General features: G+C 50.0%; 55 protein-coding genes. 18 read left to right on the top strand and 37 right to left on the bottom strand.

All coding sequences use genetic code 11. The features are described from left to right. On the top strand, positions 1-193 hold a 193-nt coding region (locus ACI955_RS14535; RefSeq protein ID WP_415244465.1), incomplete at its 5' end, for a gamma-glutamyltransferase. A 163-nt stretch (positions 194-356) separates the two neighbouring features. Here ACI955_RS14535 and mutM read toward each other — a convergent pair. Next, positions 357-1,175, bottom strand: a complete 819-nt coding sequence (mutM, locus tag ACI955_RS14530) for a bifunctional DNA-formamidopyrimidine glycosylase/DNA-(apurinic or apyrimidinic site) lyase (RefSeq protein WP_415244464.1) — start codon at positions 1,173-1,175, stop codon at positions 357-359. Between the two features lie 369 nt (positions 1,176-1,544). Here mutM and ACI955_RS14525 point away from each other — a divergent pair, with 369 nt between their 5' ends. Then, positions 1,545-3,563 carry a hydantoinase/oxoprolinase family protein gene (locus ACI955_RS14525; protein ID WP_415244463.1) on the top strand — a complete coding sequence of 673 codons (2,019 nt, stop codon included), beginning with the start codon at positions 1,545-1,547 and terminating at the stop codon, positions 3,561-3,563. 123 nt (positions 3,564-3,686) lie between these two features. Next, on the top strand, positions 3,687-6,482 hold the full coding sequence (locus ACI955_RS14520; RefSeq protein ID WP_415244462.1) for a class I adenylate cyclase: 2,796 nt from the start codon (positions 3,687-3,689) through the stop codon (positions 6,480-6,482). 460 nt (positions 6,483-6,942) lie between these two features. Here the strand turns inward: ACI955_RS14520 and cyaY are convergent, their stop codons facing one another. After that, complete coding sequence (gene cyaY / locus ACI955_RS14515; protein WP_415244461.1) at positions 6,943-7,257, bottom strand: iron donor protein CyaY; 315 nt, start codon at positions 7,255-7,257, stop codon at positions 6,943-6,945. Between the two features lie 145 nt (positions 7,258-7,402). Between cyaY and lptM the strand changes: the two genes are divergently transcribed. The 4 genes from lptM to ACI955_RS14495 all read left to right on the top strand — a co-directional run bounded on the left by lptM (position 7,403) and on the right by ACI955_RS14495 (position 10,504). Further along, positions 7,403-7,600, top strand: coding sequence for an LPS translocon maturation chaperone LptM (gene lptM / locus ACI955_RS14510; protein ID WP_415244460.1), 198 nt, complete (start codon positions 7,403-7,405; stop codon positions 7,598-7,600). Between the two features lie 6 nt (positions 7,601-7,606). Then, positions 7,607-8,854: a diaminopimelate decarboxylase gene (gene lysA / locus ACI955_RS14505; protein WP_415244459.1), complete on the top strand. Its 1,248-nt coding sequence runs from the start codon at positions 7,607-7,609 to the stop codon at positions 8,852-8,854. Between the two features lie 106 nt (positions 8,855-8,960). After that, positions 8,961-9,791, top strand: coding sequence for a diaminopimelate epimerase (gene dapF, locus ACI955_RS14500; RefSeq protein ID WP_415244458.1), 831 nt, complete (start codon positions 8,961-8,963; stop codon positions 9,789-9,791). Positions 9,792-9,799: 8 nt separating this feature from the next. Continuing rightward, on the top strand, positions 9,800-10,504 hold the full coding sequence (locus ACI955_RS14495) for a DUF484 family protein (protein ID WP_415244457.1): 705 nt from the start codon (positions 9,800-9,802) through the stop codon (positions 10,502-10,504). Between the two features lie 20 nt (positions 10,505-10,524). On the opposite strand, the gene ACI955_RS14490 is transcribed toward ACI955_RS14495, so the two are convergent. Further along, positions 10,525-11,715 (bottom strand): alpha/beta hydrolase family protein, encoded by a 1,191-nt coding sequence (locus ACI955_RS14490; protein WP_415244456.1) that lies wholly within the window; start codon positions 11,713-11,715, stop codon positions 10,525-10,527. A gap of 270 nt (positions 11,716-11,985) precedes the next feature. On the opposite strand from ACI955_RS14490, the gene ACI955_RS14485 reads away from it, so the two are divergent. Further along, positions 11,986-12,690 (top strand): HAD family hydrolase, encoded by a 705-nt coding sequence (locus ACI955_RS14485; protein ID WP_415244455.1) that lies wholly within the window; start codon positions 11,986-11,988, stop codon positions 12,688-12,690. Between the two features lie 29 nt (positions 12,691-12,719). Here ACI955_RS14485 and ACI955_RS14480 read toward each other — a convergent pair whose 3' ends face one another. From ACI955_RS14480 to ACI955_RS14390, 19 genes are all read right to left on the bottom strand, one after another. Continuing rightward, positions 12,720-12,923 (bottom strand): hypothetical protein, encoded by a 204-nt coding sequence (locus ACI955_RS14480; protein WP_415244454.1) that lies wholly within the window; start codon positions 12,921-12,923, stop codon positions 12,720-12,722. Between the two features lie 195 nt (positions 12,924-13,118). Next, positions 13,119-13,457 carry a P-II family nitrogen regulator gene (glnK, locus tag ACI955_RS14475; RefSeq protein ID WP_415244453.1) on the bottom strand — a complete coding sequence of 113 codons (339 nt, stop codon included), beginning with the start codon at positions 13,455-13,457 and terminating at the stop codon, positions 13,119-13,121. A gap of 349 nt (positions 13,458-13,806) precedes the next feature. Further along, complete coding sequence (locus ACI955_RS14470) at positions 13,807-15,051, bottom strand: ammonium transporter (protein ID WP_415244452.1); 1,245 nt, start codon at positions 15,049-15,051, stop codon at positions 13,807-13,809. 70 nt (positions 15,052-15,121) lie between these two features. Continuing rightward, on the bottom strand, positions 15,122-15,460 hold the full coding sequence (gene glnK / locus ACI955_RS14465) for a P-II family nitrogen regulator (protein ID WP_103685170.1): 339 nt from the start codon (positions 15,458-15,460) through the stop codon (positions 15,122-15,124). An 87-nt stretch (positions 15,461-15,547) separates the two neighbouring features. After that, positions 15,548-16,198, bottom strand: coding sequence for a TorF family putative porin (locus tag ACI955_RS14460; RefSeq protein WP_415244451.1), 651 nt, complete (start codon positions 16,196-16,198; stop codon positions 15,548-15,550). A gap of 487 nt (positions 16,199-16,685) precedes the next feature. Further along, positions 16,686-17,576, bottom strand: a complete 891-nt coding sequence (locus tag ACI955_RS14455; RefSeq protein WP_415244450.1) for a hypothetical protein — start codon at positions 17,574-17,576, stop codon at positions 16,686-16,688. A 55-nt stretch (positions 17,577-17,631) separates the two neighbouring features. Beyond that, on the bottom strand, positions 17,632-18,327 hold the full coding sequence (gene urtE / locus ACI955_RS14450) for an urea ABC transporter ATP-binding subunit UrtE (RefSeq protein ID WP_415244449.1): 696 nt from the start codon (positions 18,325-18,327) through the stop codon (positions 17,632-17,634). Position 18,328: 1 nt separating this feature from the next. Next, positions 18,329-19,108 (bottom strand): urea ABC transporter ATP-binding protein UrtD, encoded by a 780-nt coding sequence (gene urtD, locus ACI955_RS14445; RefSeq protein ID WP_415244448.1) that lies wholly within the window; start codon positions 19,106-19,108, stop codon positions 18,329-18,331. Next, on the bottom strand, positions 19,105-20,265 hold the full coding sequence (urtC, locus tag ACI955_RS14440) for an urea ABC transporter permease subunit UrtC (RefSeq protein ID WP_415244447.1): 1,161 nt from the start codon (positions 20,263-20,265) through the stop codon (positions 19,105-19,107). Before urtC ends, urtD begins: the two co-directional genes overlap by 4 nt. Positions 20,266-20,271: 6 nt before the next feature. Next, positions 20,272-21,924 (bottom strand): urea ABC transporter permease subunit UrtB, encoded by a 1,653-nt coding sequence (gene urtB / locus ACI955_RS14435; RefSeq protein WP_415244446.1) that lies wholly within the window; start codon positions 21,922-21,924, stop codon positions 20,272-20,274. Positions 21,925-22,016: 92 nt separating this feature from the next. Continuing rightward, on the bottom strand, positions 22,017-23,333 hold the full coding sequence (gene urtA / locus ACI955_RS14430) for an urea ABC transporter substrate-binding protein (protein ID WP_415244467.1): 1,317 nt from the start codon (positions 23,331-23,333) through the stop codon (positions 22,017-22,019). A 289-nt stretch (positions 23,334-23,622) separates the two neighbouring features. Further along, a complete protein-coding gene (locus tag ACI955_RS14425) occupies positions 23,623-24,240 on the bottom strand; it encodes an urease accessory protein UreH (RefSeq protein WP_415244445.1) in 618 nt (205 codons plus the stop codon). A 26-nt stretch (positions 24,241-24,266) separates the two neighbouring features. Continuing rightward, the gene (ureG, locus tag ACI955_RS14420) at positions 24,267-24,878 is read right to left on the bottom strand and encodes an urease accessory protein UreG (RefSeq protein ID WP_368374487.1); all 612 of its coding nucleotides are present in this window, start codon (positions 24,876-24,878) and stop codon (positions 24,267-24,269) included. Positions 24,879-24,931: 53 nt separating this feature from the next. Continuing rightward, a complete protein-coding gene (locus ACI955_RS14415) occupies positions 24,932-25,600 on the bottom strand; it encodes an urease accessory protein UreF (protein ID WP_415244444.1) in 669 nt (222 codons plus the stop codon). Further along, positions 25,593-26,093 carry an urease accessory protein UreE gene (gene ureE, locus ACI955_RS14410; protein WP_415244443.1) on the bottom strand — a complete coding sequence of 167 codons (501 nt, stop codon included), beginning with the start codon at positions 26,091-26,093 and terminating at the stop codon, positions 25,593-25,595. Before ureE ends, ACI955_RS14415 begins: the two co-directional genes overlap by 8 nt. A 35-nt stretch (positions 26,094-26,128) precedes the next feature. Then, on the bottom strand, positions 26,129-27,832 hold the full coding sequence (gene ureC / locus ACI955_RS14405) for an urease subunit alpha (RefSeq protein WP_415244442.1): 1,704 nt from the start codon (positions 27,830-27,832) through the stop codon (positions 26,129-26,131). Beyond that, the gene (locus ACI955_RS14400; protein WP_415244441.1) at positions 27,829-28,164 is read right to left on the bottom strand and encodes an urease subunit beta; all 336 of its coding nucleotides are present in this window, start codon (positions 28,162-28,164) and stop codon (positions 27,829-27,831) included. The genes ureC and ACI955_RS14400 overlap by 4 nt, the downstream gene beginning before the upstream one ends. 38 nt (positions 28,165-28,202) lie before the next feature. Next, a complete protein-coding gene (ureA, locus tag ACI955_RS14395; protein ID WP_368374482.1) occupies positions 28,203-28,505 on the bottom strand; it encodes an urease subunit gamma in 303 nt (100 codons plus the stop codon). 47 nt (positions 28,506-28,552) lie between these two features. Then, the gene (locus ACI955_RS14390; protein ID WP_415244440.1) at positions 28,553-29,455 is read right to left on the bottom strand and encodes an urease accessory protein UreD; all 903 of its coding nucleotides are present in this window, start codon (positions 29,453-29,455) and stop codon (positions 28,553-28,555) included. Positions 29,456-29,745: 290 nt separating this feature from the next. Here ACI955_RS14390 and ACI955_RS14385 point away from each other — a divergent pair, with 290 nt between their 5' ends. From ACI955_RS14385 to rep, 3 genes are all read left to right on the top strand, one after another. Then, entirely contained in the window at positions 29,746-30,009 is a 264-nt protein-coding gene (locus tag ACI955_RS14385; RefSeq protein WP_415244439.1) for an accessory factor UbiK family protein, read from the top strand. A 93-nt stretch (positions 30,010-30,102) separates the two neighbouring features. Beyond that, positions 30,103-31,584, top strand: coding sequence for a YifB family Mg chelatase-like AAA ATPase (locus ACI955_RS14380; RefSeq protein WP_415244438.1), 1,482 nt, complete (start codon positions 30,103-30,105; stop codon positions 31,582-31,584). A gap of 498 nt (positions 31,585-32,082) precedes the next feature. Beyond that, a complete protein-coding gene (gene rep, locus ACI955_RS14375) occupies positions 32,083-34,089 on the top strand; it encodes a DNA helicase Rep (RefSeq protein WP_415244466.1) in 2,007 nt (668 codons plus the stop codon). A 15-nt stretch (positions 34,090-34,104) separates the two neighbouring features. Here the strand turns inward: rep and ACI955_RS14370 are convergent, their stop codons facing one another. From ACI955_RS14370 to ACI955_RS14335, 8 genes are all read right to left on the bottom strand, one after another. Then, positions 34,105-35,028 carry a trypsin-like peptidase domain-containing protein gene (locus ACI955_RS14370; RefSeq protein WP_415244437.1) on the bottom strand — a complete coding sequence of 308 codons (924 nt, stop codon included), beginning with the start codon at positions 35,026-35,028 and terminating at the stop codon, positions 34,105-34,107. Between the two features lie 172 nt (positions 35,029-35,200). Further along, complete coding sequence (locus ACI955_RS14365) at positions 35,201-35,635, bottom strand: c-type cytochrome (protein WP_415244436.1); 435 nt, start codon at positions 35,633-35,635, stop codon at positions 35,201-35,203. Between the two features lie 229 nt (positions 35,636-35,864). Further along, the gene (locus ACI955_RS14360; protein WP_415244435.1) at positions 35,865-36,503 is read right to left on the bottom strand and encodes an NAD(P)-dependent oxidoreductase; all 639 of its coding nucleotides are present in this window, start codon (positions 36,501-36,503) and stop codon (positions 35,865-35,867) included. 123 nt (positions 36,504-36,626) lie between these two features. Beyond that, the gene (locus tag ACI955_RS14355) at positions 36,627-37,007 is read right to left on the bottom strand and encodes a VOC family protein (RefSeq protein WP_415244434.1); all 381 of its coding nucleotides are present in this window, start codon (positions 37,005-37,007) and stop codon (positions 36,627-36,629) included. A gap of 147 nt (positions 37,008-37,154) precedes the next feature. Continuing rightward, positions 37,155-39,044, bottom strand: coding sequence for a DNA topoisomerase IV subunit B (parE, locus tag ACI955_RS14350; protein WP_415244433.1), 1,890 nt, complete (start codon positions 39,042-39,044; stop codon positions 37,155-37,157). A gap of 97 nt (positions 39,045-39,141) precedes the next feature. Next, positions 39,142-39,735, bottom strand: a complete 594-nt coding sequence (locus tag ACI955_RS14345) for a YqiA/YcfP family alpha/beta fold hydrolase (protein ID WP_415244432.1) — start codon at positions 39,733-39,735, stop codon at positions 39,142-39,144. Continuing rightward, positions 39,732-40,538 carry a metallophosphoesterase gene (locus ACI955_RS14340; RefSeq protein ID WP_415244431.1) on the bottom strand — a complete coding sequence of 269 codons (807 nt, stop codon included), beginning with the start codon at positions 40,536-40,538 and terminating at the stop codon, positions 39,732-39,734. Before ACI955_RS14340 ends, ACI955_RS14345 begins: the two co-directional genes overlap by 4 nt. A 75-nt stretch (positions 40,539-40,613) precedes the next feature. After that, a complete protein-coding gene (locus ACI955_RS14335) occupies positions 40,614-41,057 on the bottom strand; it encodes a DUF1249 domain-containing protein (protein WP_415244430.1) in 444 nt (147 codons plus the stop codon). A 120-nt stretch (positions 41,058-41,177) separates the two neighbouring features. Between ACI955_RS14335 and ACI955_RS14330 the strand changes: the two genes are divergently transcribed. Next, positions 41,178-42,623, top strand: a complete 1,446-nt coding sequence (locus ACI955_RS14330) for a TolC family outer membrane protein (protein ID WP_415244429.1) — start codon at positions 41,178-41,180, stop codon at positions 42,621-42,623. Between the two features lie 25 nt (positions 42,624-42,648). On the opposite strand, the gene waaA is transcribed toward ACI955_RS14330, so the two are convergent. The 3 genes from waaA to ACI955_RS14315 form a co-directional block, all read right to left on the bottom strand. Continuing rightward, complete coding sequence (gene waaA / locus ACI955_RS14325; protein WP_415244428.1) at positions 42,649-43,935, bottom strand: lipid IV(A) 3-deoxy-D-manno-octulosonic acid transferase; 1,287 nt, start codon at positions 43,933-43,935, stop codon at positions 42,649-42,651. A 205-nt stretch (positions 43,936-44,140) separates the two neighbouring features. Further along, on the bottom strand, positions 44,141-44,794 hold the full coding sequence (elbB, locus tag ACI955_RS14320) for an isoprenoid biosynthesis glyoxalase ElbB (RefSeq protein WP_415244427.1): 654 nt from the start codon (positions 44,792-44,794) through the stop codon (positions 44,141-44,143). Further along, positions 44,794-45,774, bottom strand: a complete 981-nt coding sequence (locus ACI955_RS14315) for a Ppx/GppA phosphatase family protein (RefSeq protein WP_415244426.1) — start codon at positions 45,772-45,774, stop codon at positions 44,794-44,796. Before ACI955_RS14315 ends, elbB begins: the two co-directional genes overlap by 1 nt. A gap of 69 nt (positions 45,775-45,843) precedes the next feature. On the opposite strand from ACI955_RS14315, the gene trxA reads away from it, so the two are divergent. The 4 genes from trxA to hemW all read left to right on the top strand — a co-directional run bounded on the left by trxA (position 45,844) and on the right by hemW (position 51,197). Further along, positions 45,844-46,170 (top strand): thioredoxin TrxA, encoded by a 327-nt coding sequence (trxA, locus tag ACI955_RS14310; protein ID WP_368374461.1) that lies wholly within the window; start codon positions 45,844-45,846, stop codon positions 46,168-46,170. A gap of 223 nt (positions 46,171-46,393) precedes the next feature. Beyond that, complete coding sequence (gene rho, locus ACI955_RS14305) at positions 46,394-47,662, top strand: transcription termination factor Rho (RefSeq protein ID WP_415244425.1); 1,269 nt, start codon at positions 46,394-46,396, stop codon at positions 47,660-47,662. Positions 47,663-47,747: 85 nt separating this feature from the next. Then, positions 47,748-49,211 (top strand): 4-hydroxy-3-polyprenylbenzoate decarboxylase, encoded by a 1,464-nt coding sequence (ubiD, locus tag ACI955_RS14300; protein WP_415244424.1) that lies wholly within the window; start codon positions 47,748-47,750, stop codon positions 49,209-49,211. Between the two features lie 801 nt (positions 49,212-50,012). Next, a complete protein-coding gene (hemW, locus tag ACI955_RS14295) occupies positions 50,013-51,197 on the top strand; it encodes a radical SAM family heme chaperone HemW (RefSeq protein ID WP_415244423.1) in 1,185 nt (394 codons plus the stop codon). A 25-nt stretch (positions 51,198-51,222) separates the two neighbouring features. On the opposite strand, the gene ACI955_RS14290 is transcribed toward hemW, so the two are convergent. Beyond that, positions 51,223-52,011 (bottom strand): SDR family NAD(P)-dependent oxidoreductase, encoded by a 789-nt coding sequence (locus ACI955_RS14290; RefSeq protein ID WP_415244422.1) that lies wholly within the window; start codon positions 52,009-52,011, stop codon positions 51,223-51,225. A 124-nt stretch (positions 52,012-52,135) separates the two neighbouring features. On the opposite strand from ACI955_RS14290, the gene ACI955_RS14285 reads away from it, so the two are divergent. After that, a complete protein-coding gene (locus tag ACI955_RS14285) occupies positions 52,136-52,615 on the top strand; it encodes an NUDIX domain-containing protein (RefSeq protein WP_415244421.1) in 480 nt (159 codons plus the stop codon). Positions 52,616-53,060: 445 nt separating this feature from the next. On the opposite strand, the gene ACI955_RS14280 is transcribed toward ACI955_RS14285, so the two are convergent. Beyond that, a complete protein-coding gene (locus tag ACI955_RS14280) occupies positions 53,061-54,191 on the bottom strand; it encodes a mechanosensitive ion channel family protein (RefSeq protein WP_415244420.1) in 1,131 nt (376 codons plus the stop codon). A gap of 229 nt (positions 54,192-54,420) precedes the next feature. Here ACI955_RS14280 and ilvD point away from each other — a divergent pair, with 229 nt between their 5' ends. Next, a complete protein-coding gene (gene ilvD / locus ACI955_RS14275; protein WP_415244419.1) occupies positions 54,421-56,262 on the top strand; it encodes a dihydroxy-acid dehydratase in 1,842 nt (613 codons plus the stop codon). A 217-nt stretch (positions 56,263-56,479) separates the two neighbouring features. Here the strand turns inward: ilvD and ACI955_RS14270 are convergent, their stop codons facing one another. Both ACI955_RS14270 and ACI955_RS14265 read right to left on the bottom strand, forming a co-directional pair. After that, complete coding sequence (locus tag ACI955_RS14270; RefSeq protein ID WP_415244418.1) at positions 56,480-56,794, bottom strand: putative signal transducing protein; 315 nt, start codon at positions 56,792-56,794, stop codon at positions 56,480-56,482. Beyond that, on the bottom strand, positions 56,795-57,510 hold a 716-nt coding region (locus ACI955_RS14265; RefSeq protein WP_415244417.1), incomplete at its 5' end, for an acyl-CoA dehydrogenase domain-containing protein. It abuts the gene before it with no gap.

Below are 57,510 nucleotides of genomic sequence, written 5' to 3'. Positions count from 1 at the left end.
CATTGCCATGGGCGATACTACCGAGTTAGAGACCGGACGCTTTTCTGAGGAAGTAAAAAAGGCACTACAACAGCGCGGCCATCAATTTACAGAGCGCGATCAAACCAGCGGCTTACATGGAATTATGCTTAAAGATTCCGGTTTAGAGGGTGCCGCTGATCCTCGCAGAGAGGGGCAAGCCCTAGGGTTTTGATTTTATGCCTTGTAGAGCGGATCTAAAGCATCTGCTGCGCTTGCGGATACCCGATCGGGGTCGGGTATAACGATAGTTTTTAATCAGTCCTTAGCTAGCCGGCAATAACTCGAACTTCAGATCGCAGTCGCCGAGAATCCTCATTATGTCGACATCCAATTATCTACCGCTGGCAGCTTTTGCAAAACACAGTTGTACGCTGCGACATTCGAATTTCGTGGAGTACTCTTTCACAGCTATTGCAGGCCTTGCCGCCGCGACCGTAGACTTGCAGTTCTTGTTTAAAGTATCCCGGCTTGCCATCCCCGCCCACAAAGTCTTTTAGCGTTGTACCGCCTTGCGCTATGGCTTTTTCGAGCACCTGTTTTATCTCGCTCACTAAACGGGTATAACGGGCGAGGCTAATACTGCCAGCCTCCCGCGTCGGTGATATGCCCGCCATAAACAGTGCTTCATTAGCGTAGATATTCCCCACCCCTACCACGACATGGGCATTCATCAGAAAGCTCTTTATCGGCACTTTACGTTTTCTTGAACGTTTAAAAAGGTAGGCGGCATCAAATTCTTCCTGCAGAGGCTCAGGTCCAAGTGAGACAAATAATTTATGTGCTGATACGTCATCACCCGCGATCCAAATCACCGCGCCAAACCGTCGTGGGTCGGTGTAGCGCAATATCTGGCCATCACTCAGTTGCCAGTCGAGATGATCGTGCTTGGCGACCGGCATGTCGGCGGTTACAAAGTACAGGCGACCCGACATACCTAGATGTATTACCAAATATCCGGTGACTAAACGCACCAGAACGTATTTTGCGCGGCGCTCTACGCTGAGAATCTCATGGCCCAGCAAATGATCCGCTAAATTAGGATCGACCGGCCAGCGCAGGCGATGGTCTCTGACGGTGACTTTCTGAAAACATCGTTTAAGGAGATGCGGTGCAATGCCGCGCTTTACGGTTTCGACTTCAGGTAATTCAGGCACAGCTCTCCACCACGTTTAATACTGGACGGAGATTGTATCTCAGCCGAGCATGTTTCGTAATTAGCAGTTTTATACACGCCGCTTTATGCCCTTCCCGCTCTGACATCCAGATAAGTAAAGCCAATATCTTCAGTATTTATTGCGTGCAGCGTTGCTCTAAGCCCGAAGCCTATGGATCCTTAATCAAGTTCAGGATGAATGCGGCTTAGGCAGCAGCGAGTGACCGCAAAGCGCTCATGACTCCAATCATCGTCATTGCCGATGCTGACCGTGGCTCCATGTGAGCAAATCGAATGCCTTTGTCTTCAGGCAATGACAAACAGCGACTGACTAGCGACAATAGCGCAATGTCTTTTTTTTGAGTTTGTTATGCCCAATCTTGCCCCACTTGCTTATCTAGGTGTCGATACCGGCGGCACGTTTACTGATTTTGTGTTGTTTCAAGATCAGCAAATCCGCTGTTTTAAATGCCCCTCCACGCCAGTCAATCCGGAACTGGCTATTTTAAACGGTATTCGCGAGTTGGGTTTACAGAACTTGGTTACTAATGGCCGACTGGTGGTGGTACACGGTTCCACCGTGGCGACAAACGCGGCGTTAGAGGGAAAGGGCGCAAAAACGGTTTTTATTACCAATCGCGGTTTTGCTGATATGTTAACGATCGGCCGCCAAACCCGAGAAGCATTGTATGAACTTAGACCCACTGCCAAGGTGATTCCTGTTCCTCCATCTCTTTGCTTGGAAACCGGCGGCCGCTTAGGAGCTGATGGCAAGGTTGTTGAATCGCTAACGCAAGATGATTTAAACGCCCTGCACGCACAGCTAAAAGATCTTAAACCTGAATCTGTAGCGATCAATTTATTATTTTCATTTATGGACGCACAATTTGAGAAGACCATTGCTGAGTGTATTCCAGATGGTATTTTTGTTTCGCGATCTTCAGAAGTTTTACCCGAATACAAGGAATATGAACGCGGGATGGCAACATGGCTTAACGCGTGGCTAGGCCCCAAGGTAGCGAATTATTTAGGGGATTTACAGGATGCCTTAAAAACCACGCCGATCTCTGTGATGCAATCTTCTGGCGGCACCACCGACGCCGCCAGTGCCGCCGACCGCGCAGTGAACTTATTGCTCTCTGGTCCCGCAGGCGGTTTAGCCGCCGCCAAGCACCTTGGCCAAATATTGCATCGACCCAAACTGATGACGTTTGATATGGGCGGCACCTCAAGCGATGTGGCCTTGATCAATGGCGATATAAAACTGACTAACGAAGGTCATATTGGGCCGTATCCGGTGGCCGTACCTATGGTTGACATGCATACCATCGGCGCGGGTGGCGGCTCTATCGCCTACCTCGATGAGGGCGGCATGCTGCGGGTAGGGCCAGAATCTGCAGGCGCTGATCCCGGGCCTGCCTGCTACAACAAAGGAGGTACAAAACCTACCGTCACTGATGCCAATGTGGTGCTGGGTCGGCTGCCCGCCAGCGCGCGTCTGGGCGGTGCCATGCCAATAAACTGCGATGCGGCAAGAGCAGCTGTAGGCGAGCTCGCTAAAACACTCGGCGTCAGCATTGAAAGCACCGCCGAAGGGATTATCGATATCGCCAATGAACATATGGTGCGCGCGCTGCGAGTAATCTCAGTGCAACGCGGCCATGATCCTGCAGATTTTAGCTTATGTTGTTTTGGTGGTGCGGGCGGCCTTCATATTTGTGCGCTGGCCAATGCATTGAACTGCCCAGAGATTATTGTACCCAACTACGCGGGGGTATTTTCAGCGCTGGGCATGCTATTGGCACCAAGGGAGCGGCAACTTTCCCGCACGGTCAACACCGGTCTAGCAGAATCCGATGCTGCTAATTTGCGCCGCGCCTTAGACGAATTGGCTCACACTGGCCACCAGCAATTAGTGGCGGAGGGTATTCACCCCACTCAAATTACTGCCCACCCCAGTGTCGACCTTTGCTACCTAGGGCAGTCCTATACCCTTAATCTTGCATGGCAAGAAGATTTAGATAACCTTACGCGCGCGTTTCATCGCGCTCACCGCGAACTCTATGGACACGAGCTGGCAATCCCCGTCCAGCTCATTAATATTCGCCAGGCTTTACGAGCAGAGACGCTGTCCATCACACTACCGAACATTGCTGAAGGTCCGCCGGCCTCGGCAGTAGAAACCCAAACTGTCATGATCGCTGCCATGAAAAACAAGTCGCCGGCGCTGGCCAATGTACCGCGCTATGAGCGACAGCAGCTTAACTGCGATCAAGTGATCCATGGCCCCGCCCTGGTTAGCGATGCGGTTGCCACCTTATGGTTAGAAATACAGTGGCAGGCTCGGGTAGATCGGCAGGGGCATCTAATACTCACTCGCTGCGAATAACACCGGCATAAACGCAAACTCTAGCACAGTGGTAGCAACACCATAGACTGGGGCAATACCGCACATGACAACAGGTCGTGATTGCCGGTAAAGTAGCTCTAGCGTTATATCGGGTCACACAGCATGGCGGATACGTCCACCCACAATTATTCTAACAACCCCTTGTTCGATCGTGGCATTACCCACGCTGGACTGGCGTTGGTTCGCGAGCGTTTTTTAAGCCTAAATCGCGAGCGCCTGATTCGCACCCGCACAGCACTGCTCCCCCGGCAGCAAATATTCTTAGATCTACTGCCACTGCTCATTCATATCAACCATCCCATCTTACCCGGCTATAACAGCCTAAGTGCGCCCTGCGGGATTGACGGCTATCAACCCGATACTCTGACCTTGGATCGAGTGCGCAACAATATCGCCCGCAGTGTTGAGTACCGCCCCGAAGAGCAATCCGCGCCGCTGATTCACAGCGTGTTTCTGATGGGCTCTTGCGGCACGATAGCGCAAGCAGAAAATTCTGACTTAGACGTATGGCTTTGCCACCACGCTAGTATCGATGAAGCCGGTTTAGAAAAGCTCTACCACAAGGCCGGCGCAATTTCTAAGTGGGCGAAAAGTTTGGGATTAGAAATCCATTTCTTCCTAATGAATAATGACCAGTTTCGGCGTGGGCAGCGCGACCGTATTAGTGCAGAGTCAGCGGGCACCAGTCAGCATTTTTTACTCTTAGATGAGTTTTATCGCAGCGCCTTACTAGTGGCGGGACGGTATCCAATCTGGTGGCTAGTGCCACCGGAGGAAGAGGTTAACTATCAGGAATATATCGCCCTGCTCCATTCCCAGGGCTTCGTTGATCCCCATGAATCCATCGATTTTGGTGGCGTCTCAAAAATCCCTGCAGGTGAGTTTATTGGCGCCGGGGTTTGGCAGCTCTATAAGGCGATTAGCTCACCCTATAAAGCCGTTCTGAAATTACTACTTACAGAGGCCTACGCGCGCGACTTCCCAAAAGTATTACCGCTGTGTGTGAGTCTTAAGAGCGAGATTTATCAAGGCATTACCGACGCCGACATCCTCGACCCATATATTATGGTGTATCAACGACTGGCTAATTATTTAAGCGCGCGCAATGAACTTGATCGCCTAGAATTAATCCGTCGCGCCTTTTATTTCAAGATTGGTATACGGCTGTCACAAGTCAGTACTAGCAATACAACCTGGCGCCAGCAACTGCTAGAAAATTTGATAGTGGAATGGCAGTGGCGGCCAGAGCAACTTCTCAACCTCGATACTCGCAGCCGCTGGAAATTGCGCAGGGTAAGGGAAGAACATCGTTTTTTAGTTGCTGAGCTAACGAATAGCTACCAGTTTCTTCAGGACTTCGCTAGACGCAGTAAACGGCCAGTACTCATCAAGTCGCAAGAAATGACGCTGCTGGGCCGCAAGCTATACGCCGCCTTTGAGCGCAAGCGCTACAAAGTTGAATGGCTAAACCCCGGTATCGCACCCGATTTGTCGGAAGAGCAATTGTTTTTCCACTCGTCCGGCTTCGGTAGCCAGCGCCGCTGGGCGGTGAGTACTAGCGCCCGCCATGACATTGAAGCTGACGCCATATTGCAAGAGCACGATCACCTCAGCGAGTTGCTATGTTGGTGTTACTGCAACGGTCTCATCAACGACTACAGCCGCCTGCGCCTCAATGGCCGACAAGACGGAATAACTGAAACTGATTTGCGTCGATTGGCGGAGCATTTAGGTCAGTATCTGCCGCGCCACGCTTACGCCGCCGATCCTGACAAACACGAAGCGTTTAATCGACCCAAAGTGCCAGAAACAATGCTGTTTTACCTTAATTTGGGACAACACTCCCTAAATGCACTGGGTGCTACCGGCCTCAGCAACCACAGTAATAACTACACTATTGACCAGATAGAAGTCGTCATTATCAATAGCTGGGGGGAAGTTGCGTCTATCGCCTTTAAGGGCGCAGAAGCCTTGCTGGATGCGTTTAGAACCTATCAACAAATGATGCTCGCAGCCTCGCGCGGCATCAATCCACCTATGATACATGCCCTATGTTTTAACGACCCCGATGATAAATTACTGAACGGTATCCGGCATCTACCCAAATTGTTCTACCGCGCTTTTTACACCAAGCCAGGCAACACGCGATTGCTCATAAAGTTGAGCAATGGCTTTTATATTCTACAATCGCAAAACGACGAGCTGCAAAGTATTCACGCGGCCGGCTACGACACGCTGATTCGATGCCTTGGCCGCGGGCAGCCAGAATATAGCCCTATTATTATGGACCGCTACTGCGCTCCTAACTCCGCTCTCGCCAATATCATCGACACCGCAAATACCGCTGACTGCTATGTGTTTTTCCACCGTAGAGGCCCTAAGGCCGACCTTTTTTTACGCGATGAAAACGGCTCTCTGCACTTCAATACCGTCGCGTATACAAGTACCGATGCGCTAATCCAACCACTCTTAGCTTTTTTGTACCAATGCAAAAAGCAGCAACAGAGCAAACATCTATATCATGTGTTTGAACTACATCAAGAAAGCGACAAGTGGCTTAGCGAGGCCAAAACGGAATATAAACCAGACTTGGACGATGCTATTTACGACCACCACAGCGACCCACAAATCCACCTAGAAGCCTTAGCGCAAACTCAAGAATCTGGGCGTTTGGTGTTTGATATGCGCTGCGGCGATCAGCTATTTCGCTACGCCCAAGCGGGGCAAGAATTATTTGATGAGCTCGCCAAGCAACTTGAACTCCTCAGCGACGCACCGCAACATTACCACTTGAATCGAATCGATCTTAGCATCATGCCGCCGCAGCAAACCTGCTTATATATGCGTTATAAACAGCATATTGAGGAAATATTAAATACCTCCGTGTTGGCGCGCTGAAGGGTATTGCTGTGTGACGCACTTTATTTAAAGCATTCGCTGCGCTCACGTGGATCCCCGATCGTGGTCGGGTATGACTGGGCTTTAGCATAGGCTGATGCGAGCATAGTATGACGGGAGTTTTTAGAAGGCTAGGCGCAAATCCTGTATGGAGTCCGCGTTGAAAGGGCTATTACAGGCCACACAGCCTCAGAAATAGCTCACAGTCGCATGCCATTCAAATTATACAACGCCGACATCCCCGGCTTGATCGGGGATCCATAGCCTTCGGGCTCTGAGTTACGGCATATTGCAGAAAGATCCAAGGCGTTGGCTTCGCTCACACAGAAAGGTACCCGACCTGAGCCGGGAATGACGGGAAGTATCAGCTGGCTGGGGGCGTCAAGTTTGAGGGGACGGTGAAATGGATGATTCATCGATAGAATGATTAAAGAACTTAATCATTCAACATCAAGCCCGATCAATTGATTATTAGTGCCTCACCAATTTGTTCACGGCCAATTTCATCCAGCATTTCCGCCAACGTTTGCTCCGTTCGCGCGCAGTACCACTCTTCATTTTGCCAGCTGTAGTGAAACCCACCCGAGCGCGCGGCTAACCAAAGTTCTTTACTGACGCTCTGACGACTAAATATTAAGGCGCTGCCGTCTGGACATTGCAGAGTGAGCACGCCGCCACTAATTACGCAGTCTACGTCGGCCTCTAGCTCATCAATGGCATCTTCGATGGTGGTATATAATTCATCAATATTATCGTTGAATTCGACTTCATTCATTTGTGGCATCCACTATTAGGCTTACAGTTTGGATTCGTGGCGGCAGTATACTAAGCCTCGAATCAATCTGCAGCAGAACATGGGCATTGGGCTTGGTGCCCCAGCTAGGTATAATGTGCGACTACGTTAATTTCGGGGCATTGTTATGGTTAACATTCGCACTTTCGCATTGTGCAGCGCAGTTCTGTTAGGCGCATGCGGCCAAACTGGCCCGCTTATGCTCACGGGTGAAGGCGGCGGTATAAACGCTAATGAAGAAAGTAGCGGTGCCGACATAGCGACAAACCCCAAGCCAAGCCCGCAAACCAACACCAATACGGCGACCACGTCGCCTGCAGAGTAAGCTTTTATGTCTCCTTTTCATTACGTGCATGGCGAACTTCATGCCGAGTCGGTGCCCCTGAGTAAGATTGCTGCGGAGTTTGGCAGCCCCTGCTACGTCTATTCGCGCGCCTACATTGAACAACGCTTTACAGAATATACCGAGGCACTGGAAGGCCAAGATCATTTGGTGTGTTACGCAGTAAAAGCCAACTCTAATATTGCCGTACTGAATGTATTGGCTCGCCTTGGGGCGGGCTTTGATATTGTTTCTACTGGCGAATTAGAGCGGGTGCTTGCGGCAGGGGGCAAACCTGATCGCATTGTATTCTCTGGGGTCGGTAAAACTGCGGCAGAAATGCAGCGCGCATTAGAGGTCGGTATCCATTGCTTTAACGTCGAGTCCGAAGCCGAGCTAGAGCGCCTGAACAGTGTTGCCGAGGCTATGAGCGTAACAGCGTCAATTTCAATACGCGTCAACCCCGATGTAGACGCCAAAACCCACCCTTATATTTCGACCGGCCTGCGTGACAACAAATTTGGTGTCGACATTGAACACGCGCCCGAGGTCTACCGGCGCGCTGCGTCCCTGCCCAACATCGAAATTAAAGGAGTCGATTGTCACATCGGCTCACAGCTCATAGACACCAGTCCACTCCTAGACGCCCTTGAGCGGGTGTTAAAGTTAGTTGATGTTTTGGCGAGCATGGACATCACCATCTCTCACCTCGACCTAGGTGGCGGCTTAGGCGTGCGCTATCGCGACGAAACTGCGCCGCTTACCGGTGATTATATTCGTGCTATTAGAGCAAAGTTGGGCGATCGCAAAGTGACCCTGATGTTTGAACCCGGTCGCTCTATTGTCGCCAATGCCGGTGTCCTACTAACCCGCGTGGAATATTTAAAGCTCAACGAACACAAGAATTTCGCCATTATTGATGCCGCCATGAACGACATGATTCGGCCAGCACTGTACTCCGCATGGATGGACTTAATGGCCGTGCAACCTCGTCAAGAAGGCGTCTCACGCAGCTATGATTTTGTAGGCCCAGTGTGCGAAACCGGCGACTTCTTAGCTAAGGATCGTGAACTTTGCATTGAAGAAGGCGATTTACTGGCCTTAGCATCTAGCGGTGCCTATGGCTTTACGATGAGTTCCAATTACAATAGCCGAGGACGTGCGGCGGAAGTCATGGTGGACGGCGATAAATGCCACCTCATCCGCGCACGCGAAACTGTCACCGACTTGATGCGTGGTGAAACTTTGCTGCCCTAAGAGAAATGCTGACGCAATCGCGTCTACCTTCCCCTCTCTCAGACAATAGCAGCGCGCCCGCATCGTTACTTAGCGCCACCGGTGAGGCGCAACACAGGGTTCTACGATGCTATTACGCTTTACCAAAATGCATGGCCTGGGCAATGATTTTGTCGTTATCGACCTCATTACCCAGCGCTTCAAGCTCAAACCGCACCATATTCGCAAAATAGCTGATCGCCATTTTGGGATTGGCTGTGACCAAGTTCTTACTGTGGAAATTCCTACGCAACCTGATGTCGACTTTTGCTATCGCATTTACAATGCCGAAGGCAGTGAAGTTGAACAGTGCGGCAACGGCGCGCGCTGCTTTGCGCGCTTTATTCGCGACAAGCGAATGACCGGTAAGCAGAAGATCAAAGTTGAAACACTGGCCGGCATCATTGAACTAGAACTTACTGAAAACCGACAAGTTCGGGTAGATATGGGTGAGCCGATACTCGATCCCAGGCGGATTCCCTTCACAGCAGACCAGCAAGCAAGCAACTACGCCTTGGATGTTAACGGCGATACTTGGCAGGTTGGCGCGGTATCGATGGGTAACCCCCATGTCATCTTTCCGGTTACCGATGCCGATTCCGCGCCAGTAGAAACCATTGGCCCAGTCACTGAGTCCCACCCGCGCTTTCCCCAACGTGTCAACGTTGGGTTTATGCAGATAGTCGACCGCGACACGATACGGCTGCGGGTATTCGAGCGCGGTGTTGGCGAAACGCTGGCCTGCGGCACTGGCGCCTGCGCAGCGGTGGTAAGCGGCATCGTTCAGGGCAAGCTAAACACAACTGTGACCGTACACCTGCCGGGCGGCAACTTAAGTATTCACTGGCAAGGCCCAGGACAGCCCGTTATTATGACCGGGCCAGCAGCGACGGTTTTTGAAGGCCAGATACAAATATAGGATACCCTGTGGACACTGTAAGCTCGAAAAAAGACGGACTTCCCAGCGAAAGCGAAGTGGCGCGTTATCTTCGCAATCATCCCGGTTTCTTTCTAAATAACGAAGATCTACTGACAGAACTTAAGATCACCCACAAAACCGGAAAAGCAGTCAGCTTGTTAGAGCGGCAGGTAGAAGTATTGCGCGAGCGCAATATGGACATGCGCTCACGCATCAGCAGCATGCTAGACAATGCCCAGCGCAATGATCTGCTCTTCGAAAAGAGTAAAACCCTAATTTTAGCGCTTCTAGAGGCGCGCCGTGCGGAAGAGTTCAGCAATAGCCTTTGTCGTCATTTGGTAAGCGACTTTAAAGATATCGATTACGCCAGCCTGATTATATTTTCCGACCCCAACCGGGTTGGTGGCAATGCCTTAAGAGTGGTGAGCCCCGAGCAAGCACAAGATCAAATTGGCAGCTTGTTACGCGGCAAAAAAGCAGTGTGCGGTGTGCTGCGAGGCGAGGAACTGAGCTTTCTGTTTGGCAAACATGCCGACCATATTGGCTCTGCTGCCTTGATGCCCATTCAAGCGGGCAATATTGACGGGGTTGTCGCTATCGCCAGCAAGGACCCGCAACACTTTAAATCCAGCATGGGCACAATATTCCTAGAATATATTGCCGACGTCGTAAATCGTACCCTGCCAAAGCTAATGAAAGGGCCGTTTATTTAAGCCAGCGGCCGCCCTCTCATCTATGGATAACTTACGTTCTGGCAGTGACTATCCATAAAGTGGCGCATTAACTTTAAGTATTCTTGCTGCCCCAAATGCACCAGATGATTGCCGGGAAACCAATGCAAATGCGACTCTGGCCAATGCGAGTGTAATAGCCGCACGAAGCGTGGCGGTGTAAATCGATCTCCCGCGCCACCAATTATCATCACCCTGTCTGGATCGAGCTTGGGCTGATAACTTAGCGGGCTGTGTATTGCCATTCCCCGCCTCAAGTCCAAGGGACTTAAGCCGGTACGCTTACCGACTATCTCCATTGCACGACCGATGGGCACCCAATCGCGCACGGTGTCCACCGGCGCAACCAGCGGTGAATTTGGGATACAAAACGCCAGCCGTGGTTCCACCACCGCCATCACCGAACTTAAGTATCCGCCCAAACTTAAACCGCTAATTCCCACATGGGGAGCGCCGCGCTCAAATAAGTAATCTACAAATACTCTTAAATCTGACACGGCCTGCAGCAGGCCCTCATTTAACTGCGAGAAACCGCCAGCGAATAAGCCATAGCCGCTAAAGGGATGAAAGCGCTCAGCACGATCACCATGAAAAGGCTGAATCATTAGCAACACATCATAGCCATTGTCATAAAACGTTTTGAGCGAAAAAAACAGACTATTAAAGGCATACGAACTTTCGACCACCCCATGTACGAAAATCAAGGTTGGGCGGGCCCTGTCAGGATGGCGCCAATACTGCGCTCTGGCAGTGCGGTTGCGGGTGTAACTTAAATAACTCTCGGTAAGAGCAGGATTTAAGGGCGTAAACGGGCTTTCAAAGCGTAGCTCTACCGCCGGGATGTCTTTGGGCTTATAGGCGAACTTGCCCATTTTATGCTCAGTAATATTTACTTTTGGCGGGGCTATAAAAACCTGATCGACATCGCGCTGCTCGGCTAAATGAGCATAAAAATCCATCCATTCGCGCTCGCGGCTCAAACCTTCGCGCTTTATTACTTGGGGCAGTAAGGCACCAGAAATCATCAGGGACAAGCCCGTGCGCATCACCCGGTCCATCATCGCCGTGCCGTAAACTCTTAGCGGGTATTCGCTGTCAAGTTCGGTGCCATCAGACTGGCAATAGAAGTCGTCAGGCAAAGACCGCCACCATGGCGGCGATTTTTTCACTGGCTGCAACGAAGTTTTTGCCATAAATCTAGTCTCTACCGTAAATTATTGTTTATTAAAATTTCACCTCGAACAGGCTTCTGTTAAATCGCTGTTGCACCATTGGGTCAAAATTATAAGATGAATATTATCCACTCATCTTATAATGTCTCGAATCTAAGTAGAATACTTATACTGTGCAAATACTGGCGACGACGCGAATGAATCACATCTATGCTACTGCTGTCCACGTAAGCACTGCTATTGGCAATCGCTTTCACACGACTCATCTCAGTTAGGGTAAAAATCTCAGATATGAAAAAAATCAAACTACTGTGCTTCGACCTAGACGATACGCTATGGCTAAGTAGCCCCGTCATCCAACAAGCGGAGCAGGTTTTTTATAATTATCTGTCAGATATGACACCTGAACTGACTAAGCGCTTCAGCCCAGAGTCACTCCGTGCCCACCGCGCAGAATATTTAAGCCGTCACCCCGAGCTTGAACACCAAATTTCTCAGTGGCGCACTGCAAGCCTTACCGAAGCATTAACACTCAGCGGGTACCAAGGCCAAAGCGCAAATTTAGCGCGCCAAGCTTTTGCCGTATTTTTTGAAGCAAGACAACAAATTACGCTTTTCCCGCACTGTGAAGACATCATTGGTGGGCTCAGTGAAGACTATATGCTCATTAGCTTAACTAACGGTAATGCCGACCTCGGCAGACAAGCGGTAGGTAAATACTTCAGCGCCAACTACCAAGCCGAGCACGTAAAGGCAGCCAAGCCTAGTCCTGAGCTTTTTCTAAAAGCATTGGAAATCGCTGACTGCCGAGCAGATGAGGCGATACACATTGGTGACCATGTGATTGATGATATCAGCGGGGCCAAAGCACTCGGCTTACTCGCTATTCAAGCTTGTCTAAAGCCAGACTCACCGCTGCCTCACGCCCTCGCCGACGATCATTTTCATGATTGGCGAGACTTACCGGGCAAGATCCAGCGGCTAACATCGCGCTAGCCGCCAGTGTTTGCCGACGCGGTGGCAGACTAGTAGCTGTCGGTATCGGTGTCGATATCGTTTGGGGTGCTACGTATATACGGATCTAGATGTTTAATCTGGCCACCTTGGGCAAGATAAGCCTCGATATCTTTGGCTAATTGGTCGCGCATGCGATCATGCACTGTAGGTGATGACACATGCTGCTGCGCGCTTGAGGTTTGACTATTGCTACTACGATTATGCGAACCCATAAGACCACCTCCCAAAAATAAAAATACCCCGTTTACGAAGCGATTTATACTTGTATAGAAGGCGTTTTGACAAGCGAATGATTAGGCTTTTTTGTTATTACAAACAAATCGGGCCATCACTTTTCGAGCTATAGGTAAAATACCGAGCACAAAAAAGGCGGCCTGTGGCCGCCTAATTCATATATAAACGCGATACTAAATTGCGTCTTCGCCGGTTTCGCCGGTGCGGATACGAATAACCTGCTCGAGGTTGGTAACAAAAATCTTACCATCACCAATTTTGCCGGTATTCGCCGCTTTGGTCACGGTATCGATCACTTTTTCAAGCAAATCGTCTGCGACCGCAATCTCTAATTTTACTTTGGGTAAAAAATCGACCACGTACTCCGCGCCACGATATAGCTCGGTATGCCCCTTCTGCCGACCAAAGCCTTTTACCTCAGTCACGGTTACACCTTGCACGCCAATTTCTGACAAGGCCGCACGGACATCATCTAACTTAAACGGTTTGATCACCGCGCTGACTAATTTCATCGCCAATTCTTCCTCTTTTGATAAGGCAAACTCTAATTACTATAGCCAGCGAGGGTAGTTTAAACATCTCCAGAGCGGAGGAAACAGCTTACACGCGAGAAACGTGTAGCGCCTGACCACAAGTAATCCGAGTGCCTTGGGCATGCTGAGCATCGCTGACATCTAAAATACCGAGCGCAGTAATTAATCAGAGCTTACTACGAATAACTACGTGTCGTTAAGTTAGCTCAGGCAACACGGATTTGGCAAGGTTATCCACACATTAGAGTGAAATAAGCGCCAAAACCGCTACTTTAAACGGAAAAAGGGCGCTCAAAGAGCGCCCTGAAAATCACCCAACGGGAAAGACTTACTTGTTGGTGAATTCCGGATAAGCTTCCATGCCGCATTCAGAGAGGTCGACACCTTCGTACTCTTCCTCTTCTGTTACACGAATACCCATGACTGCTTTCAAGATACCCCATATCACTAGGCTGGCCCCGAAGGTCCAGGCAAAGATCACTAACGCACCGTAGATCTGCATGCCGAAAGTAGCATCGCTGTTGTTGAATGGCACCGCCATTACACCCCAGAGGCCGACAACACCGTGGACAGAGATCGCGCCCACTGGATCATCAATCTTGATTTTGTCTAGGGCTAGGATTGAGAACACAACCAGCACACCGCCAACAGCACCAATCAATGTAGCAACAATTGGATCAGGAGACAGCGGATCAGCAGTAATTGCAACCAAACCAGCCAGCGCACCATTCAGCACCATAGTTAAGTCTGTCTTGCCGAACAACAACCGAGCAACGATCATCGCAGCAATCAAACCACCACTTGCCGCAGCATTGGTATTAACAAATACCTGAGCAGTTGCGTTCGCCTCGTCGATATTAGACACCATCAGCTCTGAACCGCCGTTGAAGCCGAACCAACCCATCCACAAGATGAAGGTACCCAATGTTGCCATTGCCATGTTCGCACCGGGGATCGCATTAACTTGGCCGTTCTCGCCGTACTTGCCTTTACGAGCGCCAAGCAGCAACACACCAGCTAGTGCTGCAGAAGCACCTGTCATATGGACAATACCGGAACCTGCGAAGTCAGAGAAACCTGCTTCAGACAAGAAACCGCCGCCCCAGCTCCAAGAACCTTGAAGTGGGTAGATAACGCCAGTCATGACAACTGCAAAAGCCAAGAAAGCCCACAGCTTCATACGCTCTGCAACCGCACCCGAAACGATAGACATAGCTGTTGCCACGAATACCACTTGGAAGAAGAAGTCAGATGAACCTGAGTAGTAAGTGTCGCCGTTTGAAGCCAGCACTTCTTCAACAGTCTCATCAGCAATTGAATTACCGAACCATGAATCTGGCAGCATGCCGCCTTCTGAACCGCCGTACATAATTGTGTAGCCACACAATAAGTACATGGTACAAGCCACCGCAAAGAGAGCGATGTTTTTGGTTAGGATCTCTGTGGTATTTTTTGCGCGAACCAAACCGGCTTCGAGCATGGCAAAACCTGCTGCCATCCACATTACGAACGCACCCATAACCAGGAAGTAAAATGTGTCCAGGGCGTACTTGACCTGTATGATGTCTTCCATCACATGTCCTCCAAAGGGAAAGAGATAAGTCTTTTAATTAAATTAGTTAACAAAAAACGCAGCGACATTACTAAATGGCTTCTTCGCCAGTTTCACCGGTACGAATTCGAATAACCTGCTCAAGCGCAGTGACAAAAATCTTGCCGTCGCCTATTTTGCCAGTGTTAGCTGACTTGCTTATTGCTTCGATGGTCGGTTCAACCGAGTCATCTGCGACAGCGACTTCAATCTTCACCTTAGGCAGAAAATCGACAACATACTCAGCGCCACGATAAAGCTCAGTGTGACCTTTCTGACGACCAAAACCTTTTACTTCGGTGACGGTTATGCCCTGTACGCCGATATCAGACAGCGCTTCGCGCACATCATCGAGTTTGAATGGCTTAATAACAGCCGTAATCAATTTCATCGGATATCTCCTGTCAATGTGCGTTAGCCACACATTAGGATTGAGTTAAGAAAATGGCCGACAACAACCCTGCCGCCGGCCGGGGTATTACATTTCGATTGGCAAGCTGTAAGAAACAACGAATCTCAAATCATCATCATTATCTTCGTCAATCATCTGGCTAAAAGTAAAACTCACACTGTCGTTATAAGCGTAAGACACATCGAAGTGAGCGTAATTTGAATCTTCGTCATTATTGTCGGTACCACCAGCTAAGAAAGAGAAGCTCCCTACATCAAGACCGGCAGTGTAGTAGAAGTAACCGTTGGCACCAGCGATATTGTCATAGATTGTTAAGCTAACAGGCCCCATTCCTAAACCAAGAATGATTTCGCTCAAGTCACCAAAAGTGTCACCGTTGTCAGCAAAGCCAGCTGATACACCTGGATAGACATAGTTCCACACGCTTAAGTCAACGCTTATTGGTCCTACTTCAGTCGCGAAGCCAGCATAATAGTCAACTTCTTGACCGTATGTATCATCACCGCTAGATCCCCAAACACCCGCGTAAAAACCACCGGTGCTGTAAGTAATGTCACCCATAACAGCAGGCGATCCATCACTTAGGTCGAAACCACGCCATAAGTACAGGCTCGCTACGCTCACACTGGCACTTACTTCTGCAGAAGCGGGAGCAGCAACCATGGTCATTGATGCAGCTGCAACACTTGCAGCCAAAAGGGTTTTGAATTTTTTCATGTCTATAGTCTCCACTAAGGTATTAAGGAAGTGTTCAAGCACAATCCTGCTCAAGCTTTAGCACTTTCAATGCCAACTATATTTTTTATTATTTAAAACAACAACTTAGAATCAACTTCAACCCAAACCGCATTACTGGTGCTTGTGGATGCGTTGCGGGGCTTCACTTCACACGATCGTTACGCTCAAATATAGAGCAATTTTTAATAATGCCGCCATTTAGTGCATCAAAAATAAGCATTATATATACACTAAAGACCGGCAACCAATACCATCGGAACTTGAAAAATTATCAATAATTTTAATAAAAACAACAATTTAAGCTGACTTTTGCGTTATTTTTAACCTTCCGTAAGTGGTTCCAAAAAAACAAGGCACTAATTTAGTGCGCGCGCACTACATTTTAGTGAGCATGCAATTTAATGACCCCTAAAATGTAAAAAAGGATGCCATTTGGCACCCATTTCAAAACCTTCGCACTGACAGCTTATTGCCCAGTCGTTTTAGCTTCTAACTTATCAACACGAGCCCGCAGGCGCTCGATTTGGCGCTGCAATTCAATAATAGTTGTGGCCGAAGACTTCACTTCAACAGGCTGCGCTGACGATAAAATTAGCTGATCGACCAATATACGGCCAGGATTGCCAGCAGATCCTGCCGACCCAGGGCTACCCGCCAAACCACCTTCTCCGCCCTCAACCCACTTGCGCCCCCCTGTTAGAGTTTTCCTATTAATATAATATCCATCTGCACCGGCACCGCCAGAACCCGCATCACCGCCATTACCGCCGTCGGCACCCTCAGTTCTAATATGAATTCGCTTGACCAAGTCATCGCCAGAAACACCCTTGGCAAGCACTTGGTAAAGAATAGTAATATCTCCGCCGCGACCGCCTTCGCCGCCGTCCCCGCCATTACCGCCCTCGCCAGCATTCGCCCCATCACAATCAGCGCCATCGCTGCCGGCGCTGCCATAGCCACCATTGCCACCGTTCGCCAGTACTTTTAGATCGCCGAGTGCCTCTATACCGAGCTGCAAGCGGATTTCTACGCCGTCACTACCGTCGCCGCCATTACCGCCTATCTCACCGCTGGCACAGTCTGACGCTAGCTGCGCCGCGCCGCCGGCCATACCCGAACTACCATTGCCTTCAATCACAACATCTTTACCGATATAGGCATGCCGAGCCTGAACACGCCAACCCACAACCGCCGAGGAAAAGGTGATTTTGGCGCCGTCGCCAATCCGCAGGGTGTCTAGCACCATTTCCTGCTGATCAATGCCAACGACATAGGTTTTACCGGCGGGAATGCTAAGGTCCGCAGCCAAGCTGGCAAGTGGTGTGAACGCCAACGCTAGAATGGCAAGGTGTTTCATGAGCGATTTATCCTTTAACGGGAAAGACATAAGCTCAGTAGTATAAACCTTGCCTTTACACCGTCATATGCCGGCGTACGTCTTCTTCGACCATGTCGTCACCGCGGCCCGAAAGAATGACTTCGCCGCGATCCATTACCGCGTAATTGTCCGCTAATGCGCGGGCGAAATCGAAATATTGCTCAACCAAGACAATTGCCATCTCGCCCTGATGGCGCAAAATGGTAATCACGTTCTGAATATCTTTAATAATAGACGGCTGGATACCCTCTGTGGGTTCATCGAGTACTAATAAGCGCGGCCGCGTGATTAAGGCCCTAGCAATCGCCAGCTGCTGCTGTTGCCCACCAGATAAATCGCCGCCCCGTCTGCGCAACATACTTTTAAGCACCGGAAACAAATCAAAAATCTCCGGATTAATAGTGCGCTGACTGCGTTTTAGCGGGGCGTAACCCGTATACAAATTCTCCTGAACGGTGAGCTGTGAAAAGATCTCGCGGCCCTGCGGCACATAGGCAATTCCTGCACGCGCCCGATCGGCTGGGCCCATGCGGCTAATATCTTTGCCTTCCCACATAATGCTGCCACCACGAATCGGATGACGGCCTGTTATCGCCCGCGCCAAGCTAGATTTGCCTACCCCGTTACGCCCCAATATGCAGGTTACCTGACCTTTCTCTGCCACCACATCTACTTTCTTAAGCGCCTGACTCGCGCCGTAATAAAGATCAATTTCATTCACGACCAACATATCAGCGCCCCAAATAGACTTCGATAACACGGGGGTTGGCTGAGACTACTTCAAGCCGCCCCTCGGCTAATACACTCCCCTCATGCAAGACGGTCACTTTACTGTCCAGCGCTTTAATAAAATCCATATCATGCTCAACTACCACCACGGTATGGTCTTTATTGATTTCTTTTAGCAGTGCCGCCGTTTCCATCGTTTCATGATCGGTCATCCCCGCCGCCGGCTCATCTACCAGCAAGAGCTCCGGACCCTGGACAATCAACATACCAATTTCTAACCACTGCTTTTGGCCATGGGACAAACTGCCGGCGAGATGACTGGTTTTTGCCTTTAGGCCCACCAATTTAATCACCTCATTAATTTTATCGCCCTGCTCACTACTCAGCTTGTGAAATAAAGCGCGAAGCACACTGCGCGTGCCTGCCAACGCCAGCTCCACGTTTTCCCACACTGTCAGGGTTTCAACTACGGTAGGCTTCTGGAACTTGCGGCCAATACCAAGATTGGCGATATCTGCCTCATCGTATTGAATAAGATCAATGGTATCCCGAAACCGAACTTCACCCGTGTCTGGCCGGGTCTTGCCGGTAATAATATCCATCATGGTACTTTTACCCGCACCATTGGGACCAATAATCGCCCGCAACTCCCCCGGCGCAATATCCAACGATAGATTATTGATCGCTTTAAAACCGTCAAAACTTTTGGTGACACCGTTTAGGTACAACATGCTCTGTATTTTACTACTATGAAATCCAGGACTTTTAATCACTGCACTCATGAGCCTGCTCCCGGTTCCGGCGTCGACGTTGCATCACGGACCGCTCGCCGCTCACGCATTTGAGTCGCCACCCCAACAATACCCTTGGGTAAATATAAGGTGCTGATCACAAATAAGGCGCCGAGCATAAACAACCACACCTCTGGAAACGCACCTGTAAAATAGGTCTTGGCGTAGTTAACCGCAATGGCGCCAATCACCGCGCCATAAAGGGTGCCCCGCCCGCCAATCGCGACCCAGATAACAATTTCAATAGAGTTGATGGGGCCAAATTCACTAGGATTGATAATACCTACCTGGGGTACATATAAGGCACCGGCGATACCAGCAAGTATTGCCGACACCACAAACACAAATAATTTAAAATGCTCAACGCGGTAGCCCATAAAACGCGTACGACTCTCGGCGTCACGTATCGCCACCAAGACCCGACCGTATTTACTGGTCACAATTGCCCGGCACAAGACATAGGCCCCCGCAACACTTAATGCAGATAGTGCAAACAATACGCAGCGCGTGACATCAGACTGCAGACTAAAGCCCAAAATATCTTTGAAATCAGTCAAACCATTATTACCACCGAAACCCATATCATTGCGAAAAAACGCCAGCAACAAGGCATAGGTCATCGCTTGGGTAATAATGGACAAATACACTCCGCTTACTCGCGAACGGAATGCCAGCCAACCAAACACAAAGGCGAGCACCGCGGGCACCAGCGCAACCATAAACATCGCAAAGAAAAAGTTATCAAATCCGTACCAGTACCAGGGCAATTCAGTCCAATTTAAAAACACCATAAAATCAGGGAGATCAGCATTGCCATATACGCCGCGCTCGCCAATCTGGCGCATCAGGTACATACCCATGGCATAGCCGCCCAAGGCAAAAAAAGCACCGTGTCCCAGACTGAGAATCCCGCAATAACCCCAAATTAAATCTAATGCCAAGGCCAATAGGGCGTAACAGAGGTACTTACCCAGCAAGACCACTACATAAGTAGGGATATGGAAAAAACTGCCTTCTGTCATGAGTAAATTGCACAGCGGCACTAATACAGTGACAGCCAACAGACCGGCGATCAAATAGCGGCCGGCCTTATCGGCTAGCAATAATCTACCAATCGCACTGCGCTCAAATATCTTGTTATTTATCATTGCCGATTAATCCTCTACTGAGCGACCCTTCAGGGCAAACAAGCCCCGTGGTCGCCACTGAATAAACAGAATGATGAAAACCAATACAAATATCTTCGCCAGTACCGCGCCCGCAAAAGGCTCTAAAAATTTATTCGCAACACCTAGGCTCATTGCGGCGAAGAAGGTACCAAATAAATTCCCCACGCCGCCGAACACCACCACCATAAACGAATCAATAATGTAGGATTGGCCAAGATTGGGCCCGACATTTGTTAACTGACTCAGAGCCACACCGGCAATGCCGGCAATGCCCGAACCCAGGCCGAAGGTCAATGCGTCTACCCAACCCGCACGGATTCCCATGGAGTTTGCCATAGCCCGGTTTTGGGTGACGGCGCGCATTTGCAAACCGACGAAGGTTTTCTTAAGTAGAAACACCAGTAACAACAGCACAATCAAGCTGAAAATAATAATGTAAACACGATTATAGGTGAGCGATAAGGCGCCATTGATTTCCCATGAACCGCTTAACCAGCTTGGCGCAATTACCGATTTGTTCAGCGGTGAGAAGATACTGCGCACGGCTTGCTGCAAAATAAGACTAACGCCAAATGTTGCCAGCAAGGTTTCTAAAGGACGGCCATAGAGGTGGCGAATAATGCCGCGCTCAATCACAATCCCGACTAAGCCCGACACCATAAACGCGGCGGGAATCGCGACAATAATCGAGTAGTCGATATAGTTTGGCATCAACAATTGAATAACGTAGGTGGTATACGCGCCCAGCATCATCATTTCGCCATGGGCCATATTAATCACCCCCATTACCCCAAAGGTAATGGCTAAACCTACCGCCGTAAGCAGCAATACCGAACCTAAACTTAGACCAAAAAATACATTTTCCACTAGTTTATAAATCTTTGCCTCTGCGCGCATTTCGCTTAATACCGCAGCTGCAGACTCTCGGACTAGCTCATCTTTTTCACGATAATTGTCATCGCCATCTTTTAATTGCATCCCAGCCAAGATCGACATCGCATCGCTATCTAGACTGCCGCGAAACGCTTCAATAGCATCCAGTCGCAATAACTGCTGATCTGAATTTAAGTTGATCATCGCCGACGCGACATTTAAAGACGTTAAAACTTTCTTGCTAGTTTCAAGCGATTTTGCGCGCTCTATCGCAGGCAAGAATTCTGGCGCAGGGCTGCGAATCAGATCCTTGGCCGCCGCTAAGCGCACGGCGACATCTTCACTGCGCAGAGACAATTCCGCTAACACACCACGCAACAAAGTACGCAGTTCATTATTGATACTTATTTTCCTAACTTTTCGACTACCTATTACGCCTAGATTCTCGCCTTCTATAACAGACTTTATTTCATAGCCATCTGGATGGGGATAAGCGTAGACCAATCGATCATCTGCCTTGGTGTAATAGAGATCACCTTCCTGCAAAGCATTTAAAACCTCTGCACGTTGAGCTAAATTTGAATGCGCAATCATGTTAATAAGATTTGTCTTATCTTCAGTTGATTTCGCCGTTATTAATTGATTGAGTAAAAGCGCGCTGTCAGCTTTATTTTCTATTGATGGAACTTGCTCGGCCTGCACTCCCTGAAAACCAAGGAGAAAAAGCGACAATATAAATACACGGAATACATGGCAAAGTTTCATCGAAACATCCATTTGCGATCAAGGCCCCGTCACCTTGCAGTGACGGGGTAGCACTGATAGAAGCGACTCGGTCGAGACGCTTCCTTAGTGGACTAGTAGTTTTGACCTGAACACTTTTTAGTTTCAGTGTTGTAGTTACCACACATGATTTTTGGATCTTGCCAATCCGCAATCAATTTAGCACTTTCTGGAAGGAAGTCAGTCCAGGCATCACCAGGCACAGCGGCTTCAGTTTGCCAAACAATATCAAACTGACCATTCTCCTGAATTTCACCAATAAGAACCGGCTTAGTCAGGTGGTGATTTGGAAGCATCGTTGCGACGCCACCGGTTAAGTTAGGCACGCTAACACCAATCAACGCAGCAGAGACTTTATCGACATCAGTTGTACCCGCCTTCTCAACAGCTTTTACCCACATATTGAAACCAATATATGTCGCTTCCATTGGATCGTTAGTGACGCGTTTGTCATCACCAATATAAGCGATCCACTTGTCGATGAACTCATCATTCGCTTTTGCGTCCGCGCTCATGAAGTAGTTCCATGCGGCAAGATGCCCAACCAGCGGACCGGTGTCGAACCCGCTAAGCTCCTCTTCGCCGACCGAGAATGCAATCACAGGAATATCTTCTGCAGACATACCTTGATTAGCCAGCTCTTTGTAAAATGGCACGTTGGCATCACCATTGATGGTAGAAACAACAGCGGTCTTTTTACCTTGTGAGCCGAATTTTTTGATATCAGATACAATTGTCTGCCAGTCAGAATGACCGAAAGGCGTATAGTTGATCATGATATCTTTTTCAGCAACACCGTTGCTTTTAAGATAGGCTTCAAGAATTTTATTGGTAGTGCGGGGGTAAACATAATCCGTACCTGCCAATACCCAGCGCTTAACGGAGCCACCTGATTCACTCATCAAATAATCAACTGCAGGGATAGCTTGCTGATTAGGCGCAGCGCCGGTGTAGAAAACATTCTTAGAAGATTCTTCACCCTCGTATTGAACGGGGTAGAACATCAGACCGTTTAATTCTTCGATAACGGGCAGTACTGATTTACGGGAAACCGAAGTCCAGCAACCAAAGATGACGTCCACTTTATCTTTGTCTAATAGCTCCTTGGCCTTTTCTGCAAATAGCGGCCAGTTAGATGCGGGGTCAACGACCACGGCTTCTAACTTTTTACCTAAAATTCCACCTTTTTTGTTTTGATCTTCAATCAGCATCAACACCGTATCTTTCAAGGTTGTTTCACTGATTGCCATCGTACCGGAAAGCGAATGCAGCACACCGACTTTGATAGTGTCTGCGGCCTGTGCAATCGAGGCGCTTAACGACAGCGTCGCGGCTGCCAGCACAATGCTACTGTGCTTGGCAAAAGCCTTCATAGATTTAGGACTCTTCATGCTTAGCTCCATACTCTTTTTTTTGTATATATCGCTAATCTGCACACTGGCGATTAACGAACCCTGGCAAAACTCAACTTGGTATCTGCAGAATTGGTGCCAATAGGGATAAAAGACGGCGATGCACTGCAGAAGACACATGCTTTAGGTTAAAAAGCCATACGGTAAATGACGATAGAGGCGAAAAATCAGGTAGGAGTACACAATTTGTGAAGAGGCATCTTTTTATAAACGTGCAGTACAGTGCGCGACATTAGTGCGCCCGCACCAAAATAAATTCTTATGCGGTTTAATGAGAGAACAATAAAAAAACACCAAAGCTGGTAGCGAATATGCCCAAGGCCGATTGGATAGAAAGCTGGAATGCGTGATGATAACGACCCGCCGCCGACAAACCGCTGCGCAGTGCGGCACCCACGCCAGCCATCGCCAATATTAAACCAATATTAAACACCACTACATGCAACATCCCCAGAGTGGGGCTGGTCATCCCCGCCGCCGGAATGACGGCCAATAAGGGCGCCGATCCTGCACTACCATGGACCAAACCGATCAAGCTTGCATTGTGGCTCCGAGGCGCGGTGGCTTCTGTGTTCTGATTCTGCTGCCACAGATGAATAAATGTCATAGCGCCAATGGCAATCAGCATCCACGCCACCGCAGACTCTGCGACAGCACTAAATTGAGTGGGTATTGCCGCGCCGGCCACCAATACAAACGTCGCGATAGCGATCACCGCAATGCCATGGCCAAAACCCCAGTGCAGGGCAAATCGAAAACTATGACGCCCGCCATTTCGCCCACTAATGCCACTTACAGCGGCGATATGATCAGCATCAAAGGCGTGAATAACTCCTGCCGAAAACCCCAGCAGTAACATACTTAATAAGGGCGCCATATCGGCCATTAATATTGCTCCTTGACGATCCTACTCTAGCGTCCCAACATGCCCTGCTCGACGACAAAGCTTACGATCTCGGCAACGCCACTTCCGTCTTTTAAATTACTAAAAATAAATGGTCTGTCGCCACGCATTTTTTTCGCGTCTCTATCCATCACCCCTAGGTCCGCACCCACCAGCGGCGCCAAATCGGTTTTATTGATCACCAGTAAATCGGAGCGAGTAATACCGGGACCGCCTTTACGGGGGATTTTGTCACCGGCAGAAACGTCGATCACATAAATAGTGAGATCAGACAGCTCTGGGCTGAACGTTGCCGCTAAATTATCGCCACCACTCTCTATCATGATCAATTCAAGATCTGGGAAGCGGCCGCTTAGCTCAGCCACGGCAGAAAGATTCATGGATGCATCTTCCCTAATAGCAGTGTGGGGGCATCCACCTGTTTCTACGCCGAGGATACGATCCTGCGACAGCACCTCATGACGCAATAAAAATTCCGCATCCTCGCGGGTATAAATATCATTGGTGATGACCGCAATATCGAAGCGACCGCGCAACTCGGCGCACAGGGTTTTAACCAAGGCTGTTTTGCCAGAGCCAACCGGTCCACCAATACCAAGCCGTAATGCGGGCTTTTTCATAACTCTACCTCCAACTTTTTAAAAAATATTTGCGAACAGTTATTTGTACTAAATTAAGAGCGAAACAATCTTGAATACTGAGTTTCATGCTGCATAGACGCCATCGCCAAACCTGGTAAACCAGCACCAATATTATCGTCTGCACGCAGATAGGCATCTGTCACGGTCTTTTCTATGCAGGGCATTAAGGCCATTAATAAACGCTGGCCATCAGTTTGACCCAGCGGGACTAGCTTGACCGCTGCGGCCGCTTGGTTTTCCAGCCAGCTCCAAGCGAAACCACTAAGTGCATCATCATCATCTATTTCAAAATAACGAGCGGCCATCGCAAATCCGGTAGCAAAACTGATAGGCTCAGCTGAAGGCCACTGAACAGCAGAGGGGACCTCTAAGGAAACTAATAAACGCAATAATGCTTCGCCCATTTGCACATCCTCTAGCAGTAACTCGCGCGACTCTCGCGCCGCCTGTAAGGTGTGATTCCAATATTGCACCATAGGTATATCATTCTGCCGCCATGCCGCTAACAAGCGCAGCAGCACCGGCAAATCCAGCCCACCCACACTGTGGCTCAGCACTTCGCCAATCCAATCAGCGGCGCTATCCAAATCATTCACCCAAGCGCGCTCTACCGCATACTCTAAACCCTGAGAATAGGCGTAGGCGCCCACTGGCAGAGCCGGGCTAACTATCTGCATGAGGTGCAATAATGGTTTAGCCATGTTGATGCTCATTATGAGAATGGCTATGGCCGTCGTCATGGTTGTGGCTTTGCGCATGCCCACCGTGATGGCCACCGCTATTGTGATAGGCGCCGTTTTCTGGGTGAAAGGTTTTATCGGTGACTAACACCGTAAGCCCGAGACCCCGCAACATATCATCGAGCACATGGTCGTGCTGATAACGCAATTCGCCCGCTTCGATTTGCAAGGGAACATGACGATTCCCTAAGTGATAAGCCGCTTTGGTCAGCAGTAAGACATCATCACTACACACTTCTGACACGGTTTCTTCGGCAGCCACCACCATGATTTTCTCGCCACTACTGGCGACTAATATTTCGCCGTCGGCGAGCACTTTGCCACGCTCAACAAACCAGGCCACATCTAAACCGCACACCGATTTTGCGCGATAGCGACTGCGCTGCCGCTCCTGATAATTTAATACCAAGCGGATGTCGCTAGTACCATTACCCAGTTCATAACATTCCAACATCTTTTAAATCCTTATCCTTAACTCCAAGGCAGTCTTTAAAACAGACAGTACAACTGCGTCAACGGCAGTTCGCTGGCCGGCTCGCAAATTAATAATTGACCGTCCGCCCGCACCTCATAGGTGTCGGGATCAACTTCCATTACTGGCTGATAATTGTTTAATATCATGTCAGCCTTGGTGACGTTGCGGCAATTTTTTACGGCTACCAAAGGCCGCTCTAACCCCAAGGTCGTTGCTAAACCGCCATCGATAGCAGCCTGACTCACAAAGCTCACCGAGGTGTGCACACAGGCTTTACCAAAGGCACCAAACATCATGCGATAATGCACCGGTTGCGGCGTGGGGATTGAGGCATTTGGGTCACCCATTGGCGCAGCGGCGATAGCGCCACCCTTGATAATCATCGACGGTTTAATGCCGAAGAAGGCGGGTTTCCACAACACCAAATCTGCCAGTTTACCGACGGTAATAGACCCCACTTCATGGGAAATACCGTGGGCGATAGCGGGATTAATAGTGTATTTAGAAATATAGCGGCGGGCGCGGAAGTTATCGTTGCCGGCGCCATCCTCCGCCAACGGGCCGCGCTGCACTTTCATCTTGTGAGCGGTCTGCCACGTCCTGCAAACCACCTCACCCACTCGACCCATGGCCTGCGAGTCAGATGAGATCATCGAGAACGCACCTAGATCGTGAAGAATATCTTCGGCCGCAATCGTCTCCTTGCGAATACGAGAATCCGCAAAGGCCACATCTTCAGGAATGTTAGGATCAAGGTGATGGCAGACCATCAACATATCCAAATGCTCATCCACCGTATTCACAGTATAGGGACGGGTTGGATTGGTTGACGACGGTAGGACATTAGACGAGCCGCAGGCCTTTATAATATCTGGCGCATGACCACCGCCGGCGCCTTCGGTGTGATAGGTATGAATCGTCCGGCCTTTGAAGGCGGCTAAGGTATCTTCAACAAAACCCGATTCATTAAGAGTATCGGTATGAATCGCCACCTGCACATCGTATTTTTCCGCCACGCTCAAGCAGCAATCTATCGACGCTGGCGTGGTGCCCCAATCTTCATGGAGCTTTAAACCCATTGCGCCGGCCTGTAGCTGTTCTTCCAAACCAGCCGGCAAGCTCGCATTCCCTTTTCCTAGAAAACCCAAGTTCATGGGAAAGCTTTCTGCTGCCTGCAGCATTATGCCAAGATGCCAAGCCCCGGGCGTACACGTTGTGGCATTGGTACCGGTCGCGGGGCCGGTGCCGCCACCGAGCATGGTGGTCACCCCGCTCATCAGTGCTTCTTCAATTTGCTGAGGGCATATAAAGTGGATATGCGCGTCTATGGCACCGGCCGTTAGTATCTGCCCTTCACCGGCAATAACTTCCGTGCACGGCCCAATAATAATATCGACATTCGGTTGGATATCTGGATTACCTGCCTTGCCGATAGCGGTAATTCGACCCGCCTTAATAGCCACATCGGCTTTCACAACACCCCAGTGGTCTAAAATCAGGGCGTTGGTAATGACGGTATCCGGTGTAAGGGCGTCACCTAATTGGCTCTGGCCCATGCCGTCGCGAATAACTTTACCACCCCCAAACTTCACTTCCTCACCGTAAGTAGTGAAGTCTTTCTCCACCTCTATCCACAATTCCGTGTCTGCGAGACGAACCCGGTCGCCCACAGTCGGGCCATACATATCCGCATAGGCGCGGCGGTCAATCGTTGTCATGACTTTGCTCCTTTATTTGCCACGCCATCCAAGGGCCCCATAATCTCACCGCGAAAACCATACACTTCGCGTTTACCGGCCAAGGCCACTAACTCTACCTCTCGGCTCTGACCCGGCTCAAAACGCACCGCCGTTCCCGCGGCAATATTTAAACGAAATCCGCGACTAGCTTGGCGATCAAATACCAAGGCGGGATTGGCCTCAAAAAAATGATAATGCGAACCCACCTGAATCGGCCGATCACCGCTATTCGCAACATCTATGGTGCAGGTCTCGCGGCCCACATTTAAAATAATATCGCCCTGCGCAACGTGTATTTCACCTGGAATCATAGAGCCTCCCTTCTTGCAGCCAGTAGCCGCGAATTCTTTTAAACAATAGGGTTGTGCACGGTAACTAGCTTGGTGCCATCTGGAAACGTGGCCTCAACCTGCACTTCATGAATCATCTCGGCGACGCCGTCCATCACGTCATCACGGCCCAAAATCTCGCGCCCCGCGCTCATCATTTCTGCCACGCTGCGCCCCTCCCTTGCGCCTTCCATCACCTCGGCGGAGATTAGTGCAATCGCTTCTGGGTAATTTAATTTCAAACCCTTGGCCTTGCGGCGCTCCGCGAGCAGCGCGGCGGTAAATATCAATAATTTATCTTTATCTCTTGGACTCAGTTCCATCGCAGTAACTTCCCATTTTTACATTGTGTGCTCTGATCTAAGGACATTTAGGTATTCCAAATTCGCGGCGGACACGCGGCCCGGCCATTCAATATAGGCCGCAATTGCGACCACAACCAAATAAAACCTTTGCGACACTGTTCCGGTGAATTACCCAAGTAACGCGCCAGAAAAATATCGCGCTTTTGCGATAGGCCCCACTCCGCCGGCAACCAGCCCCGGCTGGCAACAAGCTCGGCCAAGCCTTCCCGCAAAGTGTCCATCATGAGTTGGTCGCATAGCAGCGTAGCAAATAAAGTGCCGCTGACCGACATTCCCCCCATTCCCCAGGGGGCGTCCAGCATCCGGCTACCGCCAAGCCACTCGGTGCGCTCTTTCAGCAATAGAACACCATCTCGACTAACATCAATTTTCTGGGTGCAGCGACCATGGCTAAAACACTCACCACTGGCGCGACGCCCAAGCACCACAATATCCCAAGCGCATAGCGAAGCATTGCCATGCAGTGCAAAGTGGTTACTCAACTCAGCCTCTGCACCTTCAAAAATAATGGTCTCCTGCGGGAGCCATTCAAGACAGGCATCGCTGCCGACGTATGCCGACACACCCTGTGACTGGACGGTTTTAGCTGCGTCACTGCGATAGACCTTACCGGCGGATGGCGTGGTTAGCAGCGCGTGAGCACCGGAATCAAGATTCAAAGCCACCCGCAAAGCGTCACCCGGCACCATTCCTCCGGGCGGATGAAGTAGGTAAACGTGACAGCACTCGTCTTCTGGGTAGAACGGACGCTGCACACGCAACGGCCCCTTATGTAAAGATCGCACCAAATCAGTGCGGATCTTGCCCGCTCGAAAACCTAGCTCAATCGACGCTTGCCAAGATTTAGTTGGTATCAGCTCGGCGCTTGTCACTGCCGACAGGTGTGGTGTGCTTGCACGGGCCGTCAAGGAAGGATCCTTTTATGGGGGTATTTATCATTAGAGTTAGCGATGAAGCAGGGCATGTATATATTTACTCCAGTGCGACTTCGCTGTTGAACAACAGCAATATCTGTACCATCACTGTGCATAGCGGCGCCGAGCTGCGCCAAATCAGTTCCTATATTTAATATTGACGCACCAAGGTAAAGCGCGTGACAGTACTGAATCGATTTTAATCTCAGTGACAGCCGGCGCGTGACTTCATGCTAATGGCATTTTTAAGATACACTTAGCCTTATTACAGAGGCGAATACCCCATGGCCAAACCCGATTTTATTTCTCAGCTGGCACAGCAAGCCGGCCGCTTAATTAACAACGGTCCTGAAATTCAGCAGGACATCGAAGAAAAAGTGCAGGTCTTATTGCAAGGCGGTTTCAGTCGCTTAAATATGGTTTCTCGCGACGAATTTGACGCCCAAGTCGCGGTACTCAATCGCACTCGCAGCAAGCTAGAAGCCTTAGAAAAACAACTTGCCGAACTGACCGCTCAGTTAGAAAGCCAAGCTGCAGACAAGACTTAAGTTTCAAGCCCAAGCTATCTGCGGTTTTTACATCAGCAGGATATTATTTTCGGTATGGAAAGACCCCATTAAGTAGCCTTCAAGGATGAAGACATGCCGCTAGCCACCGTTTACAGCCGCGCCAAACTGGGTATTAATGCTCCGTTAGTCACCGTTGAAGTCCATTTATCAGGCGGACTTCCCGCCTTCAATATTGTTGGTCTCCCTGAAGCCTCTGTGCGCGAAAGTCGCGACCGGGTGCGCTCAGCGCTGATTAATTCGCGCTTCGAGTTTCCTGTCAGTCGCATTACCGTCAATCTTGCGCCAGCGGATTTACCCAAGGAGGGTGGCCGCTTTGATCTGCCAATTGCAGTTGGCATTTTACTCGCCTCCGGGCAGGTGCCAGCCGCGCCCTTAAGGGATTTGGAGCTTATTGGTGAGCTGGGTTTAAGCGGCGAACTGCGCGCCGTCGATGCCGCCCTGCCTGCCGCTATTCAGGCAAATTTGGCAGGCCATATTCTCATTCTACCTGCTGCAAATTCCGGACTGGCCTCCATTGTCGATGACACTGGCCTGCGCGAAGCAGAGTCTTTACTTGCGGTCGCCGCACACTTACACGGCCAAAACGCTCTACCCTTTGCTGGCGCCAGTGTTGAGCCTATAGATAGCAATAACTACCCCGACCTCAGCGACATAAAAGGACAAACCGGTGCCAAGCGTGCGCTGGAAATTGCGGCGGCTGGCGGCCATAGTTTATTACTATGCGGCCCACCGGGAACCGGGAAAACTCTGCTCGCGAATCGTCTACCCGGAATTTTGCCGCCCTTAACCGAATCAGAACGCCTAGATATCGCCACCGTGCAATCTGTCGCTGGCCAGCCATTGCGGCTGCATCGACCTTTCCGATCGCCCCATCACACCGCCTCTGCTGCGGCCTTAGTGGGCGGCGGAAGTTATCCTCGACCAGGCGAAATATCCCTGGCCCACAATGGCGTTTTGTTCTTGGATGAGCTAACGGAATATCCGCGCAAAGTGCTGGAAGTATTACGTGAACCGATGGAATCGGGGGAAGTCATTATCTCCCGAGCCATGCAACAACTCACATTTCCGGCAAAATTTCAGTTGGTAGGGGCGATGAATCCTTGCCCCTGCGGTTACGACGGGGACGAAACCAAAGATTGTCGCTGCACGCCAGACCAAATTCAGCGTTACCGCAGTAAATTATCCGGCCCGCTTTTGGACCGCATTGATTTGCGTATCACCGTGCCCAGGCTTCCGCCCGGTGTTCTGCAAGATGCTAGTAAAGCAGAGACTAGTGCAATGGTTCGAGAACGTGTTTGTGCAGCTCGAAACCGCCAGCATGACCGCAGCCCCAATATCAATGCGAGACTTAGCGCCCAGGAAGTGGCGCGATTCTGCGAGTTAGACGAAGCCAGTAAAAAATTCATGCTTCGCGCCGAGCAAAAACTAGGCCTGAGCGCCCGCGCCCACCACCGCCTAATCAAAATTGCCCGCACCATTGCCGATCTTGCGGGTGACAAGAGCATTAGCCTTGCACACTTACAAGAAGCCATGATTTATCGCGGGGACCAATAAGGCCCTTGCTGGCTCAAACGCAAAGGCTCATCAAAACCTTGATTACCAAAGTCATGAACCCCGGTCTTTTTATGCACCGTTGCTAATAATTTCTTTTTCGGGAAATGGGCTTAATTCAAAACCCAACCTTTAGTTTTGCTCAAACACCACACTAAAGACCAACCCAACACCCCAATATTGAGTGCTTGTTGCCAAGGATTTTCTTGGTAAAACTCACTACGACTCGTCAACTAAACTCTTTCTTGCCCATTTAAAAACTGCTACATCGCGCAACTCATTAAAAACAATATGAAAATATTACCCGGAATATATCAAGCTGCCAAAAAGCACACACCCTGCGACAATCGCGAAGCTCGCTATCAGGGAGAAAAGAAATGGTTTATTGCGCCGAAGGTGAAGGTCTTTAGCAAGCATCACCAACAACAACAGTTCTTGTATAGCGCGACCACTGCTACAATGCCCAGCCTTTTCAACCTCGGCTCAGGACACAACAACCGCGTGAGCAAACTCAACGACAAACAACGCGAAGCCGTGCTTTATATCGACGGTCCGATCTTGGTCTTGGCCGGTGCGGGCAGCGGTAAGACCAGTGTCATCACTCGCAAGATGGCGTATTTAATCGAGGAATGCGGTATTCCAGCGCGCCACATCGCCGCGGTGACCTTTACCAATAAAGCGGCCCGCGAAATGAAAGAGCGGGTGTCGCACCTCGTTAAAGGCAAGCAAGCACGAGGCTTAACGGTATCGACCTTCCATAATTTGGGAATGACCATACTGCGTAGCGAATATAAGGCGCTGCAGTATAAATCTGGCTTTTCAATTTTTGACGGCCAAGACGCGCAAACCCTGATCCGCGACTTGCTGATGCAAGATCACGGCGCGGAAAGTGACAATGCCGATCGTATCCAACACCGCATTTCGCAGTGGAAAAACGAATTCATTACCCCGCAGCAGGCCATTGCCACTGCCGAAGGCCCCGCCGACATACTGTGTTCGCAGGCGTATTTGCGCTATCAAAATGCCTTAAAAGCCTACAACGCCTTAGATTTTGATGACCTGATTATGCTGCCGGCACTACTGTTTGAACAACAGCCTGCGATTTTAGAAAAATGGCAGCAAAAAATTCGCTATATGCTGGTAGACGAATATCAAGACACCAATGGCTCGCAATACCATTTGGTCAAACAGCTAGTCGGCGATCGCGGCGGACTGACCGTGGTAGGCGATGACGATCAGTCGATTTACGCCTGGCGCGGGGCCAAGCCAGAAAACCTGTCGCTACTGGGCAAAGATTACCCGCATCTGAAAGTCGTCAAATTGGAGCAAAATTATCGCTCCACCGCGCGCATTCTCAAGGCCGCTAATACCGTTATTGCCAATAATCCTCACGAACACATCAAAGCACTGTGGTCTGAGCTGGGCCACGGCGAGCATATTCGTATTATTCGCTGTCGCAATGACGATGCCGAGTGCGAGCGCGTCGTCACCGAAATCCTTGATCATAAACTGCGCACCCAAGGACGTTTTGGCAATTACGCGGTGCTATACCGAGGCAATCATCAAGCTCGACTGCTTGAATTGAAATTGCAGGTACATCAAATTCCCTACAAGCTCAGTGGCGGCACCTCCTTTTTTGCCCGCAATGAAATCAAAGACATCATGGCCTATTTGCGGCTGATCATTAATCCCGGCGACGACAATGCCTTTTTGCGTATTGTTAATATCCCGCGCCGCAAGATCGGCACGTCTACGCTGGAAAGTTTGGGCCGCTACGCCACCGAGCGCGAAGTCAGCATGTACGACGCCTGCGATGAAATGGGCCTGAGCCAGCACCTGCCCGATGCCGCCGTAACACGCCTGCGCGAATTCACCAGCTGGTTAGGTAATCTGCGCCGCCAGTGCTACGAAGGCGACCCCGTTGCCAGCGTTCGCCAACTAGTCAATGACATCGACTACCTAGACTGGCTGATACAAAATGCCTCCTCCATTGCCATAGCCGAACGCCGCATGGCCAACGTTCATATCCTGATTAATTCTCTAGAAAAATCAATAAAAGATGACGAAAGTGAAAACGCCATCGAGGGTGCGATAAGCCGTTTGGTACTGCGGGATTTAATGGAGCGTCAGGAAGACGAAAAAGAAAGCGATGACCAGGTACAGCTCATGACCCTGCACGCGGCCAAAGGCTTGGAGTTTCCGCATGTATTTATGATTGGTTTGGAAGAAGGTATTTTGCCCCATCAAAACAGTATAGATGACGGCATGATCGAGGAAGAACGCCGACTTTGCTACGTTGGCATCACCCGCGCCCAGCGCACTCTGACGATGAGCTACTGCGCCAAACGCAAAAGCTTTGGTGAATTTAGCAGCTGCGATCCTAGCCGGTTTTTAGCCGAGCTACCGCAAGAAGATCTAGAATGGGAGGGTCGCGGTGATAACGACCCGGCTCAAAACCAGAAGCGCGGTGGCGAAACGCTGGCGAGTCTGCGGGATATTCTCGGCTAACTCGCCGGGTAATATCTAAAAATCACCCGCGGGATAAAAGTCCGGCCAAAGCAGTACTTTGGTGTTGGCGTTAATGAACCCGCCGTCAATCGCGTATCGCAATGCACGATCTAGATTAACCGCACCATTGCTGACATCAATAACATTAAGCCCGCCGACCCCTGCCGACAGCACGCTGAGTGCGGCTAAGGCCTCGCCATTAGGACCAAAGATTGGACCGCCACTATCACCCGGAACACCGGGATTATCCGTTCGTATTTGGTAGGCCCAATCTTCGCCTGACACCCCAGTAATACTGCCGCTTTTTGCCTCTAAGGTGCGCAGGCCAAAATGCAACGACGACCGCCCATAGGCGAACACATCATCACCCACTGCCGCTAGATCGGTACGCAATGACACCGGTCCACCAAAGGCAAAAGCCGCAGGATGAATATTGGCCAAATCGTCTGGGTGAATTTTCACCAGCGCAAAGTCGTTGTAAACACAGGCATCAGAACCTGGAGTCTCCCCGCTCTCCTGCATTGCACGCCAACTGGAATAAACTATTTCGCCAGGTTGAGTGGCGTTTTCAATAACGACTTGATTAAACCCTATTGGCAAATTATTGGTTTCGCAGGGATCAATCCCATTGTTGGTATCTTCACTGAAACAATGCGCAGCAACACCGATATATACGGTTTGAGCGTTGGGTGAAAACAAGAAATTGCCAGTACAGCCACTGCCGTCGGCGCTGATTTCAACGCCAGGCCGTATTTGACTAGCCACAGGCACACCAAAAGAGGACGGCCTGCCTGGAACGGAAGCGTTGCCACCGCCGGGCGAGGAGGTCATTTCGCCACTAGTATCACTCTCGTTCGCCGCGTTTGACGAACTCGAATTGGATGAGCCACCACACGCGGACAAGAACGCCAAAAAAACAAAAACTAGCCAACGGTTCATAATAACGGCATCCATATAATTAATTATTGCTTACAAAATAGCGCAGAAACGCGGTATTTATCAGTCTACAATGCAGGTCGTACGACAAAATTACTACGTGAATATACTTACAGCAGATTTTTATAGGTAAAAAAAAGCCGCGCAATGCGCGGCTTTTTAAGCTAAATATTAACTACTTGCTGTTTTCCAGTATGTAATCCACCGCTGCCATCACTTCGTCATCTGAACAACTCATGCACAAACCTTTGGCCGGCATCATACCAATATTATTAAAGCCTTCTATTGCGTGCTTGTACACAGTATCTAGGCCCTGTTCAGCACGCTTGCTCCAGTCAGCTACGTCGCCAAACACCGGCGCGTTACCCGCACCAGAAGCATGACAGCCCTGACAGCTGCTTTTATATACCTCTTCACCAGACTTGGCCGCTCCACCCAGTGAGGCAACCACTGCTCCGCAAGCATTATCACCTTGTAAACATACTTTGCCCGCAGGCTGAATACGGCTTTCTACATCAGCAAGTTGCTTGTCCGTTAACGCCCAAGCGGACGCGCATACCATGACCAAACCAAAAGTAGCGGCCAATTTCTTTAATATTGCACTATTCACCGTTAACGTCCTCATTGCTTACAAGGCCTAACGGCCCAGCATAATAATCTGGTGGCTATTATAGCGGCATGACCACGATTACTCCAATAGGGTGGCCACCAAAGATAGAATTCCCGCTCATAAAACCGCTAGTTTCACTTTTAGAAAAACAAAGGCTATTTGCCCGCGGAAATGTCTGACATTAGCCGGCAGAAGCCCAAGCTCAGTGCTCCACTAAACTAAAGTTCCATTAATACTGAATAATAGGGGCTTTATGCAGCCAACTATCGCCCTCTAGCATACTCAACATAGCATGGGCGCAATCCGCAAAGCTTATCGCTGAAAAGCCATTGAAAGCATGGAAACCCATGCGATATTGGCCACTCAGCTCACCCTTACGCATTTGCAAGGGACGCACACCGAACCATGAGACATCGGGATACTGCTTCAGCAAGGCATACTGATGCTCTTTGTCCTCATGCCGCAAACTCATAAAAACCGCAGCAAACTTCCTGACAAAACGGCCTCCAAAGGTAATGTGATCGCCTTCGACAAAAGTGCTGCCACCACCGCACCAAATAAAACGAACTGCTGGCTCATCAAGTAAAGCGTCAAGGATATGACGACTGATATCCGTACACAGATTTGGCATAGACCGCTTATCGACGCCAATCGCAAACAATACCGCCTCGGTATCCGCACTGATCACTCGCCACACATCATCCGTGCACAGCGCGTCACCCTCTACAACACAAATACGACAGCGTAAGTCCGCCGGTAACTTCGCCGCCGAACGCACCAACACTGTTATATCATGCCCCGCATCAAGGGCTTGGCGAAGACATTCGCCACCCACCGCGCCGGTCGCACCAAACAAGGTGATTTTCATCTAAACTGATCCTGTTTTTCATTGTTTGCCCGTCTATAAGAGCGATAGACTGATCCAAAATAAAAAAAGGCCGGCTACCAATACGATTCCGTACCAATAACCAGCCTTTTGTATTACCCGTTATTACCCCATCATGTGCAGAGCGCAAATCTTATTGCCTGAAGGGTCACGCAAATACGCTAGGTACAGTTTACCCAAGCCGCCTTCACGCACGCCAGGCGCATCTTCACAACTTACGCCACCATTCGCTACGCCAGCAGCATGCCATGCATCAGCCTGCGCTGGGTCTTTCGCTGCAAAACCTACGGTACAACCGTTGCCGTGGTTAGCCGGTTTACCATCGATCGGCGGGGTAACGGCGAAAATACCGGTTTCAGTGAAATAAAAGCAACGACCCTTTTCATCGATAACACCGGGTTTGTGGCCCATAGCGCCTAATATAGCATCGTAAAATACTTTAGATTCCTGAACGTCGTTTGCACCAACCATCATATGACTAAACATTTTTTATTCTCCACTTAATGTGATCCAAAGGAACACTTATAAAAAAATTTATTACGTAAAGACGACCATTATGTTCATTTAAAAAATAAAAAAAGCCCTGTTAAAGAGCTTTTTAGCAGGACTTTCAAACCATTTATCCGAGCGACTCTACAGTAAAACCTCAGCTTCGTCGCCGCTGGCTTCCAGCCAAGTTTTACGATCTGGAGCCCGCTTTTTGGATAGCAACATATCCATCAAGCCATCGGTTTCATCACCGTCTTCAATGGAGAGACGCACCAAACGGCGGGTATTTGGATCCATAACGGTTTCACGGAGTTGTAGCGGATTCATTTCGCCCAGACCTTTAAAGCGAGTAACGGAAATTTTGCCCCGCTTATTCTCCGCCTCCAGCCTATCCATAATGCCCTGCCTTTCAGCGTTATCGAGGGCGTAATATACTTCTTTACCAATATCGATACGGTATAGCGGCGGCATCGCAATATACACGTGCCCCTGCTGAACTAGAGGTCGAAAATGACGCAGGAATAAAGCGCATAGCAAGGTCGCAATATGCAACCCATCGGAGTCCGCATCGGCGAGCACGCAAATTTTACCGTAGCGCAAACCACTCAAGTCCTCTGACTCTGGGTCTATCCCCATGGCCACCGAAATATCATGTACCTCCTGGGAAGCCAAGATCTGCTGAGAGTCGACTTCCCAAGTATTTAAGATTTTACCGCGCAGCGGCAGTATCGCTTGAAACTGCCGGTCGCGGGCCTGCTTGGCAGAACCACCCGCCGAATCTCCTTCTACCAAGAACAATTCCGAACGCTCGGTATCAACACCGGAGCAATCCGCTAATTTACCGGGCAGTGCCGGTCCAGCAGAGATTTTTTTACGCACCACTTTCTTGGCTTTGCGAAGCCTCGTCTGGGCATTATTTATACACAGTTCCGCGAGCTTTTCGGCATCTTCAGTGTGCTGGTTTAGCCACAAACTAAAGGCATCTTTAGCAACACCGGCGACAAAAGCGGCGGCTTCCCGCGAGCTAAGACGCTCCTTGGTTTGCCCAGAAAATTGTGGGTCAGCCAATTTGGACGACAGCACGTAACTACATTTTTCCCAGATATCATCTGGTGCCAGCCTCACTCCGCGGGGAATTAAGCTACGAAACTCACAGAACTCGCGCATGGCATCAAGCAAACCACTGCGCAAGCCGTTGACGTGAGTACCACCCTGCGCGGTGGGTATTAGGTTGACATAGGACTCCGCTAATGGCTCGCCGCCTTCTGGTAGCCACTGCACAGCCCAATCAACGGCCTCGCTGCGGCCGCTGAAATGACCGATAAATGGCTCTGCTGGTAGGGTCTCGTATTCACGGGTATGGTTGGCAAGATAGTCGCGCAAACCATCTTCGTAATACCACTCCTCGCTCTCAGTACCCGTTTCATCAACAAAGCGGACATGCAGGCCTGGACACAATACTGCCTTGGCGCGCAGCACATGCTTTAAGCGCCGCACCGAAAACTTTGCGGTATCAAAGTATTTTGGATTAGGGGTAAAACGGATATAGGTGCCGGTATTGCGCTTGCCACAGCTATCAATCACCGCAAGCTCTGAGGTTTTGTCGCCGTTTGCAAAAAACATCTGGTGAACTTCACCATCGCGTTTAATGATGATTTCCAGCGCTTCTGACAGCGCGTTGACCACCGACACGCCGACACCGTGCAAGCCACCTGAAAACTGATAATTATCGTTAGAGAATTTACCACCCGCGTGCAGCGTCGACAGAATAACCTCGACACCCGGGATGCCCTGCTCAGCATGAATATCTACCGGCATGCCGCGACCGTTGTCAGAGCAGGCAAGTGATCCGTCAGCAAACAGCGTGACGACAATTTCACTCGCGTGCCCAGCCAGCGCCTCATCAACACTATTGTCGATCACTTCCTGGGCGAGATGATTTGGTTTAGTGGTATCGGTATACATACCCGGGCGCTTGCGCACCGGCTCTAAACCCGTAAGTACTTCAATAGATTGCGCGTTATATTGTGACATCTAAAACCATTGTTAGCGGCTGCGCCGCATCGACTAATTAAACTAAAAATCCACACCAAGACAAGGGGGTGGATACAATATTATGTGTTGTTACCAGCTAATTCACTAAGGGCTGTAAATCCAAAAACGCCACTATAGCCTCTAAATGACGATCAAAATGCTGAAAGCTGTGATTTCCGCCCGCCTCCACAGTCATCTCTACGCCGCGATAAAATTGTACCGCATCGCGATAGTTCAAGGTTTCGTCTTGCTCTTGAACCATGACCCAATAGCGACCAGTCACCGGTTTTACCACCAATGATTGCAGAACATCAATATCGGCCTGGCCCAAGGTGAAATTTACACCCGTGTAAGGATTGTGGTGCGCACCGGTGAAATGCTCACCAAAGGTATGGGGCTTGACTGCCGGATTCACAAGTACCGCAGGCAAGCGGTATCGCTCAGCTAAGGCGGTGGCAAAAAAGCCACCCATTGAGCTCCCCACCAAGCCCAGTGGCCCGGTCTTCTTTTGCAAAAAATCTTGTACTAATTGATCTAATTCACGAAATGCCTCTGCCGGCGTATTCGCCAACGAGGGCACCATATAATGAAGGTCAGGATGATGTTCTGCGACGTAAGCCCCCAACTGCTGTGCTTTAAGCGATTGAGGGGAAGAAATAAACCCGTGTATATAAATAAGCCCTGCTATCATTCGTAACCACTTGCCAGATTGTCGACTGCGAATGTTACACCTTTTACCCGTGACACTCTTGTCTGAAATTGCCCGTCTTCAGCCAAGTAAAATATGCGGTATCCCGGATTACAGTCATCTAGCGCAAAGGTGTCACTACTGGGGGCAAACTGAATACAGGTCGATGGCGTGGTCAGCAAACCCACACCCTGGAATAGCGCTTCTGACTGCTGATGGACATGCCCCGAAACAAAGGCCTTAATTTGGGGTATATCAGCGACGGTGGCAAACACCTTATCCCCATTCTTTATCCGCTGTTCATCCAGCCATGCGCAACCTAGCGGACGCAAATGATGATGTAAGAACACCAGGCTGGGCCGCCCACTCTCGGCAATACCAACCAGCGCAGCCAGCTGGTCGTCAGCCAAAAAGCCGCCCACTTCGCCCTTTACCGCAGAATTTAAAAAACCCAAACGCCAGGCGCCTAAATCGACAGCCGAAGGCATAATCTGATCACCAACCACGCTGCGCATTAAATTGGCGTCGTCGTGATTCCCTGGCAGCCACACCATCTGTTGCGCAACGCCGTCTAAGCGGGCATGCAGACGTCGATAAGATTCTACGTCGCCGTGAGCCGCAATATCACCGGATACCACCAATAAATCAATTTGCGGGCATTCCTCGGCCACAGCTGCCAGCACAGCCTCTAGGCTGTTATCAGTGTCCATGCCCAGCAAATCGTCGCCCAGCTCTCTGCCGAGATGACAATCGGTAATTTGCACCACCGTTAGCGGCGTTGTATCTTTTTGAGCAGAAAAAGTCACTGGATACCCCATGATTGCATGCTTATTTTATACGGGATGCCCTCGCCATTCGCCAGTAAAATTACGCGAACGGCATCATATTTCGAGAATATTCAGGGGATTATCTAAAGATCGACCATGACTGAGACACAAGCTAAGCCATTCCCCGAGATAGCGATTTTGCTGGGCCTTTTCATCGCGGTGATACATGGCGACGTTGGGGTAGGCATAACGTGGTTTTACCGGCCGTAAACCGCGTGCGCCCATGACTTCGGCAAGACTGGCGTCGTGGTAAATTCGCACCTGCAAAGACGGGACGGGAAGCTCGGCAAACAAGGGCTTTTCCAGACACAGTTCAATCATTGTCGTATACGGCGCGCGCTCTTTAATGCGCAACTCAACTGCATTTGCCGCTATAGCAAAGCGCAAGCAATCACCCGCCGCCGCGTCGACCGGCAGCAGTTTTTGCAAACGGCGAAAATTCATTTCACAGTCAGCAAGGTGACCGTTGAGGTCAATGCGGTACTGATGTTTATCCACACCCCTCCCAATGGAATGTACAGCTAATCCATAACTTTAGTTAATTTTCATTCTCAATGCGCGTTAGTTTGATACACTTTGGCGCTTTACACCTTCGCTCTTTGGGGACAGGTTACATTTATGATTGCCAAACGTCATCTTATCAGTATTTCAATTGCTGTAATATTTAGCAGCCAACTTGTCCGCGCCGACACTTTACTAGATGTATACGAACTCGCGGTTAAAAATGATCCGCAGCTTCAAGCCGCCAAAGCGAGTTACCGCGCCAATATCGAAGCCAAGAATTTAAGCCGCGCCGCACTGCTGCCCCAAGTTACTGCGCAAGCGTTTTACCAAGACACTGAAAGTGAATCACAGCGAAAAGGCATCACCACCTCAAACTTTGGCCCCGCTACGATCATCGATCAACAATCATCGACTGAGGTCATCGATCAAAAATCATCGACTGACAGCGAAACCGAGTCCTATTCTGTGTCACTAAGTCAGGCAATTTTCGATTTGCCCGCATGGTTTACTTTTCAGGCTGGCAAAAAAATCTCAGAGCAAGCCGAAGCCCAGTTAGCCTATGACCAACAGCAACTGATCGTGCGCACCGCAGAGGCCTATTTCAATGTCCTGCGCGGCCGTGAAAACCTAGACGCCTCCAAAGCGGAAGAGCGCGCTGCAAAACGCCAACTTGAACAGACCCAACAGCGCTTTGATGTGGGGCTGATTGCCATTACCGACGTTCATGAAGCCCGCGCCGTTTTCGACGGCACAGTGGCTCAGCGTCTAGGTTTTGAAGGAACGCTGGCTATCGCGAGGGAAAATCTAAGCAACTTAACCGGCCAAGTACACAATAATCTGTGGTCCTTAAAATCCGACTTCCCTATTGTGATGCCCGAACCGGCGGACCGAGCCAAATGGGTAGATTTTGCTCTGGCCAATAACAAGCTGCTGCAAGTTTCAAACGCCGGTGCAAGCTCAGCCTACCAGTCAGCACAGTCCAAAAAAATGGAGCACCTACCTAAAATAGTCGGTAGCTTTACCGCCAACAAAGATAATCTAGACGGCACGACACGCTTCAATCCTAGCAGCACCTTCGCGCTACCACCTGACGCCAACAGTGAATCTGAGGCGCTTCGCATCACCTTAACAATGCCTCTATTTACCGGTGGCGGTATCAGCGCAGGCCGTCGTCAGGCTTATGAGCAATACAATGCGGCCACCTACAATGCCCAGGCCACCCAGCGCCAAGTCATTACCGACACTCGCGCGCAGCACATCGCCGTCTACACAGATGTTCAAATCGTCAAGGCGCGCAGCCAAAACATTATCTCGACCAGAAGCGCACTGGATGCCACCAAGGCTGGCTATGAAGTAGGAACACGAAATATTGTGGACGTGCTGGAAGCCCAACGTCGTTTATATGGAGCAATACGCGACTACACTAACGCGCGTTATGACTACGTTCTTGATGTATTGAAGTTGAAATTGAATGCCGGCACGCTCAGTCCAAGTGACATCATTGGCCTCAACAAGTCACTAAAACGACCTAAGCCGGTGTCATTAAGCAATAATAGCTAAGCGCAGAATAACCCCAGCACAGGCCTTAAACGGTCTCGCACTCTAACAGCGCTTGTTTGATTACAGCAAGCAAGCGCTGCAAAGCTCCCCGATTATTATCCACCACCTGCTTTGCCGCTGCCCCTTGCTGTTGCGCGCAGTCTGCACTGGCAAACAGCCGCTGCAACTCAACTGCCAGCGCCTCGCGATCGGCAACCTTCCTCAAACCGCCCGCAGCCTCTAACAAGGCACTAATCTCTGCAAAGTTAAAATCGCTAGGCCCACTTAGCACTGGCAGGCCCCACGCCGCTGGTTCTAAGGCATTGTGACCGCCATGCTCGATAAGACTACCGCCAACAAAGGCAATATCCGCACAACCGAGCAATAGCAGTAACTCACCCATGGTATCGCCCAAAATCACCTGGGTATTGCCAGCGCAAATACCATCTTGATAATCACTGCGACGTTGGAAATTGAAGTCGTTTACGGCTATCAGCTCGGCAACCTTGCCGAAGCGCTCAGGATGCCTTGGCACTAATAGCAATAGCGCACTGGGCTCCTGCAGCAATAAGCTGCGGTGCGCCGCCAGTAATATTTCATCCTCACCAGCATGGGTGCTAGCCGCTATCCACACCGGCCGAGATCCAAGCCACTGCTCACGCAATGTGCTAGCTTGGTCACGAAGTGATCGGGAAATAGCTAAGTCAAACTTAATACTGCCGGAGACCGTCATTTTTTCAGCCGCCACCCCAAGGCTCACAAATCGCGCACCATCATCGGCTGACTGCGCCACCACCTGAGAAAACCGCGAAAAGACCGACTGCGTTAATGATGATAATCGCGAATAACCGCGCGCGGAGCGGGCCGATAGACGCGCATTCGCCAATATTACCGGAATACCCTTGGCCGCCGTCTGGCAGACCATATTAGGCCAAATCTCAGTTTCCATAATAACGGCCACGCTGGGCCGCACCCGCTTGAGAAATCGCTCAACCGCATCGGGTAAATCATAGGGCGCATAAACATGGAACACTCGGTCGCCAAACATCGCCCTCACACGCTCAGAGCCAGTTGGAGTCATGGTGGTTACCACCACGGGCAAATTCGGATGTGTAGCCAAAAAATGCTCAATGACTGGTGCGGCAGCGATACTCTCACCGACGGAAACCGCGTGCACCCAAAGACCATTTTTTTGGGTAGGAGCCTTAAAAAAACCGAAGCGCTCAGCAATACGACGTCGATAAGCCGGCGCCTGCCGGCCACGCCAAAGTAGGCGCAGCACCACCAACGGCAAGATCAGATAAAAAAAGACACTGTATAAAAATCGAGGCATATCGGAGAGGCATTCCCATGCTCAAGCAAATGCGGCAAGCATAACGGCCAGCGCATCAACAGACCAGCCGCAAACTAAAAACCCCACATTAAAGACCGAGCAAACCGCTAATTTTGGTTTTCCATGCCGCCAATGCGAGGCTTAAACCGGCGGAGAGAGCGCGCTTTTTCGCGCTCCAATACCATACCCAGCTAGCACATCTGCGCTAAGCCATATTTAGCACTTCACGCACACAGCGATTAATACCTTTAGCGGCTTCGGCAATGCTAGCCGCCAACATATACGCGGGGGTTGTGACCAACTTCATTTTCTCGTCAATACATACCTCATCGACTGCGCACGCCTGATGAAGTCCACCCATACTGGTGATTGCCGCGGCGACATCAGCGTCATTACCCACCGTACATTTTACCCCGTCGCCAAAAATTCGCGCCGCCATGGTGGGTGCAATACATATCAAACCGGTAGGCTTACCGGCTTTGTGCATGGCCTGAATAAACTGCAACACATCTTCTTGCACGCTCATAGCCGCGCCATTAACTGCAAAATCTGACAAGTTCTTAGCCGCACCAAAACCACCGGGAACAATAACTGCATCAAAATCCGCTGCCTGCGCGTCCGCCAAGTCTTTTACCTCGCCGCGCGCCAACCGCGCCGATTCAACCAGTACATTGCGACTCTCACCCTCGGCCACCTCACCCACTAAGTGGTTAATAACGTGAAGTTGCTCCACATTCGGCGCAAAGCACTGGTAGCTGGCGCCATGATTCTCTAAGGACAACATTGTAAGTACCGACTCATAAATTTCAGAGCCATCGTAAACCCCACAACCAGATAATATCAGTGCGACTTTTTTCATTATTGCTGCCCCCCTTGCTGACATTTTAGCCCGCTTTTAGCGAGCCGATTTTCGATGATACCCTCACGCAGTCCGCGTTGCGAAACTAGCATGGTATCAATATTTAAAACCTCAAACAGCGCCAAAACAATAGCAACTCCCGAGGCAAAAATAGACCGCCGATCTTCTGCTAAGCCCGGATAATGGACTTCTTCTACTGAGTTAAAAAACGATAAATCGGCCGCCAGGGTCCGTAATTCCATTAAGCGAATACTCGCGCTTTGCGGATACTCTGGCTGCGCCATCAGCACCTGCTCCACTGCCAATGCAGTGCCGGAACAGGCAATCACCTGAGGTGGCGACGCGGCAAATGACGCTGGAAAGTCAGCAAGCGCATGGCGGAAGCTTTTTGCGGCAGCGTCGCGGGCCGCAGCAAAATACTGCCGTTGCAACTCACCACCGGGAAAATAGCGTAAATAACGTAAGCAGCCAACGTCAACACTGACTCCCCCATGCATCTGCGTCGCAGAACCCCAGGCAAGTTCGGTGCTGCCACCACCAATATCCACAACCAAGTATTGGCCATCATTAGGAGATAGCAAGCCCGCGGTCACACCACGGAAAACCAGCTCGGCCTCTCGCTTACCACTAATAATAATGGGGCGCACTCCCAACTCGCCTTCAACTGCAGATAAAAAAGGCTCGGCATTACTTACGTCGCGCAGAGACGCCGTAGCCACGGCGTGTAATTCAGAAATACCGTAGCGAGCGATGATTTCTTTATAATCACGCAAGCACTGCAGTGCGCGGTGCTGAGCCTCAGATTGCAGGCGGCCCATGTCGCTACCTGCCGCCAGCTGCACCCGACGCTCTTCGGTATAAATAACTCGCCAACCATCAAACTCGAGCTGTACGATCAGCAAATGAAAGCTATTCGAGCCCATGTCGATAGCCGCTAAATACGAGCCAACGGCCAAATTCACATTGTTACCCCTTTTCACATCCCGTTAATTCCTGTGTTATCATCGCACGTTCTATATTTTGTGATTTTCTTATTCGGAGAACTAAACATGAGCGACAACATCGTTCACGTCACCGACAGCAGCTTTGACGAAGACGTGCTTAAGTCTGATTTGCCTGTACTGGTCGATTTCTGGGCTGAGTGGTGTGGCCCATGTAAAATGATAGCCCCCATTCTTGATGAGATTTCCGGCGAGTTTGCTGGGAAATTGAAAATCTGCAAAATCGATGTTGATGCCAACAGTGATACGCCAGCTAAGTTCAGCGTTCGCGGCATCCCAACACTGATGATTTTCAAAGGTGGCAATGCAGAGGCGACTAAAGTTGGCGCTCTGTCTAAAACACAGCTGCTAGATTTCGTAAACTCAGCACTGTAGTGCTATCGCAGCCTGTACAAATTTAACTGTACGGGCTTACTCTAAAAGCTGGACGACCTGTCTTTTCAGTGCTAGAGTGCGCGAGATTCTTCAAACAATACCCAATAAATAACCTTATATTCGCTTCAGCTTAACTCGTCGAGTGCGTCCCGGCATAGCAGTTTTTGTCGTTCCCACGTCTCGCTCATATCCTGTCTAATTGATACCACTAACCCATATACCTATGAATCTGACCGATCTAAAAACAAAATCAGCCCAAGAATTACTCGATATTGCCAAAGAAAGCGGCCTAGAAAATGTTGCCCGCTCTCGTAAACAAGACATTATCTTCTCCATCCTCAAACGCCACGCCAAAAGTGGTGAAGATATTCATGGCGATGGCGTCTTGGAAATCTTGCAGGACGGCTTCGGCTTCTTGCGATCTGCGGACTGCTCCTACTTAGCAGGCCCAGACGATATTTACGTATCTCCTAGCCAGATCAGACGCTTTAATCTGCGCACTGGCGATAGCATAGCCGGCAAGATCCGCCCGCCCAAAGAAGGCGAACGCTACTTTGCATTATTAAAAGTCGACGAAGTTAACTTCACCCGTCCAGAACAATCTAAAAACAAAATTCTATTCGAAAACCTTACTCCGTTATTCGCAAATGAGCGCCTGACATTAGAATTAGGTACTGGCTCAACCGAGGATTTAACCGGTCGCATCATCGACTTGGCTGCCCCCATCGGTAAGGGGCAACGCGGTTTGATAGTCGCGCCGCCAAAAGCGGGTAAGACATTGATGTTGCAGAACATTGCAGCGAGCATAATCCGCAACAACCCAGAGTGTTATGTCATCGTTTTGCTGATCGACGAACGCCCAGAGGAAGTTACCGAGATGCAACGCTCGGTAGGTGTTCGTGGCGCCGAAGTTGTTGCGTCTACCTTTGACGAGCCACCAGCCCGTCACGTCCAAGTAGCCGAAATGGTTATTGAAAAAGCCAAGCGTCTGGTAGAACACAAACGCGACGTGGTAATTCTGCTGGATTCGATCACCCGTCTCGCCCGAGCCTACAACACCATCGTTCCCAGCTCTGGCAAAGTACTAACCGGCGGTGTTGACGCCCACGCCCTAGAGCGTCCAAAGCGTTTCTTCGGCGCTGCACGTAACGTTGAAGAAGGCGGTAGCTTATCCATAATCGCGACGGCTTTGATCGATACCGGCTCGAAAATGGACGAAGTTATTTACGAAGAATTTAAAGGCACAGGTAATAACGAGCTACATCTCGACCGCAAAATCGCCGAGAAACGCGTCTACCCAGCTATCAATATTCGTCGTTCAGGCACCCGTCGCGAAGAACTGCTGACTGGTGAAGAAGAATTAGCAAGAATGTGGATACTGCGTAAATTATTGCACAGCATGGAAGACACCGCTGCCATTGAGTTCTTAATCGACAAACTCAAAGACACCAAGACTAATGCAGAATTCTTCGATTCAATGAAACGGAAGTAAATAAATTCCTGTGCGGTGAGGCCAATCGATCGATCGAGCCGTACAAACTTACTGACTCTCCATATCCACCAACCACGTCGAGCTTATGTATAAAGATCTCAGAGAATTTATTCGGCATTTAGAGAAGCAGGGTGAGCTGAAACGCATCAGCTATCCTGTTGATCCAAATCTGGAAATGACCGAGATCTGCGACCGCGTGCTGCGTGCCGGCGGTCCAGCCCTGTTATTTGAAAACCCTATTGGCTACAGCATTCCGGTTCTAGCAAATTTATTTGGCACCGACAAGCGTGTAGCCATGGGCATGGGTAAGGACGATGTTAAGGCCTTGCATGAAGTAGGTGAGTTACTCGCTTTTTTGCGCCAGCCCGATCCCCCTACAGGATTGCGCGACGCCTGGAGCAAGCTACCGATATTCAAGCAAGTTTTGAATATGGGTCAAAAAATGGTGAGTAATGCCGCCTGCCAGGAATGCGTCATTGAAGGCGATGCTGTTGATCTAAACACCCTGCCCATCCAAACCTGCTGGCCAGACGACGCCGCGCCGCTTATTACCTGGCCTCTTGTCATTACTCGCGGCCCTAATAAAGAACGGCAAAATCTCGGCATTTATCGCATGCAATTGATCGGCAAGAATAAGCTGATTATGCGCTGGCTATCTCATCGCGGTGGTGCCTTAGACTTCCAAGAATTTAAAGAGACTCATCCCGGCGAACGGTTTCCAGTATCGGTCGCACTGGGTGCAGACCCCGCTACCACCCTCGGCGCGGTCACACCGGTACCAGACACCTTGAGCGAATACGCATTCGCGGGCTTGTTAAGGGGCAGTAAAACCGAAATCACCGAGTGTCTAAGTAATAATTTACAGGTGCCGGCAAGCGCCGAATTTATTCTTGAAGGCTATATCGACCCCCAAGAAATGGCGGACGAGGGTCCCTATGGAGACCATACCGGCTACTACAACGAAGTAGATAGCTTTCCGGTATTCACTGTCACCCATATCAGCCATCGCAAGCAGCCGATTTATCACAGCACGTATACCGGTCGGCCACCCGATGAGCCGGCTGTACTCGGTGTTGCCCTAAACGAAGTCTTGGTACCGCTACTACAGCGCCAGTTTCCAGAAATTGTCGATTTTTATCTGCCACCGGAAGGCTGCTCATACCGCATGGCGGTGGTGACCATCAAAAAACAATACCCCGGTCATGCCAAGCGCGTCATGTTTGGTGTGTGGTCGTTCTTACGCCAGTTTATGTACACTAAATTCGTTATTATTTGCGACGACGATATAAACGCCCGCGACTGGAACGATGTTATTTGGGCGATTACCACCCGTATGGACCCCGCACGCGATACCGTACTGGTTGAAAATACACCTATCGATTATCTCGATTTTGCCTCACCAGTCTCGGGCCTAGGCTCCAAAATGGGAATGGACGCCACCAACAAAATGGGTGGCGAAACTACCCGCGAATGGGGCCGACCGATTGTAAAAGATCCTGTTATCATCCAAAAGATAGATGATATTTGGGACAAATTGGGGCTGAGCTAAGCTCACCGTTCTGCACGGCCAATTAGCAAATCCCAAGCTTGAAGATCATTCTATATAATATTGTTAGGGCTTTCTTCTAGCCTTCGTTTCGCCATCGCTGGGCGACTTACTTTCTTTTTGCGTAAAAAGAAGTAAGTAGGAAATTCATCCGCTATCACTCGCCCTTCGGGTACCCGCCACTCGCAAAAATCCAATGGGATCGCTGCAAAACACGCCTTCGGCTCAGACAATCCTCGCTAAAAACATCGCTTTAATTTCTGCGGTGCTCGTTGAATTCAAAAGTGGGGTTTAGGATGGTGCCACCTTCTGACATTAGACAAATAATTTCATATCACCTCGATACTCGCAGCTTACCCCAATCCCCTTCAGCACCGCTGAGCACTCCAGCAAGTACGGGATTAAGCGGGAAACTGTTTGAGCCGAAGGCGAGTTATTTCCGGGGCACGATGGAGGCGCCGTTACTTATGAAGCGCGCAAGACAAAACGGCAGGATTGCCGTTTTGAACGCCCGTAGAGGCGGCCTTTAGCCCGAGGGGGCAGGATGCTCCGAGTTACATCGATGGCGCTTTTCGCCATCGACAGTGATCCACGGGTGTGCCGTTCCTCTGCTTACTTTATTTTTGGGCCAAGCAAAAAGAAAGTACGTCGCCCAACGAGGACAAGACCAAGGCTTGCAGCAAGCCTACAAAACCCATCGAATACCAATCAGGCCATTATTAACTGCGCTAGAAGGTAAAAACAGCTCGCTTAATAATGCTAAACTTGGCGCCCGCAGCAGGCCAGCACAAGTAAAGTCAGGCTATGAAAAATTACACATTATCTACCCTGAGCACCGGATCAAGCCTACTGAGAGCGGTGCCCTTATCGCTATATATCCACATTCCCTGGTGTGTGCGCAAATGCCCCTACTGCGACTTTAATTCCCACGAACAAAAGGGGGAACTCCCCGAGCAGGCCTATATTGACGCCATGCTCGAGGATCTCGATCAGGATCTGGATTTTATTCAGGGCCGCGAACTGCAAAGCATTTTCATTGGCGGCGGCACACCCAGTTTATTTAGCCCTCAAGCTTACCAAACACTGTTTGCCAAATTGCGTGCGCGCATAGATTTTGCCCGTGATATCGAGATTACCTTAGAAGCCAACCCCGGCACCGTGGAGCAAGCCCGCTTTGACGGTTATCGCCATGCAGGTGTCAACCGACTCTCAATTGGCGTACAGAGTTTTGAACCCAGCCAGCTCCAAAAACTCGGCAGAATACACAATAGTGACGACGCCCTGCGTGCCATTCACTGTGCCCAAAAAGCCGGCTTCGATAATTTTAATGTCGATCTTATGCACGGCCTTAATGACCAAACCCAGAGCGATGCCTTGCGTGATTTACAAATAGCTATCGATGCCGGTGCGCCGCACATTAGCTGGTATCAACTTACCATTGAGCCCAATACTGAATTTTTTAAACGTCCGCCAAGCTTGCCGGTGGAAACCGAGATGCACCGCATTCAAGGTGCCGGTGTTAACTCGTTGTCTTATTCCGGTTTTCAGCGCTATGAAGTGTCTGCGTTTGCAACGGCGGGACATGAGTCACGTCACAACCTCAACTACTGGCGGTTTGGCGATTATCTGGCGATAGGTGCTGGCGCGCACGGAAAAATCACGCAGGCCAACGGCGATATTATTCGCTATCAAAAAACCCGCAAGCCTGAAGATTACCTGCAGCGCAGTCCGTCGCGCAGTAGCAAGACCGCTAAGATAGCAAACGCTGATCTGCCATTAGAGTTCATGATGAATGCATTGCGCTTACAGCAGGGATTTTCAAGCGAATTGTTTGAGCAGCGCAGCGGCTTACCTTGGTCACATATTGCCAGCACCATAGATGCGTTAATGTCATCTGGCCTACTCCAAAAGGCCGACGGTGAATATAAGCCAAGCCCGCGAGGCTATGACATGCTCGATAGCGTGTTAGCGGAGTTCTTACCCGAGTGACTTTTCTGAGCAAGGCCGCTGAATCTTATACATAACGCACGGCGCCGCCATCAATACGAATATTCTGTCCGTTGATAAATCCGGCTAGATCGCTACAAATAAAGGTCACCAAATCAGCTACTTCCTGACGTTCAGCGATACGGCCAGATGGGTTTGGATACTCAGTTTCAACAATTTTTTTGACAATCTCACTCCAATCATCGCCCCAGCCTTTTTTCTCCGCCCGACGACGAAAGCCAGCTTCCAACTCTGCAGTACGAATATAACCTGGCGAGATGGTATTCACGGTGATACCGGTATTACTAAGCTCTTTGGTCAAACTCACACTCATGGTCGCCAAAGCGCCTTTAGATGCATAATAATGCGGCATAATATTATTGGGCTGATGGCTACCGATGGTGCCTAACTGCACAATTCGACCCCAGCCTTGGGCGGTCATTGCAGGCGTTAAACCTTGGATTAAACGCGCCGCTGACAAGACATTCTTCTGATACATATCCAGCCAATCATCTGTCGCACTCACCGCCCACTTTCCCGCCGTCGCCGTGCCATAGTTATTAACCAGAATATCGATATCACCTACGGCATTTTTAGTTTGCGCCAACACCTGCTCACAGCCAGCCGCCGTGGCAATATCGCCCCACACCGAGTGAGCAAACTGCGTTGCGGCCGCCAGCTCAAGCGCAGCGCCTTTTTCATTGCTATGAAAGACCACAATCGCGCCTTCTCTTGCTAAGGTCTGGGCGATCACTTCCCCCGTGCCGCGATTACTTCCGGTCACTAAGGCAGTCTTATTTTGTAATTTCAGATCCATACCAACTCACTATTTGTTTCTATTGTGGACACTACTTTAGCCGTAAACATGGGCGCACACTGCCTGTCTGTGGCAAAATCTCTAGCCTAAAGATCTTACACGACAATAACGACAAGGCCACACCATGAATTTCTGCCCCAAATGCGCAAACCCCATTGCCGAAATTTTAATAGATAATGAAATCCGCAAGGGCTGCCCCGATACCCGCTGTGGATTCGTGCTCTGGAACAACCCGGTGCCCGTGGTGGCCATGATTGTTGAAGTGGAAGGTGGCGTGGTGATGGCGCATAACGTGAGCTGGCCAAAAACCTTTTACTCTATTATTACTGGATTTTTAGAGGCCGGTGAAGACCCTGAAGAGTGCGCCCGCCGCGAAACCATGGAAGAGCTTAATCTCCACGCTCTAGAAACGTCACTCGTTGGCGTATATCCCTTCGCACAGCAAAATCAGGTGATTATTGCCTATCACGTAAAAGCGGCTGGTGAAGTAAAACTTAATCACGAGTTAGACGATTACAAAATTGTGCCTGTACAAGATATTAAACCTTGGCCGATGGGCACAGGGCTGGCATTAAGCGATTGGATAAAAACGCAAATTAACTAATGATTTGAATAACTTGATTGTAAAATCGAGAGTGTAAGCGCCATCTTTATCACGCTGATACTGGTTCATTATTTTTACTCACGCAGCTTGATAGCTGGCGACATATCAATACTGCCATCTTCTTCTAGAATGTCTATTTTTTCATCGGCGGAGTCAATCACCACTAACACGAATTCTTGGAATAATGGCCTGCGGATAAAATGAAGCCGCCAGTCATAGCTTTCTAACCGCCTCAATAACAAACGTTGTCATTTATTAAGCATTTTTTTCGCATTATGCGGTACTCGGTCTTCACCTCTGTGTTTGTTGTGATCCATCGCATCCGCCCTACGTTGCTATAGTTCTTGAAATCACACTTTCGCCAACCCAAAACACCCTCCAAAACGCAAGCATAATCGCGAAACCGCTGCAGCGTTACTTATAGCAGGGGCCACTACATCCTAGTCTATTTTTTGATATTTTTTTCCTCATTACTGTCATCAAGGTCGCTATCATCCTTGGCGTGGCGATCTTTTGCTGCATCTACCTTGGCATTGTCTCGTGCCTGCTCAAGCTCTTCGCTCAGGATTGATAGCTCTTCTTTTACTGCGTCCCTATCAAGCTCTTCGGCCCCCTCTTCAGGCTCAGTTTTCAATTTTTCCTTTAATTTTTTGATTTTCCCTTCTAAATTTTCAACTGCGCTAGCAACCTCGGCCTTGCTAAAGAGAATCTCTTCGGCATGACCACTTTTATCTTCCTCTGGATACATCACCTTTTTGCGCTTGGGAATAAATTTTAACTCAGGTGGCAAGGGTCGCTGATTCATAAAGGAAGGCGACACAATCTCAACACCGGCATCATGCAAGGCGTCGATCATTTTACCGCGCAGGCGAGAGCGCGCGCTGACTAATAGACCCGCTTCCTTAAGCCAGCCACTGGCCCGGTAATTAACGGAAAAATCGCCCAAATTACGGATTTGGACAAAGCCATCGCCAAGTTCTGCAGCTTCAATAGCTTTTAGCAAGGCCGTTTCAATGTCACGGCGATCGACGTCATAACCCAGCGACACTTCCGCTGACACCACCGTCCCGGACGATCGCACTACATTGTAGGGTTCTTGCACTAACAATAGATTCGGCACGGTAACCAGCTCACTGGTTTCGTTCTGAAATTCCACATGAAGCAAACCACGCTGCGAAACGCGTCCGAGTTCGTTGCGAAACTCAATATAGTCGCCAGCGCGAAAGCTATTCACCGTCCGCAGCATGAATCCCGCCATTAAATTACCCATCACCGATGTTGAAGACAGGGCGATTGCCGCGCTCATTAGCAAGCCAACCAGGCTCAGCAATTGACCGCGCAGTTCGCTATCCATAGGAAAAGTGGTAATGCCCAACAACACCCCGCTCAAGCGAAAGACCAGCTTAGTGCCCTGCTCCCTATAACGAATGTCTGCGCCGTGATCCTTTTGTACCGCAAAGATTTTGCGGGTAAAAAGCCATACAGCGAATAACAACACCATGAGTACCGCAAATGGGCCCCACTCACCAAGCCAATCCGGTGCGACGCTGCTTACTGCGCCTAAGGCTTCATCCATTATTTAACTCCAAGGGTGGTAGGTCTTTTATTAGATAAGCTAGATCATTATCAGAATTGACCAATTTTCAAGCAAGGTAGATTATCGGCTAACTATCATCAGATTAACGCATAAGCGACGCAAACACCCTGTGTTTGACACTATGCGGCGGCAGCCCGCGCTGTGTTAAACTGCCGCGCTTTATACTAGATGCACGCCAAGGCTTGACGACCGCCTACGAGGATTATTTATGCCTGTTTATCGTTCAAAAACCACCACCGCCGGCCGCAATATGGCGGGCGCCCGCGCTCTGTGGCGCGCTACTGGCATGACCGACGGCGATTTTGATAAGCCTATTATTGCGGTGGTTAACTCCTTTACGCAATTCGTCCCCGGCCACGTCCACCTCAAAGATATGGGCCAATTAGTTGCCCGTGAAATCGAAGCCGCTGGTGGCGTTGCCAAAGAGTTCAATACCATAGCGGTGGATGACGGTATCGCCATGGGTCATGACGGCATGCTTTACAGCCTGCCTAGCCGCGATATCATCGCCGACTCAGTGGAATACATGGTCAATGCCCACTGCGCCGATGCCATGGTGTGTATCTCTAATTGCGACAAAATCACCCCAGGTATGTTGATGGCTGCGCTTCGCCTAAATATCCCCGTGGTATTCGTGTCTGGCGGCCCCATGGAGGCAGGCAAAACCAAACTGTCTGAACATAAGCTCGACTTGGTCGATGCCATGGTCATTGCGGTAGACGACACGGCCTCTGACGAGAAAGTCGCTGAGTACGAACGTTCTGCCTGCCCAACCTGTGGCTCTTGCTCTGGTATGTTCACTGCTAACTCGATGAACTGTCTAACCGAAGCACTCGGTCTGTCGCTGCCTGGCAATGGCTCTATGCTGGCCACACATGCCGACCGCAAGAAGTTATTCTTGGAAGCTGGTCGCCGCATTGTCGAGATTACCAAACGCTACTATGAAGAAGATGACGAGACGATGCTGCCACGCAACATTGCCTCCTACGGCGCTTTTAAAAACGCGATGACACTGGATATCGCCATGGGCGGGTCCACCAATACTATCTTGCATTTATTAGCCGCCGCACAAGAGGCCGAGCTGGACTTCACCCTTAAAGATATCGACGAGCTATCCCGTGAAGTACCTCAGCTTTGCAAGGTCGCGCCGAATACCCCGCTCTACCACATGGAAGACGTGCATAGAGCAGGTGGTGTCTTCGCTATTCTTGGCGAGCTTGACCGCGCCGGCTTAATCGATGTCAGTCTACCCACGGTTCACGCCAGCACGATCGGCGCGGCACTGGCGCAGTGGGATATTATGACCACCGACAACGAGGCAGTGAAAAACTTCTTCAAGGCTGGCCCAGCAGGCATTCCAACCCAAACGGCCTTTAGTCAGGACACTCGCTGGACGTCCCTAGATGCCGACCGCGACAATGGCTGTATCCGCAACCTAGCGCATGCCTTTTCTACCGAGGGTGGTTTGGCGGTCTTGCATGGCAATATTGCCGAAGACGGTTGTGTGGTTAAAACCTCGGGCGTTGATGAAAGCATACTGGTCTTTGAAGGCCCCGCGCATATTTGCGAGAGCCAGGAAGGTGCGGTTGACGACATTCTCAACGACCGTGTTAAAGCGGGCGATGTGGTTATTATTCGTTACGAAGGCCCCAAAGGCGGCCCCGGTATGCAAGAGATGCTCTACCCTACGAGCTATATTAAATCTAAGGATTTAGGCAAAGTATGCGCTCTGCTCACTGATGGTCGTTTCTCTGGCGGCACATCTGGCTTATCTATCGGTCACGCCTCACCAGAAGCCGCAGCCGGCGGTGCAATTGGCCTAGTAGTACAAGGCGATATCATTCGTATCGACATCCCCAATCGCAGTATTAATGTGCTGATAGACGAAAGCGAACTAAATAAGCGCAGGAAGGCGATGGACGCCAAAGGCGCCGAGGGTTGGAAGCCGGTAAAAGAGCGGCCACGAAAAGTGTCAGCGGCGCTAAAAGCCTATGCCAAAATGGCCACCAGTGCCGATAAAGGCGCGGTGCGGGATATAAGCCAATTGTAATCGTTTTTTAGCCATAAAAAAGGGGCCGCGAGGCCCCAAAAAATCAGTCGTATCTTCACGCAACAGAAGACCAGACCTGTCCCATCATCTTTTAACAAAGCTCATTGTCGAAAAGACGACAACTTTCAATATAGCGCAAGCATTTGCGCTTTTTGATAGGCAATTACCCCTAGTATTTTTCATGATATCTATCTAACCACTACCGTGTGAACACGCGCTACTCACTCACTATTTCCGGCGAGGCCTCACCGCACTGCCAGCAATAATCGAAGCTCGACGCATTCTCTTCGTCACAAGCCGAACACGTCCATACCGACTCCGACTGGCTGCGCATCTGTATCAATACTACGTCTGCCCGCGCCACGCTCTGTGCATCAATCCACAGCTCCGGCCAAACATCGGTAAACGCCAAGCTACCAGAAGCACCGCCAGCATAGACATTTCTCAACTCAGCAGACACGCCAGCGGTCGCCAATAAATTTTGCACATGCACAACCATCATCAAATTTTGGTCGGTAAATATCTTCTTCACTTACTGCCCCAATGACTTTGGCCGAACGGGTCGCACATCCACATTATTCAACTGAGCATCAAAGGCATCCGTCAGTAAACAGTCATAGCGGCGCTCATCATACTCGGCCAAGCGCGCGGCCTGCTCCTCACTGAACAAGTCTTGGCTAACCCCTAGCTGTAATTTTTCAGCCATGGTCTCCCCGGGTAAACGGCCATGATGCTCATATTCAAGAAAGTCGTTATAGTCCTTGTCAATTTCCGTTAACAATTGAAAAGCGCAATGAATACGCCCTTGCGCATCCTGGTCGTCGGTACTCATATATACCGCCTCAGCGAACATGCTACGCACCGCGTTAGGCTTCATTATAATCTCGCCCAAACCGCGAATATCATTATCTGACACCTCAAAATTCGGCAGACCCCAAGGGAAAAATACTGTTTGTAATACCCGCCCCATCCAGCGCTGCGGCATGTTCCGATAAAAACCTAACAAGGCCTTGTTCAAGTCGGAAAAGCTGCGTTTTAAGGCATATTCTGCGTGCAATGTATTTGCTTCGCTAGGGGCTTGATGATCGTGGAACTTCAAAATAGCGCAGGCGATAACAAGTTGGCTGTGGACATCACCTAAGCGCGCAGAGAGCAGTTCTCGACGTTTGAGATCACCGCCAAGCAGCAGTAAGGCAAAGTCAGCCGTGGCGGCAAAAACTGCGCTGTAGCGATCAATCTTTGGATACC

Origin of the sequence: Zhongshania sp., assembly GCF_047636175.1 — a bacterium.
Taxonomy (GTDB): domain Bacteria; phylum Pseudomonadota; class Gammaproteobacteria; order Pseudomonadales; family Spongiibacteraceae; genus Spongiibacter.
Note: the sequence above shows the minus strand (reverse complement) of the source record. Positions and strands in the feature narration are given on the sequence as shown.

Coding starts and splice junctions, on each gene's coding strand:
- ACI955_RS14415 (WP_415244444.1), bottom strand. CDS start 25,600: ATGGCTAAACCATTATTGCACCTCATGCAGATAGTTAGCCCGGCTCTG.
- urtD (WP_415244448.1), bottom strand. CDS start 19,108: ATGAGTGCAGTGATTAAAAGTCCTGGATTTCATAGTAGTAAAATACAG.
- cyaY (WP_415244461.1), bottom strand. CDS start 7,257: ATGAATGAAGTCGAATTCAACGATAATATTGATGAATTATATACCACC.
- lptM (WP_415244460.1), top strand. CDS start 7,403: ATGGTTAACATTCGCACTTTCGCATTGTGCAGCGCAGTTCTGTTAGGC.
- urtB (WP_415244446.1), bottom strand. CDS start 21,924: ATGAAACTTTGCCATGTATTCCGTGTATTTATATTGTCGCTTTTTCTC.
- glnK (WP_415244453.1), bottom strand. CDS start 13,457: ATGAAATTAGTCAGCGCGGTGATCAAACCGTTTAAGTTAGATGATGTC.
- ACI955_RS14285 (WP_415244421.1), top strand. CDS start 52,136: ATGAATTTCTGCCCCAAATGCGCAAACCCCATTGCCGAAATTTTAATA.
- lysA (WP_415244459.1), top strand. CDS start 7,607: ATGTCTCCTTTTCATTACGTGCATGGCGAACTTCATGCCGAGTCGGTG.
- ubiD (WP_415244424.1), top strand. CDS start 47,748: ATGTATAAAGATCTCAGAGAATTTATTCGGCATTTAGAGAAGCAGGGT.
- ACI955_RS14280 (WP_415244420.1), bottom strand. CDS start 54,191: ATGGATGAAGCCTTAGGCGCAGTAAGCAGCGTCGCACCGGATTGGCTT.
- ACI955_RS14385 (WP_415244439.1), top strand. CDS start 29,746: ATGGCCAAACCCGATTTTATTTCTCAGCTGGCACAGCAAGCCGGCCGC.
- ureC (WP_415244442.1), bottom strand. CDS start 27,832: ATGACAACGATTGACCGCCGCGCCTATGCGGATATGTATGGCCCGACT.
- glnK (WP_103685170.1), bottom strand. CDS start 15,460: ATGAAATTGATTACGGCTGTTATTAAGCCATTCAAACTCGATGATGTG.
- ACI955_RS14525 (WP_415244463.1), top strand. CDS start 1,545: ATGCCCAATCTTGCCCCACTTGCTTATCTAGGTGTCGATACCGGCGGC.
- ACI955_RS14485 (WP_415244455.1), top strand. CDS start 11,986: ATGAAAAAAATCAAACTACTGTGCTTCGACCTAGACGATACGCTATGG.
- ACI955_RS14460 (WP_415244451.1), bottom strand. CDS start 16,198: ATGAAAAAATTCAAAACCCTTTTGGCTGCAAGTGTTGCAGCTGCATCA.
- ACI955_RS14425 (WP_415244445.1), bottom strand. CDS start 24,240: ATGGCCGATATGGCGCCCTTATTAAGTATGTTACTGCTGGGGTTTTCG.
- urtE (WP_415244449.1), bottom strand. CDS start 18,327: ATGTTGGTCGTGAATGAAATTGATCTTTATTACGGCGCGAGTCAGGCG.
- ureE (WP_415244443.1), bottom strand. CDS start 26,093: ATGTTGGAATGTTATGAACTGGGTAATGGTACTAGCGACATCCGCTTG.
- urtC (WP_415244447.1), bottom strand. CDS start 20,265: ATGATAAATAACAAGATATTTGAGCGCAGTGCGATTGGTAGATTATTG.
- waaA (WP_415244428.1), bottom strand. CDS start 43,935: ATGCCTCGATTTTTATACAGTGTCTTTTTTTATCTGATCTTGCCGTTG.
- ACI955_RS14360 (WP_415244435.1), bottom strand. CDS start 36,503: ATGAAAATCACCTTGTTTGGTGCGACCGGCGCGGTGGGTGGCGAATGT.
- elbB (WP_415244427.1), bottom strand. CDS start 44,794: ATGAAAAAAGTCGCACTGATATTATCTGGTTGTGGGGTTTACGATGGC.
- ACI955_RS14520 (WP_415244462.1), top strand. CDS start 3,687: ATGGCGGATACGTCCACCCACAATTATTCTAACAACCCCTTGTTCGAT.
- ACI955_RS14480 (WP_415244454.1), bottom strand. CDS start 12,923: ATGGGTTCGCATAATCGTAGTAGCAATAGTCAAACCTCAAGCGCGCAG.
- ACI955_RS14455 (WP_415244450.1), bottom strand. CDS start 17,576: ATGAAACACCTTGCCATTCTAGCGTTGGCGTTCACACCACTTGCCAGC.
- trxA (WP_368374461.1), top strand. CDS start 45,844: ATGAGCGACAACATCGTTCACGTCACCGACAGCAGCTTTGACGAAGAC.
- urtA (WP_415244467.1), bottom strand. CDS start 23,333: ATGAAGAGTCCTAAATCTATGAAGGCTTTTGCCAAGCACAGTAGCATT.
- ACI955_RS14400 (WP_415244441.1), bottom strand. CDS start 28,164: ATGATTCCAGGTGAAATACACGTTGCGCAGGGCGATATTATTTTAAAT.
- ilvD (WP_415244419.1), top strand. CDS start 54,421: ATGCCTGTTTATCGTTCAAAAACCACCACCGCCGGCCGCAATATGGCG.
- ACI955_RS14330 (WP_415244429.1), top strand. CDS start 41,178: ATGATTGCCAAACGTCATCTTATCAGTATTTCAATTGCTGTAATATTT.
- ureG (WP_368374487.1), bottom strand. CDS start 24,878: ATGAAAAAGCCCGCATTACGGCTTGGTATTGGTGGACCGGTTGGCTCT.
- parE (WP_415244433.1), bottom strand. CDS start 39,044: ATGTCACAATATAACGCGCAATCTATTGAAGTACTTACGGGTTTAGAG.
- ACI955_RS14470 (WP_415244452.1), bottom strand. CDS start 15,051: ATGGAAGACATCATACAGGTCAAGTACGCCCTGGACACATTTTACTTC.
- ACI955_RS14345 (WP_415244432.1), bottom strand. CDS start 39,735: ATGATAGCAGGGCTTATTTATATACACGGGTTTATTTCTTCCCCTCAA.
- rho (WP_415244425.1), top strand. CDS start 46,394: ATGAATCTGACCGATCTAAAAACAAAATCAGCCCAAGAATTACTCGAT.
- ACI955_RS14290 (WP_415244422.1), bottom strand. CDS start 52,011: ATGGATCTGAAATTACAAAATAAGACTGCCTTAGTGACCGGAAGTAAT.
- hemW (WP_415244423.1), top strand. CDS start 50,013: ATGAAAAATTACACATTATCTACCCTGAGCACCGGATCAAGCCTACTG.
- ACI955_RS14490 (WP_415244456.1), bottom strand. CDS start 11,715: ATGGCAAAAACTTCGTTGCAGCCAGTGAAAAAATCGCCGCCATGGTGG.
- ACI955_RS14380 (WP_415244438.1), top strand. CDS start 30,103: ATGCCGCTAGCCACCGTTTACAGCCGCGCCAAACTGGGTATTAATGCT.
- ACI955_RS14370 (WP_415244437.1), bottom strand. CDS start 35,028: ATGAACCGTTGGCTAGTTTTTGTTTTTTTGGCGTTCTTGTCCGCGTGT.
- dapF (WP_415244458.1), top strand. CDS start 8,961: ATGCTATTACGCTTTACCAAAATGCATGGCCTGGGCAATGATTTTGTC.
- ureA (WP_368374482.1), bottom strand. CDS start 28,505: ATGGAACTGAGTCCAAGAGATAAAGATAAATTATTGATATTTACCGCC.
- ACI955_RS14355 (WP_415244434.1), bottom strand. CDS start 37,007: ATGTTTAGTCATATGATGGTTGGTGCAAACGACGTTCAGGAATCTAAA.